Source organism: Kitasatospora saccharophila, assembly GCF_039529925.1.
In the GTDB taxonomy this organism is placed as follows: Bacteria; Actinomycetota; Actinomycetes; order Streptomycetales; family Streptomycetaceae; genus Kitasatospora; species Kitasatospora saccharophila.
Window position 1 is genome coordinate 1 of record NZ_BAAANS010000006.1, and the last position, 55,839, is coordinate 55,839.

52 protein-coding genes are annotated in these 55,839 nt (G+C 74.6%); 21 read left to right on the top strand and 31 right to left on the bottom strand.

The window, feature by feature from the left end:
* Positions 1 to 264 precede the first annotated feature (264 nt).
* On the top strand, positions 265 to 1,983 hold the full coding sequence (locus ABD345_RS06185; protein WP_344550953.1) for a serine/threonine-protein kinase: 1,719 nt from the start codon (positions 265 to 267) through the stop codon (positions 1,981 to 1,983).
* A gap of 67 nt (positions 1,984 to 2,050) precedes the next feature.
* On the opposite strand, the gene ABD345_RS06190 is transcribed toward ABD345_RS06185, so the two are convergent.
* A complete protein-coding gene (locus tag ABD345_RS06190; protein ID WP_344550766.1) occupies positions 2,051 to 3,265 on the bottom strand; it encodes a hypothetical protein in 1,215 nt (404 codons plus the stop codon).
* A gap of 74 nt (positions 3,266 to 3,339) precedes the next feature.
* On the bottom strand, positions 3,340 to 3,870 hold the full coding sequence (locus ABD345_RS06195) for a SigE family RNA polymerase sigma factor (RefSeq protein WP_344550768.1): 531 nt from the start codon (positions 3,868 to 3,870) through the stop codon (positions 3,340 to 3,342).
* 111 nt (positions 3,871 to 3,981) lie between these two features.
* On the opposite strand from ABD345_RS06195, the gene ABD345_RS06200 reads away from it, so the two are divergent.
* Positions 3,982 to 6,045 (top strand): MDR family MFS transporter, encoded by a 2,064-nt coding sequence (locus ABD345_RS06200; RefSeq protein WP_344550769.1) that lies wholly within the window; start codon positions 3,982 to 3,984, stop codon positions 6,043 to 6,045.
* A 144-nt stretch (positions 6,046 to 6,189) separates the two neighbouring features.
* Complete coding sequence (locus tag ABD345_RS06205; RefSeq protein ID WP_344550770.1) at positions 6,190 to 7,182, top strand: YdcF family protein; 993 nt, start codon at positions 6,190 to 6,192, stop codon at positions 7,180 to 7,182.
* On the opposite strand, the gene ABD345_RS06210 is transcribed toward ABD345_RS06205, so the two are convergent.
* The 4 genes from ABD345_RS06210 to ABD345_RS06225 form a co-directional block, all read right to left on the bottom strand.
* Positions 7,179 to 7,913, bottom strand: coding sequence for a class I SAM-dependent methyltransferase (locus ABD345_RS06210; RefSeq protein WP_344550771.1), 735 nt, complete (start codon positions 7,911 to 7,913; stop codon positions 7,179 to 7,181). The two genes, ABD345_RS06205 and ABD345_RS06210, sit on opposite strands and share 4 nt — an antisense overlap.
* Positions 7,914 to 7,970: 57 nt before the next feature.
* Complete coding sequence (locus ABD345_RS06215; protein ID WP_344550772.1) at positions 7,971 to 8,786, bottom strand: helix-turn-helix domain-containing protein; 816 nt, start codon at positions 8,784 to 8,786, stop codon at positions 7,971 to 7,973.
* A gap of 212 nt (positions 8,787 to 8,998) precedes the next feature.
* Complete coding sequence (locus tag ABD345_RS06220) at positions 8,999 to 9,943, bottom strand: ROK family protein (RefSeq protein ID WP_344550773.1); 945 nt, start codon at positions 9,941 to 9,943, stop codon at positions 8,999 to 9,001.
* Between the two features lie 149 nt (positions 9,944 to 10,092).
* On the bottom strand, positions 10,093 to 10,311 hold the full coding sequence (locus tag ABD345_RS06225) for a hypothetical protein (protein ID WP_344550774.1): 219 nt from the start codon (positions 10,309 to 10,311) through the stop codon (positions 10,093 to 10,095).
* Positions 10,312 to 11,012: 701 nt separating this feature from the next.
* On the opposite strand from ABD345_RS06225, the gene ABD345_RS06230 reads away from it, so the two are divergent.
* Positions 11,013 to 11,294 (top strand): helix-turn-helix domain-containing protein, encoded by a 282-nt coding sequence (locus ABD345_RS06230; protein WP_344550954.1) that lies wholly within the window; start codon positions 11,013 to 11,015, stop codon positions 11,292 to 11,294.
* Positions 11,295 to 11,373: 79 nt separating this feature from the next.
* Here ABD345_RS06230 and ABD345_RS06235 read toward each other — a convergent pair whose 3' ends face one another.
* A complete protein-coding gene (locus ABD345_RS06235) occupies positions 11,374 to 12,306 on the bottom strand; it encodes a 1-phosphofructokinase family hexose kinase (protein WP_344550775.1) in 933 nt (310 codons plus the stop codon).
* Between the two features lie 269 nt (positions 12,307 to 12,575).
* Between ABD345_RS06235 and ABD345_RS06240 the strand changes: the two genes are divergently transcribed.
* Positions 12,576 to 13,424, top strand: coding sequence for an EamA family transporter (locus ABD345_RS06240; RefSeq protein WP_344550776.1), 849 nt, complete (start codon positions 12,576 to 12,578; stop codon positions 13,422 to 13,424).
* Positions 13,425 to 13,482: 58 nt separating this feature from the next.
* Here ABD345_RS06240 and ABD345_RS06245 read toward each other — a convergent pair whose 3' ends face one another.
* A complete protein-coding gene (locus tag ABD345_RS06245; protein ID WP_344550777.1) occupies positions 13,483 to 14,898 on the bottom strand; it encodes an aminotransferase-like domain-containing protein in 1,416 nt (471 codons plus the stop codon).
* A gap of 44 nt (positions 14,899 to 14,942) precedes the next feature.
* Here ABD345_RS06245 and ABD345_RS06250 point away from each other — a divergent pair, with 44 nt between their 5' ends.
* Complete coding sequence (locus tag ABD345_RS06250; RefSeq protein WP_344550778.1) at positions 14,943 to 15,914, top strand: DMT family transporter; 972 nt, start codon at positions 14,943 to 14,945, stop codon at positions 15,912 to 15,914.
* 75 nt (positions 15,915 to 15,989) lie between these two features.
* Here the strand turns inward: ABD345_RS06250 and ABD345_RS06255 are convergent, their stop codons facing one another.
* A complete protein-coding gene (locus ABD345_RS06255) occupies positions 15,990 to 16,457 on the bottom strand; it encodes a hypothetical protein (RefSeq protein WP_344550779.1) in 468 nt (155 codons plus the stop codon).
* Positions 16,454 to 16,945: a hypothetical protein gene (locus tag ABD345_RS06260; RefSeq protein ID WP_344550780.1), complete on the bottom strand. Its 492-nt coding sequence runs from the start codon at positions 16,943 to 16,945 to the stop codon at positions 16,454 to 16,456. Before ABD345_RS06260 ends, ABD345_RS06255 begins: the two co-directional genes overlap by 4 nt.
* 143 nt (positions 16,946 to 17,088) lie before the next feature.
* Between ABD345_RS06260 and ABD345_RS06265 the strand changes: the two genes are divergently transcribed.
* Positions 17,089 to 18,468, top strand: a complete 1,380-nt coding sequence (locus tag ABD345_RS06265) for an MFS transporter (RefSeq protein WP_344550781.1) — start codon at positions 17,089 to 17,091, stop codon at positions 18,466 to 18,468.
* Here the strand turns inward: ABD345_RS06265 and ABD345_RS06270 are convergent.
* Together ABD345_RS06270 and ABD345_RS06275 are read right to left on the bottom strand one after the other, a co-directional pair.
* Positions 18,462 to 19,550 carry a sugar ABC transporter substrate-binding protein gene (locus tag ABD345_RS06270; protein ID WP_344550782.1) on the bottom strand — a complete coding sequence of 363 codons (1,089 nt, stop codon included), beginning with the start codon at positions 19,548 to 19,550 and terminating at the stop codon, positions 18,462 to 18,464. The two genes, ABD345_RS06265 and ABD345_RS06270, sit on opposite strands and share 7 nt — an antisense overlap.
* Positions 19,551 to 19,710: 160 nt before the next feature.
* Positions 19,711 to 20,709, bottom strand: a complete 999-nt coding sequence (locus tag ABD345_RS06275) for an EamA family transporter (protein WP_344550783.1) — start codon at positions 20,707 to 20,709, stop codon at positions 19,711 to 19,713.
* A gap of 253 nt (positions 20,710 to 20,962) precedes the next feature.
* Between ABD345_RS06275 and ABD345_RS06280 the strand changes: the two genes are divergently transcribed.
* Entirely contained in the window at positions 20,963 to 22,498 is a 1,536-nt protein-coding gene (locus ABD345_RS06280) for a lipase maturation factor family protein (protein WP_344550784.1), read from the top strand.
* A 253-nt stretch (positions 22,499 to 22,751) separates the two neighbouring features.
* Complete coding sequence (locus ABD345_RS06285; protein ID WP_344550785.1) at positions 22,752 to 24,827, top strand: hypothetical protein; 2,076 nt, start codon at positions 22,752 to 22,754, stop codon at positions 24,825 to 24,827.
* A 75-nt stretch (positions 24,828 to 24,902) separates the two neighbouring features.
* Here the strand turns inward: ABD345_RS06285 and ABD345_RS06290 are convergent, their stop codons facing one another.
* On the bottom strand, positions 24,903 to 25,364 hold the full coding sequence (locus tag ABD345_RS06290; RefSeq protein WP_344550786.1) for a nucleoside deaminase: 462 nt from the start codon (positions 25,362 to 25,364) through the stop codon (positions 24,903 to 24,905).
* 119 nt (positions 25,365 to 25,483) lie between these two features.
* On the opposite strand from ABD345_RS06290, the gene ABD345_RS06295 reads away from it, so the two are divergent.
* Positions 25,484 to 26,347, top strand: coding sequence for an EI24 domain-containing protein (locus tag ABD345_RS06295; protein ID WP_344550787.1), 864 nt, complete (start codon positions 25,484 to 25,486; stop codon positions 26,345 to 26,347).
* 65 nt (positions 26,348 to 26,412) lie between these two features.
* A complete protein-coding gene (locus ABD345_RS06300; protein WP_344550788.1) occupies positions 26,413 to 27,645 on the top strand; it encodes a cytochrome P450 in 1,233 nt (410 codons plus the stop codon).
* 88 nt (positions 27,646 to 27,733) lie between these two features.
* Here the strand turns inward: ABD345_RS06300 and ABD345_RS06305 are convergent, their stop codons facing one another.
* Positions 27,734 to 27,991 (bottom strand): Prokaryotic metallothionein, encoded by a 258-nt coding sequence (locus tag ABD345_RS06305; protein WP_344550789.1) that lies wholly within the window; start codon positions 27,989 to 27,991, stop codon positions 27,734 to 27,736.
* A 196-nt stretch (positions 27,992 to 28,187) separates the two neighbouring features.
* Between ABD345_RS06305 and ABD345_RS06310 the strand changes: the two genes are divergently transcribed.
* A complete protein-coding gene (locus ABD345_RS06310) occupies positions 28,188 to 28,538 on the top strand; it encodes an antibiotic biosynthesis monooxygenase family protein (RefSeq protein ID WP_344550790.1) in 351 nt (116 codons plus the stop codon).
* 44 nt (positions 28,539 to 28,582) lie between these two features.
* Here the strand turns inward: ABD345_RS06310 and ABD345_RS06315 are convergent, their stop codons facing one another.
* Together ABD345_RS06315 and ABD345_RS06320 are read right to left on the bottom strand one after the other, a co-directional pair.
* Entirely contained in the window at positions 28,583 to 29,485 is a 903-nt protein-coding gene (locus ABD345_RS06315) for a hypothetical protein (RefSeq protein ID WP_344550791.1), read from the bottom strand.
* 189 nt (positions 29,486 to 29,674) lie between these two features.
* Positions 29,675 to 30,145 carry an Lrp/AsnC family transcriptional regulator gene (locus ABD345_RS06320; RefSeq protein ID WP_344550792.1) on the bottom strand — a complete coding sequence of 157 codons (471 nt, stop codon included), beginning with the start codon at positions 30,143 to 30,145 and terminating at the stop codon, positions 29,675 to 29,677.
* 122 nt (positions 30,146 to 30,267) lie between these two features.
* Here ABD345_RS06320 and ABD345_RS06325 point away from each other — a divergent pair, with 122 nt between their 5' ends.
* Entirely contained in the window at positions 30,268 to 30,897 is a 630-nt protein-coding gene (locus ABD345_RS06325) for a LysE family translocator (RefSeq protein ID WP_344550793.1), read from the top strand.
* A 525-nt stretch (positions 30,898 to 31,422) separates the two neighbouring features.
* On the opposite strand, the gene ABD345_RS06330 is transcribed toward ABD345_RS06325, so the two are convergent.
* Positions 31,423 to 32,721, bottom strand: a complete 1,299-nt coding sequence (locus tag ABD345_RS06330) for a PucR family transcriptional regulator (protein WP_344550794.1) — start codon at positions 32,719 to 32,721, stop codon at positions 31,423 to 31,425.
* Between the two features lie 159 nt (positions 32,722 to 32,880).
* On the opposite strand from ABD345_RS06330, the gene ABD345_RS06335 reads away from it, so the two are divergent.
* Positions 32,881 to 34,221, top strand: a complete 1,341-nt coding sequence (locus ABD345_RS06335; RefSeq protein WP_344550795.1) for a lipase family protein — start codon at positions 32,881 to 32,883, stop codon at positions 34,219 to 34,221.
* A gap of 79 nt (positions 34,222 to 34,300) precedes the next feature.
* Here ABD345_RS06335 and ABD345_RS06340 read toward each other — a convergent pair whose 3' ends face one another.
* Positions 34,301 to 34,900 (bottom strand): HdeD family acid-resistance protein, encoded by a 600-nt coding sequence (locus tag ABD345_RS06340; protein WP_344550796.1) that lies wholly within the window; start codon positions 34,898 to 34,900, stop codon positions 34,301 to 34,303.
* A gap of 174 nt (positions 34,901 to 35,074) precedes the next feature.
* Between ABD345_RS06340 and ABD345_RS06345 the strand changes: the two genes are divergently transcribed.
* Both ABD345_RS06345 and ABD345_RS06350 read left to right on the top strand, forming a co-directional pair.
* A complete protein-coding gene (locus ABD345_RS06345; protein ID WP_344550797.1) occupies positions 35,075 to 36,955 on the top strand; it encodes an NAD-binding protein in 1,881 nt (626 codons plus the stop codon).
* 148 nt (positions 36,956 to 37,103) lie between these two features.
* Positions 37,104 to 37,322, top strand: coding sequence for a hypothetical protein (locus ABD345_RS06350; RefSeq protein WP_344550798.1), 219 nt, complete (start codon positions 37,104 to 37,106; stop codon positions 37,320 to 37,322).
* Here the strand turns inward: ABD345_RS06350 and ABD345_RS06355 are convergent.
* From ABD345_RS06355 to ABD345_RS06390, 8 genes are all read right to left on the bottom strand, one after another.
* The gene (locus ABD345_RS06355) at positions 37,309 to 38,085 is read right to left on the bottom strand and encodes an enoyl-CoA hydratase (protein WP_344550799.1); all 777 of its coding nucleotides are present in this window, start codon (positions 38,083 to 38,085) and stop codon (positions 37,309 to 37,311) included. The two genes, ABD345_RS06350 and ABD345_RS06355, sit on opposite strands and share 14 nt — an antisense overlap.
* Before the next feature lie 97 nt (positions 38,086 to 38,182).
* On the bottom strand, positions 38,183 to 39,259 hold the full coding sequence (locus tag ABD345_RS06360; RefSeq protein WP_344550800.1) for an enoyl-CoA hydratase/isomerase family protein: 1,077 nt from the start codon (positions 39,257 to 39,259) through the stop codon (positions 38,183 to 38,185).
* Positions 39,260 to 39,378: 119 nt separating this feature from the next.
* Complete coding sequence (locus ABD345_RS06365) at positions 39,379 to 39,558, bottom strand: hypothetical protein (RefSeq protein WP_344550801.1); 180 nt, start codon at positions 39,556 to 39,558, stop codon at positions 39,379 to 39,381.
* Positions 39,559 to 39,780: 222 nt separating this feature from the next.
* Positions 39,781 to 40,998 (bottom strand): fumarylacetoacetase, encoded by a 1,218-nt coding sequence (fahA, locus tag ABD345_RS06370; protein ID WP_344550802.1) that lies wholly within the window; start codon positions 40,996 to 40,998, stop codon positions 39,781 to 39,783.
* Complete coding sequence (locus ABD345_RS06375; RefSeq protein ID WP_344550803.1) at positions 40,995 to 41,807, bottom strand: hypothetical protein; 813 nt, start codon at positions 41,805 to 41,807, stop codon at positions 40,995 to 40,997. The genes fahA and ABD345_RS06375 overlap by 4 nt, the downstream gene beginning before the upstream one ends.
* On the bottom strand, positions 41,786 to 42,973 hold the full coding sequence (locus ABD345_RS06380) for a homogentisate 1,2-dioxygenase (RefSeq protein WP_344550804.1): 1,188 nt from the start codon (positions 42,971 to 42,973) through the stop codon (positions 41,786 to 41,788). The genes ABD345_RS06375 and ABD345_RS06380 overlap by 22 nt, the downstream gene beginning before the upstream one ends.
* A gap of 34 nt (positions 42,974 to 43,007) precedes the next feature.
* The gene (gene hppD / locus ABD345_RS06385) at positions 43,008 to 44,219 is read right to left on the bottom strand and encodes a 4-hydroxyphenylpyruvate dioxygenase (protein ID WP_344550805.1); all 1,212 of its coding nucleotides are present in this window, start codon (positions 44,217 to 44,219) and stop codon (positions 43,008 to 43,010) included.
* Between the two features lie 133 nt (positions 44,220 to 44,352).
* Positions 44,353 to 45,663, bottom strand: a complete 1,311-nt coding sequence (locus ABD345_RS06390) for a phosphoribosyltransferase family protein (protein ID WP_344550806.1) — start codon at positions 45,661 to 45,663, stop codon at positions 44,353 to 44,355.
* Positions 45,664 to 45,804: 141 nt separating this feature from the next.
* Between ABD345_RS06390 and ABD345_RS06395 the strand changes: the two genes are divergently transcribed.
* On the top strand, positions 45,805 to 46,248 hold the full coding sequence (locus ABD345_RS06395) for an SPW repeat protein (RefSeq protein WP_344550807.1): 444 nt from the start codon (positions 45,805 to 45,807) through the stop codon (positions 46,246 to 46,248).
* 150 nt (positions 46,249 to 46,398) lie between these two features.
* Here ABD345_RS06395 and ABD345_RS06400 read toward each other — a convergent pair whose 3' ends face one another.
* Complete coding sequence (locus tag ABD345_RS06400; protein ID WP_344550808.1) at positions 46,399 to 47,823, bottom strand: class II fumarate hydratase; 1,425 nt, start codon at positions 47,821 to 47,823, stop codon at positions 46,399 to 46,401.
* Positions 47,824 to 48,005: 182 nt separating this feature from the next.
* Here ABD345_RS06400 and ABD345_RS06405 point away from each other — a divergent pair, with 182 nt between their 5' ends.
* Complete coding sequence (locus tag ABD345_RS06405; protein ID WP_344550810.1) at positions 48,006 to 49,178, top strand: acyl-CoA dehydrogenase family protein; 1,173 nt, start codon at positions 48,006 to 48,008, stop codon at positions 49,176 to 49,178.
* 50 nt (positions 49,179 to 49,228) lie between these two features.
* On the opposite strand, the gene ABD345_RS06410 is transcribed toward ABD345_RS06405, so the two are convergent.
* The 3 genes from ABD345_RS06410 to ABD345_RS06420 are packed head-to-tail and all read right to left on the bottom strand — an operon-like array spanning position 49,229 to position 52,178.
* Positions 49,229 to 50,377, bottom strand: a complete 1,149-nt coding sequence (locus tag ABD345_RS06410; RefSeq protein ID WP_344550811.1) for a caspase family protein — start codon at positions 50,375 to 50,377, stop codon at positions 49,229 to 49,231.
* Positions 50,361 to 50,861 (bottom strand): effector-associated constant component EACC1, encoded by a 501-nt coding sequence (locus tag ABD345_RS06415; protein WP_344550812.1) that lies wholly within the window; start codon positions 50,859 to 50,861, stop codon positions 50,361 to 50,363. Before ABD345_RS06415 ends, ABD345_RS06410 begins: the two co-directional genes overlap by 17 nt.
* Before the next feature lie 6 nt (positions 50,862 to 50,867).
* Complete coding sequence (locus ABD345_RS06420) at positions 50,868 to 52,178, bottom strand: serine/threonine-protein kinase (protein WP_344550813.1); 1,311 nt, start codon at positions 52,176 to 52,178, stop codon at positions 50,868 to 50,870.
* A gap of 124 nt (positions 52,179 to 52,302) precedes the next feature.
* On the opposite strand from ABD345_RS06420, the gene ABD345_RS06425 reads away from it, so the two are divergent.
* The 3 genes from ABD345_RS06425 (at position 52,303) to ABD345_RS06435 (ending at position 54,678) form a co-directional block, all read left to right on the top strand.
* Positions 52,303 to 52,659 (top strand): hypothetical protein, encoded by a 357-nt coding sequence (locus ABD345_RS06425; RefSeq protein WP_344550814.1) that lies wholly within the window; start codon positions 52,303 to 52,305, stop codon positions 52,657 to 52,659.
* A 204-nt stretch (positions 52,660 to 52,863) separates the two neighbouring features.
* Positions 52,864 to 53,343, top strand: coding sequence for a hypothetical protein (locus ABD345_RS06430; RefSeq protein WP_344550815.1), 480 nt, complete (start codon positions 52,864 to 52,866; stop codon positions 53,341 to 53,343).
* Between the two features lie 72 nt (positions 53,344 to 53,415).
* Positions 53,416 to 54,678 (top strand): multidrug effflux MFS transporter, encoded by a 1,263-nt coding sequence (locus ABD345_RS06435; RefSeq protein ID WP_344550816.1) that lies wholly within the window; start codon positions 53,416 to 53,418, stop codon positions 54,676 to 54,678.
* A gap of 28 nt (positions 54,679 to 54,706) precedes the next feature.
* Here ABD345_RS06435 and ABD345_RS06440 read toward each other — a convergent pair whose 3' ends face one another.
* Entirely contained in the window at positions 54,707 to 55,612 is a 906-nt protein-coding gene (locus tag ABD345_RS06440; RefSeq protein ID WP_344550817.1) for a hypothetical protein, read from the bottom strand.
* Positions 55,613 to 55,839: the final 227 nt, after the last annotated feature.

Sequence of the window (55,839 nt, forward strand, 5' to 3'; positions counted from 1 at the left end):
GGGGGTTGAGGGTGGTGGTGCGGGGGCGGGGGTGTGGGGACGGGTGGGTTCGGGTGTGTTGGGGGTGCGTAACTGTCCGGTTCCGATCCGGTCCGGAAAAGGTGGACTCGTGCCGTTCGGGGCGGGGGAAGCCCTAGGGTTCCCGTGAAGATCCCGTGAGTGGTGTCGGGACATTTCCTGATGGTTCGGCAAGCAGCCTAGGAGCGCGGCACGTTGGAGACTCTCGGCGATGGCGATCCGCACGCGATCGGGCCCTACCGGTTGTTGGGGCGGCTGGGGGCCGGCGGGATGGGGGAGGTGTTCCTCGGGCGGACGGCGGGCGGGCGGACGGTTGCGGTGAAGACGGTCCGTCAGGAGTTCGCCGCGGACCGGGAGTTCCGGCAGCGGTTCCGGCAGGAGGTGGACGCGGCGCGGCGGGTCGGCGGGCGGTGGACCGCGCCGGTGCTGGACGCCGACACGGAGGGGGCGCAGCCGTGGGTGGCCACCGGGTACGTCGCGGGGCCCTCGTTGACGGACGCGGTGCAGCGTTTCGGCGCGCTGCCGCCGGACACCGTGCGGGCGCTGGGCATCGGGCTGGCCGACGCGCTGGAGGCGGTGCACGAACTGGGGCTGGTCCACCGGGACGTCAAGCCGTCGAACGTGCTGCTGGCGCTGGACGGGCCGCGGCTGATCGACTTCGGCATCGCCCGGGCACTGGACGCGACCTCCGCGCTGACCAGGTCGGGGTACGTGGTGGGTTCGCCGGGGTTCATGTCACCGGAGCAGGCCAAGGGCCGCCCCTCGGGCCCGGCGGGTGACGTGTTCGGGTTCGGCGCGGTGCTGGTCTTCGCCGCGACCGGGCGGGCCCCGTTCGGCGAGCAGGACAGCGCGGCCGGGCTGCTCTACCGGATCGTCCACGAGGAGCCGGAACTCGGCGGCCTGGACGGCGACCTGCTCGCCCTGGTGCGCGACTGCCTGGACAAGGAGCCGGAGCGCCGGCCGTCCCCGGCGGCCCTCCGGGAGCGGCTGGAGCGCAGCGCGGCGGGGCTGACCCGGCTCGGCGACCGGGGCTGGCTGCCCGGTGCGGTGTCCGAGGAGGTGGCGCGGATGGCCGTCGCGCTGCTGGACCTGGAGTCGCGGCCCGTCACGGAGCCGCCCGCGCCGCCCGCGCCGACCGTGCTCGCCGCCCCGCCGACGGTTCCCCCGACCGCCCCCCACCAGACGCCCCCGTCGTACGGCCCGCCCGCGGACCCGTACGTGTCCCGGACGCCGCCGGGCGCGTACCCGGCTCCGAACCCGTACGTCTCCCGGACGCCGCCGGGCGCGTACCCGGCCCCGAACCCGTACGTCTCCCAGACCCCGCCGGGCGCGTACCCGTACCCCGCCGTCATCGTGCAGCAGCCGCCCAAGCGGCGGACGGCGCCGCTGATCGCCACCGGGGTGGTCGCGGCGGTGCTGGCGGGGCTGGGCGTGTGGGCCGCGACGGGCGGGCTGGGCGGCGACGAGGAGGCAGCGGGCGGGCCGTCCGGCAGTCCGGCGGCGGTCACCACCCCGGGTGCCGGGAAGTCCCCGGGGCCGGACGCCTCGGCCACCCCGGCCGGGCGGAAGAGCGACCCGCCGCCCTCGCCCTCGCCCTCGCCCTCGCCCTCGCCCGAGGACGGGGACGCCGTCGCGGACGCGTTCCTGGGGACCTTCGAGGGGACGGCCGCCTCCTCGAACGGGCTGCGGCTCGTCATGCGGTTCACCGTCCACCAGGGCGCGGTCGGTGACCCGGTCGCCTACGTGGAGACCGACGGCGGCCTCGGCACCGGCCAGGTGATGTGCACCAACGAGGCGTCCCTGGTGTCCGCCACCAAGACCCGGCTGGTCGCCCGCACCGTGACCGGGACGGTCAGCGCGGGCTGCGACCCGATCGGCGGGGACGCGGTCCTCACCCCCAACAAGGACGGCTCCCTGCACTTCGTCCAGCAGGGTTTCTCCGGCGACATGGAGCGCAACGACTGAGCCGCGGACCCGGCCGGGCCGCCGACGAGGCCGGCCGGGGCGCCGACGAGGCCGGCCGGGGCGCGGTTCAGATCGTGCCCCAGACCGGGGCGGAGACCAGGGCGGACAGCTGGTCGGTGGTGAGCACGGGGTCGCCGGGCCGCTCGCCGTCGCGTCCGGTGGTGGAGTTCCAGAGCCGGAGGCTCACCTCGGTGCCGTCGGGGAGCAGGGCGTTGGCGAGGTAGCCGCCGTCGGTGGTGCGCTGGGCGCCGCCGAGGGAGACGGTGCTGCTGACCAGGGTGCCGTCGGGACGGCGGTCGGGGCTGCGGTGCATGGTGGAGAAGGTGAGCTGCGGGTCGGTCGGGTAGCTGCGCCGCCAGCCGGGGGTGACGCTGAGCAGCAGGACGCTGGTGCGGCCGTTCGCGGTGACGTCGACCCGGATCCGGCCGGGCAGGTCGGTGCCGGTGCGGCTGGTGTCCAGCTGGACGCCCTGGACGCCGTTCAGCAGCGGGGTCAGGGCGGCGAGCATCCGGTCGCCGGCCGGGGCGGGCCGGGCCGGCGGCCGGGAGGGGGCGGTGCCCAGTGTGCCGAACACCCACTGCCACTGCGGGGCGGTCACGATCTCGGTCAACTTGGCCTTGTCCAGCGGCAGTTCCTTGACGGTCGGGTCGGCGGAGACCTCGTCGACCTGCACCAGGCGGCCGTTGGCGAGGGTGTACGCCACGCTCAGGCTGTGGTCGTCGCTGCCGGGCCCGCCGTAGCCGGTGGTCAGCAGGTGCGAGCCGTCGGGGCGGGCGGCGGGGTCGCAGGTGGCGCTGCCGGGGACGACCGGCTCGTAGCACAGCAGGCGCTGGGCGTCGGTGGTGACCGGGGTGGCCACCAGGTCGATGGCGAGCAGGAGTTGGGCCCGGCCGCCGTGGCCGTCGTCGTAGCCGAGGTACGCCTGCGGGACCTGTCCGGGCGTGTTCGGGTCGGGCGCGCGGCCCTGCCCGTCGCTGACGGTGCCGCCGGCGGGCAGCAGCGAGGTCAGGGTGTCCAGCATGAACGCGTCGTCGACCCGGGGCGGCGTCGCGGCCGGGGCCTGGGCGGACGGCTTCGGGCGGTCGGGCAGCAGGGCCGGGACCACCCCGGCGGCGGCGACCAGGGCCACCGCCGAGGCGACGCCGATCCGGCGGCGCAGCACGCGGCGGCGGCCGCGCCGCTCGGCGCCCAGGGCGAACTCGTCGGCGGGCACGGCGGGCGCCAGTTCGGCGCCGGCCCGCAGGACGCGGGCGAAGTCTTCTTCTTCGGAAGGCGAAGGCATGGTGGGGCTCCGTGACGTGCGGTGCGGGAGGTTGGGGAAGGCCCGGAGGTTCGGGAAGGGCGGGAGGGCCGGGCTCAGGGGCGGGCGAGGTCGTCGAACTGGTCGCCCAGCCGGGTGCGCAGCCGCGCCAGGGCCCGGGAGGCGCGCGACCGGACGGCGCTGGGGGTCAGCCGCAGCGCGGCGGCGGTCTCCTCGACGCCGAGGTCCTCCCAGTAGCGCAGCACGAGCACGGCCCGGTCCTGCTGCGGGAGTTCGGCGAGCACGCCGAGCAGGGCGACGCGCAGCGCCGGGTCGTCCCCGCGGCCGGGGGCCTCGGCGAAGGTGTCGGTGACGCGCTCGCTGCTGCTGCGCCGGCACCGGTGGCTGAGAAAGGTGTTGACCAGGACGGTGCGGGCGTACCCGGCCGGGTTCTCCATCCGGGAGATCCGGCGCCAGCTCCCGTACAGCTTGCCGAGCGCTTCCTGGGCGAGGTCCTCGGCGAGGTGGGCGTCACCGCCGGTCAGCAGGTAGGCGGTGCGCACCAGGTGGCGGGCCTGGGAGACCGCGAATTCCCGGAACTCCGGGGGGCCGCCGTCGGCGCCGCGGGTCGTCGTCGAGCTGTCCATGCCCCTCTAACGCGGCGTGGTCGGGTTCTTGTCGCACCATCGGCTGATCATGGATTCTCCCGCCGGGGTGTCGGGCCGGGACAAACCAGGACGAAGTGTGACGATGCCAGGGTGACCACCTCCAGCGAAGTCAGCCAGGCAGCGCCGCCCGTCCTCGACCGGCGGCAGCGGAACGTCGTGTTCGGCACCATCATGCTGGGCATGCTGCTGGCCGCACTCGACCAGACCATCGTCGGCACCGCGCTGCCCACCATCGTGGCCGACCTCGGCGGGGCCTCCCACATGTCCTGGGTGGTGACCTCCTACCTGCTCGCGGAGACCGTCACCACCGCGCTGGTCGGCAAGATGGGCGACCTGTTCGGCCGCAAGGTGGTCTTCCAGGTCTCCGCGATCGTCTTCATCGTCGGCTCCTTCCTGTGCGGTCTGTCCACCAACATGCTGCTGCTGATCATCTGGCGGGCGGTCCAGGGCGTCGGCGCGGGCGGTCTGATGGTCACCTCGATGGCGCTGATCGCCGACGTCATCCCGCTGCGCGAACGCGGCAAGTACCAGGGCGCGATCGGCGCGGTCTTCGGCGTGGCCACCGTGGTCGGCCCGCTGCTCGGCGGCCTGTTCACCGACCACCTGTCCTGGCGCTGGGCGTTCTACGTGAACGTGCCGATCGCGATCGTGGTGGTCATCGCCGCCGCCCGGAACATCCCCGTGGTCAAGTCCGGCGTCCGGCCCGTCATCGACTACCTGGGCATCACCCTGGTCGCGATCGGCGCCAGCGCCCTGATCCTGGCCACCAGTTGGGGCGGCAACGAGTACGCCTGGGGCTCGGCCGTGATCATCGGCCTGTTCGCGGCCGGCGTCGTCGCGCTCGCCCTGTTCTGCTGGGTCGAGACCAGGGCCGCCCAACCCACCCTGCCGATGCGGCTGTTCCGCAACCAGGTGTTCACCGTCTGCTCGATCCTCAGCTTCATCGTCGGCTTCGCCATGCTCGGCGCGCTGACCTTCCTGCCGACCTTCCTGCAGTACGTCGACGGCGACTCGGCGACCGTCTCCGGCGTGCGCACCCTGCCGATGGTGCTCGGCCTGCTGATCGCCTCGATCTTCTCCGGCAACGTGGTCTCCAAGACCGGCAAGTACCGGCTCTTCCCGATCATCGGCTCGGTGGTGATGGGCGTCGGCCTGTACCTGCTCTCCCTGCTGGACGTCGGCACCAGCGCCTGGCTGGCCAGCCTCTACATGTTCGTGCTCGGCACCGGCATCGGCCTGTCCATGCAGGTGCTCACCATCGCCGTGCAGAACACCGTCGACTACTCCGACCTGGGCACCGCCACCTCCGGCGTCACCTTCTTCCGCACCCTCGGCTCCTCGTTCGGCACCGCCGTCTTCGGCACCATCTACACCAACTCGCTGAAGACCAACCTGACCGCGGGCGTCGCCCAGGCCGCCCAGGCCACCGGCGCCGACCCGCAGCAGCTCGCCGCCGCCGCGCAGAGCCCGCACGGCGTCCACGAACTCCCGCCCGAGCAGGCCGCGCCGGTCATCCAGGCGTACGCCGACTCGCTGCACACCGTCTTCCTGTGGACCGTCCCGGTCGCCCTGGTCGGCTTCGTGGTCGCGCTCTTCCTCAAGCAGGTCAAGCTCCGCGACTCCGCCCGGGCCAGCTCCTCCGACATGGGCGACGGCTTCGCCCAGCCCTCCTCCGGCGACTCCTCCAAGCTCCTCGAACTCGCCGTCGCCAAACTCCTCGGCAACGCCGGACTCGACACCGCCCGACAGGTCGTCAACACCTCCGGCACCCGACTCGACGTGGCCGGCAGCTGGGCCGTCATGCAGGTCGAACTGTTCACCCGCACCGTCGGCCACGCCAGCCTCAACCTGATCGCCGCCCGCCGCCGGATCCCCCCGGAGGTCCTCCAGCCGGTCTTCGACCGGATGGTCGTCGAAGGCTTCCTGGAGGCCCACAACGGCTTCTACCAGCACACCGAGGCCGGACAGCGGGAAGCCGCGACCATCACCCGGGCCTGGTCCGACTGGCTCAACCGCCGCCTGGAGGAGGACCGCGGCCGCCCGCGCAGCGCCGAACTCCGCGCCGCCGCCGACGCCATCGCCAAGCGCATGATCGCCGAGGACCTCGCCGAGGGCCTGCCCGAGAAGGGCGGCGTGCTCTCCGGCCGCCGCTGAGGCCCGCTGAGGCCCGCCGGGGGCACCGGGGGGCACCGGGGGCCGCCCCGCCGACCCCGCCGACCACCGCTGACGGACCGTCACCCGCCCCGCCCCGCGCGCTGGACCGCGACGGGGCGGGGTCCGTGTGCCTAGGCTTCCCCCATGCTCCTGTACGCCCTCGCGCTCGTCTTCCTGCTGCTCTTCGGCGTCGGCGTACTCCGCGACCGGCGCCGCTTCGGCAACGCCGTCTGCCTCGGACTCTCCGTCGCCCTGCTCACCCTCGCCCTGCTCGCTACCCTGCACCGGGCCGACTCGGCCGCCGCCGAGGCCGTCCTGATCGTCGTGGTGCTCACGCCCGCGCTGGGCAGCCTGGTGCTGGCCGGGCTGCTCATCGCCAACGGCCTCAAGATGCTCCGCAAGGAGGGCCGCAGCCTCGGCAACCTGCTCGCCCTGCTCTCCGGCCTCGGCATCCTGACCGTGTTCGCCCTGCTGCTGGCCGCCACCCGGGCCGACTCCGAGGCGCTGGTGGTGATCGCCCGCACCGTCTTCGTGGTCGCCTGCTACCTGTCCTTCCTCTTCGCCTGCTTCGTCGGCTACGCCTACCTGTACGGCCGCCTCACCCCGCGCGAGGACGTCGACTACGTCGTGGTCCTCGGCACCGGCCTGGTCGACGGCAGCAAGGTCCCGCCGCTGCTCGCCAGCCGCCTGGAGCGCGGCCGCGCCCTGTACGAGCGGCAGGTCGCCCGCGGCCGCTCCCCGCTGCTGATCGCCTCCGGCGGCAAGGGCACCGACGAGCAGCTCCCCGAGTCCCACGCGATGGCCGACCACCTGGTCGAACGCGGCTTCCCCGCCGACCGGATCATCCGCGAGGACCGCTCCCGCACCACCGAGGAGAACCTCCGCTTCAGCCACGCGATCATGGCCGCCGCCGACCCCGACTACCGCTGCGTCGTCGTCACCAACAACTTCCACGCCTTCCGCGCCGCCGTCTTCGCCCGCCGCGAGGGCGTCAACGGCCACGTCGTCGGCTCGCCCACCGCCGCCTACTTCTGGCCCAGCGCGACCATCCGCGAGTTCGTCGCCGTGATCGTCACCTACCGCTGGGTCAACCTCGCGGTGGGCGCGCTGCTGGTGCTCGAATCGCTCAGCTTCTAGGCGTCCTGGCCCCGGGCCTCCTTGCGGAGTTCGAGCATCGACACCGGCAGCCACGGCCCGCCGTACCAGTACGCCGGGCCGAGGTCGCGGACGGCGCCGGCGCCCAGGTGCGCGGCGTAGCGGCGGGCCATCGGGGAGATGTCCGCGATCAGCAGCCGGCCGCCCGGGCGCAGCACCCGCAGCGCCTCGTCCACGGCGCGCAGCCGGGCGGCCGGGGTGGGGATGTTGTGGATCACCAGGGCGGACGTGACCAGGTCGAAGTCCGCATCGGGGAACGGCAGTTCGGTGATGTCGGCGGTGTGCACCTCGACCCGGTCCCGGACGCCGGCCGCGACGGCGTTGGCCAGCGTCGCGGCCGGGGTGTTGCCGCTCTGGTCCTTCGACGCCCACAGGTCCACCCCCACCGCCCGTCCGCGCGGCAGCCGCCGCGCCGTCCCGACCAGCACCATGCCCCGGCCGCACCCCAGGTCCAGCGTCCGCTCGTCGCCGTGCAGCCCCAGCGCGTCCAACTCCCGCTCCCACACCCGGAACTTGCCGTGCAGCGTGGTGTGCAGGTACACCCCCGCCTGCACCAGCAGCCCCGCCCCCAGCGCGGCCACCGCCCGCCGGCCGCGGAACGGACGGGCGGCGGCCGCCAGCGTGCAGGCCGCGCCGAGGGCGGAGGTCGAGGCGACGAAACCGGGCGCGTCGACGCCGTACCGGGACAGGGACGTGAACAGGTTCTCGGTCATGCCCGCAGTCTCGCCGCCCGGCCGGGCCGGGTCTTGGACGAATGTTCCCGGCCGTCGTCAGCGCAGGTAGCCGGGCAGCGACCAGGCGGCCTCGTCCACCGACAACCACGGCTCGCGCGCCACCGCGGACGGCGTCACCCGGGCGAACTCCGCGACCTCCCGGTGCAGGTGGGACTGGTCCGCGTAGCCGGCCTCCGCCGCGACCGCCGCCGGGTGACCGCCCGCCGCCAGTCGGTGCGCCGCGTGGTCGAACCGCACCAGCCGGGCCGCCCGCTTCGGCGCGATCCCCAACTGCGCCCGGAACCGCGACCACAACCGCTTGCGGCTCCACCCCACCTCCGCCGCCAGCCCCGCCACCCGCGCCGCACCGTGCGAACGCACCAACTCCCCCCAGACGTACGCCACTTCCGGATCCACCCGGCGGCCCTCCGCGCGGCGGGCGGCCAACTCCGCCGCCACCAGGGCGAACCGCTCCTCCCAGGACGCCGCCGCCCGCAACCGCTCCTCCCACCGGGCGGCCTCCCGCCCCCACACCGCGTCCCACCCGACCAGCGGGCCGCCCGCCGCCGCGAACCCCTCCAGCACCGCGTGCGCCACCACCGGCGAGAGCCGCACCTGCAGGCACCGCACGTCCCGCCCGCCGCCCCGCAGGCCCCCCGCCCCCAGCCCGAGCACCGCACTGCCGCGGACCGGCCACCCGCCGCCCGCGACGGTCAACGGCTCGTCCCCCAGGTCGATCGCCAACGTCACCGCCGGGAACGGCACCACCCCCAACTCCGCCGCCCCCCGCGCCCGGAACCCGGCCATCGCCACCCCGGGCAGCCGCGAGTGCCGCGACGGGGTCGCGATCTCCCACGGGGGCGGCTGCTGCACGCTTCCAGCCTAGGCAAGGGGAGGGGGAGCGACCAGGGGCGCATGAGAGCCCCGCCAGGGGCTCGGGGAACGGCGAGGCCGTGGCTGCTGCGGGTTCACTGCCGTTGCGCGGGTCTGCTTCTGGTTCTGTTCACGGCACGCAGCAGCACGGACCTTCGATGGGCTCCGGCCGTCAGCAGCACGGACTCGCCGTTCCCCGAGCCCCTGACCTGTCAACCGCGCAGGGCGGCCGCCGCCGCGCCGATCAGGCCGGCGTCGGGGCCGAAGCGGGCGGGGTGGAGGTGCAGGCCGCGGGTGAAGGGGAGGCCGGCGTAGTGGGTGAGGTGACGGGCGAGGGGGTCGAAGAGGAGGGAGCCGGACTGGGCGACGCCGCCGCCGATGACGACGGCCTGGAGTTCGACCAGGGCGGCGGTGCCGGCGATCGCGGCGGCCAGGGCCCGGCCGGCGAGGTCGAACGCGGCGAGGGCGGCGCCGTCGCCGGTGCGGGCGGCGTCGGCGACGGCGCGGGCGGTGAGCGGGCTGCCTCCGGCGGGGCGCCAGCCGGCCGCGCGGGCGTGCCGGACGATCGCGGGGCCGCTGGCCAGCCCCTCCAGGCAGCCGCGGCCGCCGCACGGGCAGGGCTCGCCGTCCCACTGGACGCTGACGTGGCCGATGTGCCCGGCGTTGCCGCTCGGGCCGGGGTGCACCCGGCCGTCCAGGACCAGGCCGCCGCCGACGCCGGTGGAGACGACCATGCACAGCGCGTCGCGGTACCCGGCGGCGGCGCCCAGCCAGTGCTCGGCCTCGGCGAGCGCCACCCCGTCGCCGAGCAGGCGCACCGGCAGCGCGGTGCGCCCGGCGATCCGCCGGACCAGCGGGAAGCCGCGCCAGGACGGGATGTTGACCGGGGAGACGGTGCCCGCCGCGGTGTCGACCGGCCCCGCGCTGCCCACGCCGACCGCCGCGACGCCCGGCCAGGCCGGGTGCCCGGCGAGCTCCTCCAGCACCCGGGCGACGCCCGCGAACACCGCCTCGGCGTCGCCGTCCGCGGCCGTCGGGCCCTCGGAGCGGGCCAGTAGCTCGCCGGCGCCGGTGACGATCGCGCCGGCGGTCTTCGTCCCGCCGAGGTCGACGGCGGCCACCAGGGCGGAGGGGGACGGGGGCGGAACGGCGGCCATGGCGCAGAGCTCCTGACATGTCCGACTCGGGGTGACTTGTCGGACTGGCCAGGCTACCGGAAGCCGCAGGTCGACGGCCGGGGCCGGGGCGGGAGCGGGCGGGTGCGCGCCGGGAGCGGGCGGGTGCGGGCCGGGGTGGTGCGCCCGCCCTAGCGGGAATCCGGCCGTCGGCCGCGGCGACGGGGGTCGAGCGCGTCGCGCAGGGCGTTCAGGTCGGTGATGGTGACCTGTTCGGCGAACCGGGCCAGGAGGCGGCGCAGGCTCCGCTCGTCCCGGTCGCGGACGGCTTCGGCGAGGGCGGCCACCAGCGAGGTCCGCTCCTGCGGGTCCGGTGCGCGCCCTCGACCTGCGGTGCTCGGCTCTTCCACCGGTTGCCCTCCCGTCCGTGCTGCTGCCCGTGGCCCGGGCCGGGCGCCCGGGCATCCCGTCCCGTGTCCTGCGGAGCGCAGAGTACCTGTCTCTCGAACACCGGAAAATCTATCGTGGCTGGAGTAGACATTGGCTCGAAGTGGAGTTAGCTTTTCTCTTGTAAGCGCAGTGAAGAGATGGCCCGGCAGACACGAACTGCCGGGAAGAGTCGAGAAGTTCGCAGGTCGGCACGGTTGTGGGGTCCTGAAGCCAGTGTGTGCAGTGAGGCGACAGGGCCGGCGACCGGGCCGGGCGGCCCGCAGTGATCAGGGGCTGCCGTCGAGCAGTACCAGCAGTTCGCAAGGCAAGTCCACGAAGAGGATGAACGGAGGGACAGAGCGCCATCAGGATCGCCCGGCCCGTGATGCCTTTCACCCGGGCGGACACCGCAGACCCCCTTTGAGTACGAGGACGGTGGTTTCCGGTCACGCATACGCGATCCCCGCAGGTCCCCCATTCCGGGGCGGTGCGGAACAAGGAACCCGGCCAAGGCCGGTAGATGGTGTTGTACACCCTTCGGGGCCCCGGAGCCGTCACGGCGCCGGGGCCCCTCGACGCGTTCTCCGGAACCAAGAGAGGTGCAGTGACTACGACGACCGACCAGCCCCACACCCCTGACCCAGGTAGCTCGTTCGACGACGACGACTACCCCGCCTACACCATGGGCCGTGCCGCCGAGATGACCGGCACCACCGCAGGCTTCCTGCGCTCCCTCGGCGACCAGGGCCTCATCACCCCCCTGCGCTCGGAGGGCGGCCACCGCCGCTACTCCCGCTACCAGTTGCGCATCGCGATGCGCGCCCGCGACCTCGTCGACCAGGGCACCGCCATCGACGCGGCCTGCCGCATCATCATCCTCGAGGACCAACTCGAAGAAGCCCTGCGCATCAACGAGCAACTGCGCAGCCGCCGGGCCGGCCCGGAATCCGCCGCCGGTACCTGACCCCGCACCCGCCGCCCGCCGGACGGGCCCGCGGTGAGCGCCGCTCGCTCACCGCGCCCGGTCCGCCGGGCGGGAGGGCTCAGAGGGTGAGGGAGGTCAGGCCGCCGACCCGGACGGCGGTGAGGGTGGCGCGCAGGTGGCGGTAGGCGGCGGCGTCGAAGTGGCCGGCCCGGGGGTGCAGGACGGTGGCGGCGGAGAGGGCGACCGCGTCGGGGAGGACGGCGGGCCAGCCCGCGTTGCCGGAGAGCCCGGCGGCGAGGGCGGCGACCACCGAGTCGCCCGCGCCGGTGGGGTTGCCGGTGACCGCGGCGGGCGGGGTGCAGCGCCAGGCGCCCTGGCGGTCGACGGCGAGCAGGCCGTCCGGGCCGAGCGAGGCGAGCACCGATTCGGCCCCGCGGCGGATCAGCACCCGGGCGGCGTCCCGGGGGTCGGGCAGGCCGGTGGCGGCGGTGAGTTCGGCACCGTTCGGCTTGATCATGGTGGGGCGGGCCGGGAGCGCGGCGAGCAGCGCCGGGCCGTCCGCGTCGAGCACCACGGGGAGGTGGAACTGCCGTCCCAGTGCGACGAGTTGACCGTAGCCGTCGGCGGGTGCGCCGGGCGGCAGGCTGCCGGCGAGGACCAGGACGGCGGCCTGCGGCAGCTGCCGGGCGGTCTCGCCGAGCAGGGCCTCCCACTCGGCGGCGGCCAGCGCCGGGCCGGGCTCGTTGAGGACGGTGGCGTCGGAGCCGTCCGCGACGGTGACCGTCCGCCGGGTGTCGCCGCCGATCGGCACCTCGACGTGGTCCAGCCCGGCGGCGGCCAGATCGGCGCGGACGGCGTCCCCGGTGGGGCCGCCGAGCGGCAGCACGCAGCGGACGGGCCGCCCCAGCGCGGCCAGCACCCGGGCCACGTTGACGCCCTTGCCGCCCGCCTGGGCGGCCACCCCGGCGACCCGGTGGCTGGTGCGGGGGCGGAAACCGGGGACGGCGTGGGTGACGTCCAGCGCCGGATTCGGTGTGACGGTGAGGATCACGGCGGACGCCCCCCAAGGTGTTCGCTGCTGCGCGTCGGACCGGTCGACCGCATTCGGATGAACGAAGTTGCGTGATCATACCGGTTTTCGCGCAGCTTCGAGCAAACTTGGGGGATTTGTGAACGTCCGGGAAGGGGAGCGGGGTGCCGACCGGTGGAACGTCGGGCGACGGGGTGGCGAACGTTCGGGGGGCGGGGTTGCCGGGGGGTCGAGGGCCGCTAAGTTGGCTGTACATCTTTCGGTGATCGATCCGGTGGGAGGGGAATCCGGTGACCCAGGGCGCCGTTCCGGTCGTGGTGCTGGCCGCCGCGCTGCTGCACGCCGTGTGGAACGCGCTGGTGCACGGGGTGCGGGACCGGACGGCCGGGCTCGCGCAGATGAACCTGGTGTTCGTGGCCTTCGGCGCGGTGTTCGCGCTGTTCGTCCCGCCGCCCGGAACGGCCGCCCTGCCGTACCTGCTGGCCTCCGCCGCGCTGCAGACCGGCTACCAGCTGCTCCTGGCCCGCGCCTACGGGCTCGGCGACTTCGGGCAGATGTACCCGATCGCCCGGGGCACCTCCCCGGCGGTGGTCGCCCTGCTCGCCGCCACCGTCCTGCACCGCCCGCTGCCCGCCGGGCAGGTCGCCGCCGTCGCCGTCATCTCGCTCGGCCTGGCCGGGCTCACCCTGGTCGGCGGCCGCCCCGGCCGGGCCCAACTCCCGGCGATCACAGCCGCCCTGGGAAACGGCGTGCTGATCGCCGGGTACACGGTGGTGGACGCGGGCGGAGTCCGGGTCGCCGACTCCGCCGCCGGGTACATCGCCTGGATGTTCCTGCTGCAGGGCGCGGCCGTGTTCGCCGCGGTGGCCGTCGTCCGCCGCCGCGACCTGTGGCCCGCCCTGTGCGAGGGCCGCGCCGTCGGACTCGGCGGCGGCCTGATGTCGCTCACCGCGTACGGCCTGGTGGTCTGGGCGCAGACCGTCGGCGACCTGCCGACCATCGCCGCGCTGCGCGAGACCTCCATCGTGATCGCCGCCCTGATCGGCGCCCTGGTGCTGCGCGAACGCCTCGGCGGCCTGCGGCTGGCGGCCAGCGCGACCGTGCTGACCGGTATCGCGCTGCTGGAGTTCGCACACTGAGCGGGAGTTGACGTCCCGCCCGGTAACGATTGCCAGGCGGCCATGAGTTGACGGTAGGTCAGGAAAGTGAATTCAGCGTGTCGCCCAAGCGGTGCGCCGCGGTGGCGAGTTGGGCGGGAGTCTCGGCGGCGGCCAGGCTGACCCGGGCCCGGGGCGCGGGCTCGGCGGTGAAGTAGTTCGGGCCGGGGGAGAGGGCGACGCCGTGCCGCAGCGCGGCCGCGGTGAAGGCCGCCGGATCGGCCCCGGCGGGCAGCGGCAGCCACAGGTGGAAGCCGCCGCGCGGCAGCCGGGACGGCAGCAGTGCGGGCGCGTGCCGGGCCAGGGCGGCGGCGAACAGCTGCCGCCGATCGGTCAACTCCCTGGCCAGCGTGCGCAGATGACGCGGCCAGTCGGCGGAGGTGACCAACTCCAGGGCGGCCTCCTGGAGCGGGCGCGGCACGAAGAACGAATCCACCGCCTGGACGGAGCGCAGCCGGGCCAGCGCCGGACCCCGGGCCACCAGCGCGCCCACCCGCAGGCTCGGCGAGGCCGCCTTGGTCAGCGAACGGACGTGCACCACCGTGCCGTCCGGGTCGTCCGCGGCCAGCGGCGGCGGCAGTTCGCCCGCGTCGGTGTGCGCCAGCAGCCGGGCGAAGTCGTCCTCCACCACGAACGCCCCCGCCCGCCGGGCCGCCGCCAGCACCGCCCGCCGCCGCTCGGCCGGCAGGACGGCGCCGGTCGGGTTCTGGAACAGCGGCTGGCAGACGAACAGCCGGGCTCCCGAGGCCGCGAACGCTTCGGCCAGCCGCTCCGGAAGCACCCCGTCCGCGTCCACCGGCACCGGCACCGGCCGCAGGCCCGCCGCCCGGGCGATCGCCAACAGGCCCGGATAGGTGGGGGATTCGACCAGCACCGGCGCGCCCGGCGGGGCCAGCGAACGCAACGCGCAGGTCAGCGCGCTCTGCCCGCCCGCGGTGACCAGCACCTCCGCCGCCGTCACCCCGCCGCCCAACTCGCGGGCGAACCAGCCGCGCAGCTCCGGCAGCCCCTCCAGCGGCGGCCGCCCCCACGCGCCCGGACGGCGGGCGGCCCGGGCCAGCGCAGCCGCCAGTGCCCGCTCCGGCAACAGCGAGGAGTGCGGGTAGCCGCTGTTCAGGTCGACCACCTCAGGCGGGGCCAGGGCGAGTGCCGCCAGCACCCCCGAGGCGTCCACCACCCGGGCGGGCGGCGCCCCGGCCTCCGCGCTGAGCGCCACCTCCTGCCAGGAGAAGTCACCCCGCACCGCGGCCGCCGGACGCGGCTCGGCCCGGAACACCCCCGCCCCCGGCCGGGACACCACCACGCCCTCCGCGACCAGCTCCCGGATCGCCCGCGACACCGAGACCGGACTGACCCGGTAGCGCTCCACCAGCTCCCTGCTACTGGGGATCCGCTCGCCCGGCGGGTAGCGCAACACCGTACGGCGCAGCGCGTCCGTCAGTTCCTGCACGCTCATCGACGGCCCTTCCGGCGGGCGGGCGGCAACTGCTACCGTCCTGTATGTCAGCACAGAATAGCGCTACTGGACTCCGCCCGATAGCGGTCGGACCGCTCGGGCCGCTCGGGCCGCTCGGCTCGCTCGGCGGCACCGCGCAGGCCGCCCTCGGGGTGCTCTCCTTCTCGTTCAGCTTCCCCGCCACCGCCTGGGCCCTCGAAGGCTTCGGCCCCTGGACGGTCACCGGCCTGCGCGGCGTCCTCGCCGCGCTGCTGGCCGGCACCTGCCTGCTCGCCACCGGCGCCCGCGTCCCGCCCCGGTCCAGCTGGCCCGCGCTGGCCGCCGTCGCGGTGGGCTGCGCGGTCGGCTTCCCGCTGCTGTCCACGCTCGCGCTGCGACTCTCCTCCACCGCCCACTCCGCCGTGGTGATCGGCCTCCTCCCGCTGGCCACCGCCGCGGTCGGCGCGCTGCGCGCCGGGGCGCGGCCACCACGGGCGTTCTGGCTCGCCGCGACGGCCGGGGCGGCCGTCGTCCTCGCCTTCACCGTCCAGCAGAGCGGCGGCGCGGGCCTGACCACCGCCGACCTGTACCTGTTCGGCGCGCTGCTGCTCTGCGCGTTCGGCTACGCGGAAGGCGGACGCCTGGCCCGCGACCTGCCCGGCTGGCAGGTGATCGCCTGGGGCGTGGTCGCCGCCCTCCCCGTCACCGCCCTCACCGGCGCCCTCGCCCTCACCACCGAACCCGTGCACTGGAACTGGCACGGCCTCACCGGCCTCGCCTACCTGGCCGCCGTCTCGCAGTTCGGCGGCTTCGTGGTCTGGTACCGGGGCATGGCCGCGATCGGCGTCCCCCGCGCCAGCCAACTCCAGCTCGCCCAACCCCTGCTCACGCTCTGCTGGGCCGTCCTGCTGCTCGCGGAGACCCTGCCTGTTGCGGCGGTTCCTGCGGCCTTGGGGGTTGTCGGTTGCATCGTGGTCACTCAGCGGGCGGGGCGGGGGAAGGAGGGGGCGCCTGGGCGGCAGGCCGGGGGTGGGTGAGGTGGGGGAGTCTCGTGGGGGCCCTGCCTGTTGCGGCGGTTCCTGCGGCCTTGGGGGTTGTCGGTTGCATCGTGGTCACTCAGCGGGCGGGGCGGCCAGCCAGTAGTAGAGGTGTTCTCCGGCGGTGGCGGCGCGGCGGGCCAGCGGGGTCAGGGCGGCGAGGGCGGCGAGGGCGGCGGCGGGTGGGGTGCGGCGGTGGGGGCGCAGGGCGAGGAGGGTGCGGGCGGGGGTGGTGGCGAGCAGGTCGCGGGTGGCGGCGGTGAGTTGGTGGGCCCAGGGGCCGGTGGTCCAGGGGTCGCCGGGGATCTCGAAGCAGTGCGGCCGTTCGGCGGAGGGCCAGACGGTGCGGTCGACCAGGTCGGCGTCGGGGCGGGTGCGGACCAGTTCGTCCAGGAGTTCCAGGACGTCGCCCGGGTCGGCGTCGGCGGGGTGCAGGACCTCGAAGGCGGCGGCCGGGTCGTGCAGGGCGGGGCCGGCGTCGAAGGCGGCCCGGACGGCGTCCGGGCCGGGGGCGCGGAAGAAGGCGTACCCGAGGGGGCTCATCCGGTCAGGGCGCAGTAGAGGTGCTGGCCGTCCTTCTGCGCGCGGCGGGCGAGGACGCCCAACTGGTGGATCAGCCGCATGAGTTCGATCCGCTCGACGTTCTTCACCTCGTCGGTGCGGCCCCACTGGGTGGTGAGCTGGGGCAGCCGCCTGCGTTCGATGCCGGCCAGCGCGTCGCGGGTCTCGTCGGAGAGTTCGACCACCCAGGGGCCGGTCATCCAGGGGTCGTCCAGGTCGACGGCGGTGCTCGGCGCCTCGGGGTGCCAGGGTTGGAGGCCGGTCGGCCACACCGAGCGGTCCGGGCCGTCCTTGACCGGGGACTCCCCGCCGCGCAGCGCGGCGACCAGGTGCGGCAGCACCACGGTCGGGTCGATGCCCCGGGCCTGCACGGACTCGAAGGACTCGGCGGGCGGGCGGGTCCCGAGCTTCATCACCTGGTGCACGGCCGCCTCGTCGGCGGCCCGGAAGTAGTCGGTCCGCAGGTCCATGTCGCACGCTCCCCATCGCTCGGCAAGGCGCCCAGTGCACCACAGTACGCGCCGGGGCGGGTACCCGGTCGCCGTCCTGTGATCTGCCTCCCACGTGTCAACGGGGTGTTCCGCCAAGGAAGTTCGCGCACTAGCTTTCGTCCGTGAGCCCGCTGCCGCCGCTGCCGCCCCCCGCCGGGACCGCCGGGACCGCCGGGACCGCCGGGACGGCCGGCCGCCGTCCGGTGAACCGGCCGCTGCGCGTCCTGCTGGGCGCGTCCGTGCTGGCCAACACCGGTGACGGCGTGCTGCGGACGGGCCTGCTGCTGGTGGTGGCGCACCTGACCGGCTCGGTGGACACCTCCTCGCTGGTGATGGCGGTGACCACGGTGCCGTGGCTGCTGTTCGGGATCCCCGCCGGGATGCTGGCCGACCGGGTCAGCCGGAAGGCGGCGATGGTGGCCGCGGACGGGGCGCGGGCGGTGCTGATCCTGGCGATCGGGACGGCCGCCTGGGCGGGGGCGCTGTCGCTGCCGCTGCTGCTGGCCCTGGCGTTCCTGGTGGGCGTGGCCGAGACGGTGTTCAACACCAGTGGCGAGACCGTGCTGCCGACCGTCGTCCCCGCCGCGGAGCTGACCCGGGCCAACGGGCAGCTCGCCACCACCGTCCGGGTCACCAGCCAGTTCGCCGCCCCGGCACTGGCGGGCTGGCTGACCGCGCTGGCCGCCCCCGTGACCTTCCTGGTCGCCGGGACGGGCTACTTCGGCTCGATGCTCCGGCTCACCGCCCTGCCGCGCGACGTCGGCCGTGTCCCGCCGCCGGTGCGGCCGGTGCGGCCGGTGCCGCCGGTCGAGCGGGTGCGGCTGTGGACCGGGCTGGTGTTCCTGGCCCGGCACCGGGCGATCCGGATGATCACCCTCGCCGGGGTGCTCACCACGCTCGCCAACACGTCCTTCCTGGCGCTGTTCGTGGTGTACGCGACCACCGGCCCGCTGCACCTCGGCGACGCGGGCTACGGGGTGCTGCTCAGCTCGGTCGGCGTCGGCACCGCGATCGGCTCGCTCACCGCGCACCGGGCCGAACGCCGGTTCGGCAGCGCGCCGGTGCTGTGCGCGACCCGGCTGGGCTGGGGGCTGGTGTTCGTCGCGCCGGTGTTCCTGCGCGGGGTGCCGCTGTTCGCCGCGATGACCGCGGGCAGCTGCCTGGGCGGCATGTGGGGCGTGCTCACGGTGTCGCTCCGGCAGCGGTTGACGCCGCCACGGGTGCGCGGCGCGGTCGGTGGTGCCTACCGGGCGGTGATCATGAGCGCGATGCCGGCCGGTGCGGGTACGGGCCTGCTGCTGCAGCGGGCGCTCGGCACGTCCGGCACCTTCCTGCTGTTCGGCGCCGCGATGGTGGTGCTGGCCGTCCCGGTCTGGCGGGCCGTCACCGCCGGGCAGCCGGAGGACGGACCGGACGGACCGGACGGGCCGGTGGGGTCGGAGGAGGAACGGGCGGGGCGGCACCCCCGCACAAGGAGCCGCGCCGCCCGTTCCGGTCAGTAGGTGCCGGGGACCCCGGCGTCCTTGCACGCCTTCGCGAACTGCGGGGTGCAGACCTCGTCGGCCTTGTAGAGGCCGCCCTGGATGACGGTCTCGACGACCTTGGCCTTGGTGACGACGATCGGGGTGAGCAGCATCGAGGGGATCTGCAGTCCGTTCGAGTCGGTCATGGTGGAGGCCACCGAGGTGATGTCGATGCCCTTCACCAGGTAGACCGCCATGCTGGCGGCCGCGTCGGCCTCCGGCTGGTACGGCTTGTAGATGGTGTACGCCTGCTCGCCGGTGAGGATCCGGCGGACCGCGTCCAGCGAGGCGTCCTGCCCGCCGACCGGCACGTCGGTGCGGCCGGCCTTGTGCAGCGCGTCGATGATCGCGCCGGCCATGCCGTCGTTCGCCGAGTACACGCCCTGGAAGCCGTTCTTGCCGAGCTTGGAGATCGCATCGTCGATCTTCGCGGCGGCGACCTCCGGCTTCCACTCGCCGGACTGCTCGTAGGCGATCCGCCTGACCGCACCGTCCAGCGCCTTGTGCGCGCCGGCCTTGAAGGAGGCCGCGTTGGGGTCGGTCTCGGCGCCGTTGATCATCACGATGTCGGCGTTGGCGGCCTGCTTGCCCATCGCCTCCAGCAGCGCCTGGCCCTGGAGTTCGCCGGTGCGCTCGTTGTCGAAGGAGATGTAGGCGGCGACCGGGCCCGAGGCGAGCCGGTCGTACGCGATGACCTTGACGCCCTTGCTGTTGGCGTCCTCCACCCACGGCGCGGTGACGGCGGCGTTCACCGGGTCGAGCAGGATCACCTTGACCCCGCGCGAGAGCAGCGCGTCGAACTGCTCCTTCTGCACCTTCTCGTCGCCGTCGGCGTTGGCGTAGTCGAGGGTGCACTTGGTGCACAGGCCCTCCACGGACGCCTGGATCAGCGGCTTGTCGAAGGCTTCGTAGCGGGTGGACGAGGAGCGCTCGGGCAACAGCAGTCCGATGGACTGGTTGCCCTTGGACGACGAGGGCTTGTCGTCCCCGCAGGCGGCGAGCGACATCGCCATCGACACGGCGGCCGTGCCGATGACGAGTCGACGCGTCATCGAGTTCATGGTGGGTGGTGCCTCCCTGACAGCGCCGTGTCCCTACGGCGAGGTGAGGGGAGTCAAGCTCACCCACCAGGTGTCGTCAAGAAGTAAATCATTGCTCGGAGGGAATCGACCAAGTCGTTACCTTCTTGAATGCATACCGGGAGATTCGCTCACGGACTGTTCAGTGTTCGCTACGCGCCACCAGGAACACCCCGCCGACCACGATCGCGCCGCCCAGCAAGATCGGCCAGGTCAGCGCCTCGGAGAGGAAGATCCATCCGAGGAATACCGCGACCACCGGATTGACGTACGCATAGGTCGCCACCAGCGGAAGCGGAGCGCGCTGCAACAGCCAGGCGTAAGACGTGAACGCGACAATGGAGCCGAACAGCACCAGGTACACCAGTCCGGTCCACGACCCCGCGGAGACCGCGCCCGGATCGAAGTCGCCCGGCTCGCCCCGCGCGACCGACAGCACCAGCGCGCCCACCGCGCCCGCCAGCATCTCGTACACGCTCGCCACGAACGGGTCGGCCGGCATCGGCAGCCGGCCGGCCAGCACCGAGCCCAGCGCCCACACCACCGCCGCGGCCACCACCAGCAGCAGGCCCGACAGTCCGACCTCGCCGGTCAGGCCCGGCGCGGTCAGCACCAGCAGGCCGACCAGGCCGACCAGCACGCCCGCCAGCGTCGCCCCGCCGGTCCGGGTCCCGAACGCCCGGCGCAGCAGCACCACCCACAGCGGCACGCTCGCCACCATCAGCGCCGCCAGGCCCGAGGGCACGGTGCGTTCGGCCAGCACCACCAGGCCGTTGCCGCCGACCAGCAGCAGCACGCCCACCAGGAAGGCGGAGCCCAACTGACGCCGGGTCACCCGCAGCGCCCCCCAGCCGTGACGGACCGTCAAGCCGGCGCCGAGCAGCAGCGCCGCCGCGCCGAAGCGCAGCGCGCCCGACAGCAGCGGCGGCATCGTCTCCACCACCACCCGGATCGCCAGGTAGGTCGATCCCCACACCACGTACACGATGCCGAGCGCCGCCCAGACCGCCGCCCCGAGTCCGCCGGCCGGGGCCGGCTTCGCCCGCACGGAAGGGGCGTCGGGGACGGCGTCGACCGGGCCCGCCGGCGGCGGACAGTCGGGGTCGGCGTCGGCGGGGGATTGCGGAGAGGTCGCGGACATGGGCGTCTCCTCGTCTTGGTGCTGACAGGGTGCGTTCGGCGGAATGACACCACACTCCGTTCGCCCACGGCAGGCAGTTTCACCACTCGGTACGGGCACCGAGGGCACTACGCGCGAACGCCCGCCGCCGCACGCCGGACAGGGCCGACCGGATGAACCGGCGCACCACCGCGACCCCAGCCGCCCCGCCCCGGCCGCGCCGGATGGTAGGGATGGGGGCGGCCGGAGCGCAGCCGATCGGAGGAGCGGCCGCATGGCATGGTTCGCCGCCCCCGAGTACCGGCTCGCCCGGGAGTTGTTCCTGCGCCTGCTCGCCCTCGTCTACGCCTGCGGATTCCTCGCCGCCGCCCGGCAGTTCCGCGCCCTGCTCGGCAGCCGCGGCATGCTCCCGATCCCGCGCTTCCTGGCCCGCGTCCCGTTCCGCCGCGCCCCCAGCCTGTTCCACTGGCACTACGGCGACCGCCTCTACGCCGCCCTCGCGCACACCGGCCTGCTGCTGTCGCTCGCCCTGCTCGCCGGGGCGGCGAACCTGCTACCGCTCGGCGCCGCGACGGCCCTGTGGGCGCTGCCCTGGCTGCTCTACCTGTCGATCGTCAACACCGGTCAGACCTGGTACGCCTTCGGATGGGAGTCCCTGCTGCTGGAGGCCGGGGCGCTCGCCGTGTTCCTCGGCAACGACCGCATCGCCCCGCCGCTGCCCGTCCTGCTGCTGCTGCGCTGGGTGCTGTTCCGGGTCGAGTTCGGCGCCGGACTGATCAAGTGGCGCGGCGACGAGTGCTGGCGCAAGCTCACCTGCCTCTACCACCACCACGAGACCCAGCCCATGCCCGGCCCGCTCAGCTGGTTCTTCCACCACCTGCCCCGACCGCTGCACAAGGCCGAGGCCGCCGCCAACCACGTCGTCCAACTCGCCGTTCCCTTCTGCCTGTTCCTCCCGCAGCCGATCGCCTCCGCCGCCGCCCTGCTGATGGTCGTCACCCAGCTGTGGCTGATCGCCTCCGGCAACTTCGCCTGGCTCAACTGGCTCACCGTCGCCCTCGCGCTGTCCGTCCTCGACACCGGCACCCTGCGCCGCGTCCTGCCGATCGGCCCCGACCCCGCCCACGCACCCCAACCCCTCTGGCACCAACTGCTGGTGGCCGGGTACGCCCTGCTGGTCCTGGCCCGCTCCTGGCAGCCGCTGCGCAACCTGATCTCCCCGCGCCAGCAGATGAACCGCTCCTGGGACGGCCTCCACCTGGTCAACAGCTACGGCGCGTTCGGCTCGGTCAACCGCGTCCGGTACGAGATCGTCCTCGAAGGCACCCGCGACGTTCACGGCACGGACGGCTGGCAGGAGTACGAATTCCACGGCAAGCCCGGCGAACTGCGGCGGCTGCCACGCCAGTTCGCGCCCTACCACCTGCGCCTCGACTGGCTGATGTGGTTCGCCGCGATCTCCCCGGCCTACGCCCGCCCCTGGTTCCGTCCGCTGCTCGCCCGCCTGCTCGTCAACGACCCCGACACCCTGCGCCTGCTGCGCCGCAACCCCTTCCCCGACAACCCGCCCGCCCTCGTCCGCGCCGAGCTCTACCACTACCGCTTCACCAACGGCCCCGAACTCCGCGCCACCGGCGCCTGGTGGCACCGCCGCCACGTCCGCACCTACCAGCGGCCCGTCGGCCTCGCCGAACTCGGACCGCACGCCCCGCCGGAGACCCCCTCGCACGCCCGACCGCACGCCCCACCGGACGCCCCGCCGCACGCCCCACCGGGCCGGACCCCGAAGGAGCCCGGAGAACGCCGATGACCCCACCCAACTCCCGCCCCCCACCCGGGCGGGGCGTACTGTCGGTGCCACTCCCTACCCTACGGACCGTGCGGACGGCCCCCGCGCCCCCGCCCGCGGCCCACCGCGGCCGGCGGATCCCGGGGAGGTCCGGTGCGTGCGAGCCTCGAACGCACACCCGTATTCTGGCCTCCCGCGACGCCACCGCCGCCGCAAACACCCCACCCGCCCCGCCAGCCCTTCTGCCCGCCAAACGCCACGAACCGGACTTCACATGACAGTGCGCACCCTGAACGACGCCGACGACACCGCGTCCGCGACCGCGTCCGCGACGGACGGCGAGACCCGCCAGAGCACCCGTGAGGAACTCGGCCGCTTCGCCGACCAGGGCGGATTCGCCCTCACCGCCGACGCCAACCCCTGGCTGGAGGCCGCCGAGACGCTCACCGGCCCCGAGGACGCCCGCGCGGCCTCCACCGTCCTCGCCGAACTCCGCAGCCGCGACACCCGCGCCGTCGGCCAGGCCGCCAACGCCATCGCCGCCAAGGCCGGCCTCGACATCCCCGACACCCTCGGCGGCCTCACCACCCTCCTCGACCTCCTCCAGCGCGTCCACGCCACCACCACGACGCTGCGCACCGAGGCGTACGAGAAGGACCTCGCCGAACTCGCCGCCGCCACCGGCACCGGCACCTACCGCAAGGAGACCGGCGCCAAGCTCGGCTGGAACCGCCGCCGCCAGCTCCGCGGCCAGGCCCGCGCCCTCGCCGCCCCCGGCACCCGCCCCGGCCGCGCCGACCTGCACGCCGCGCTCGTCGCCGCCGAGGCCGCCCACCGCGACTGGAGCGCCCTCGCCGCCGGCTCCTCCCGCCCCTCCGTCCCCGTCGACGGCACCCTGCTCACCGAGACCGCCAACGTCGTCGACTCCCTCGCCGACGCCGTCCGCTCCCTCGCCCGCCTCCTCCCCGAGCGCGCCCTCGACGCCCTCCCGCTCGCCGAACTCGCCGAACTCGTCGACCGCCTGGCCGCCGACGAAGGCACCCTCTACCGGCTCTCCGCACTGCGCCAACTGCGCCTGGAACTCGCCGAGCAGGGACTCACGGAGCTGCTGGAGGAGCTGAACGAGCGGCAGGCCGACAAGGACGCTGCGCTCGCCGCGTACGACCGGCACGTCGCCGCGAAGGCCGCGCTGGCGGGGGGACCGCGACAGGCCGCGGAAGCGGAGATCGAGGCTGCGGCTGTTGTTGAGGCCGAGGAGCCGGTGGCCGAGGTCGAGGCGGCTGCGGAGGCTGCGGCTGAGGCTGTCGTGACCGAGGTCGAGCCGGAGGCCGTTGAGGCTGAGGCCGAGGAGCCGGTGGCCGAGGTCGAGGCCGTCGAGGAGACCGGGGTCGAGGCTGGCGTCGAGGAGCCGGTCGTTGAGGTGGCGGCCGTTGAGGCTGAGAGCGAGACCGAGGAGCCGGTGGCCGAGGTCGAGGCGGCTGCGGAGGCTGCGGCTGAGGCTGTCGTGACCGAGGTCGAGCCGGAGGCCGTTGAGGCTGGGGCTGCCGCTGAGCCGGTGGCCGAGGTTGAGGCCGTCGAGGAGACCGAGGCCGAGGCTGCGGTCGAGGAGCCGGTTGTTGAGGTGGCGGCCGTCGAGGCTGAGACCGAGACCGAGGAGCCTGTCGCTGAGGTCGAGGCGGTCGTGGAGGCGGAGGCTGAGGTTCCCGTCGAGGAGCCGGTGACCGAGCCGGAGCCGGAGGTGGCTGCCGAGGCTGAGACCGAGACCGAGGAGCCGGTGGCCGAGGTCGAGGCGGCTGCGGAGGCTGCGACTGAGGCTGTCGTGACCGAGGTCGAGCCGGTGGTCGTTGAGGCTGTTGTCGAGCCCGAGGCGGTTGTCGAGGAGCCGGTGGTCGAGCCGGAGCCGGAGGTGGCTGCTGAGGCCGAGGCCGAGGCCGGGGTTGAGGTTGTCGTCGAGGAGCCGGTGGCTGAGGTCGAGGCGGCCGAGCCGGAGGCTGAGGCTGTCGTGGCCGAGGTCGAGCCGGTGGCCGTTGAGGCTGAGGCTGCTGTCGAGGAGCCGGTGATCGAGCCGGAGCCCGCGGTTGCCGTCGAGGTCGAGCCGGTGGTCGAGGAGCCGGAGGCTGTTGCGGTGGTGGCGGCCGGGGTGGTCAAGCCCGAGTTGGTGCCGGGGAAGCCGATCACCGGGTACTCCGCGGAGGAACTGGTGGCGTTGGTGGCCTGGTTGGACGCGGACGGTGAGAAGCGCAGTGACGACGAGTTGCTGCGGGCGGCGATGAAGGAGCTCGGGTTCGCCCGGCTCGGGCCGCGGATCAAGGAGGCGCTGGGCGCGGCGGTGGCCGCCGTCCGCGCCTGACGTTCCGTCAGGGGCCTTGCTCCCGCCCGCCGTTGGCGTTTCGTGCGCAGCGGCGGGCGGTGGCGTTCCGGGGGGTCACTCGCCGATGTCCTCGTACCAGAGGTCGGGGCGGGCGGCGACGAACTCGGTCATCAGGCGTACGCAGCGCGGGTCGTCGAGCAGGGTGATGCCGGTGCCGTGGGCGGCGAGCCAGTCGTGGCCGCCGGTGAAGGTGGTGGACTCGCCGATCACCACGTGTCCGATGCCGAACTGGCGGACCAGGCCCGAGCAGTACCAGCACGGGGAGAGGGTGGTGACCATCACGGTGTCCCGGTAGCCGCGCAGCCGGCCGGCGGCGCGGAAGGCGGAGGTCTCCGCGTGCATGGACGGGTCGCCGTCCTGGACGCGGCGGTTGTGGCCCCGCCCGAGCAGTTCGCCGTCCAGTCGGAACAGCGCCGCTCCGATCGGGACGCCGCCCTCGGCGAGCCCGGCCTCCGCCTCCGCCACCGCGACGTCCAGCCAGGCCCGTGCCCGCTCCGCCGTCACCCGTGTGTCCATTCGGCCACCTCCTGCGTCCACTCTTCCCGTCCGGCGGCCGTCCCGCTCCCCGCCGCGCGGGCGGGCGTCGGGTTCGGGCCGGTGTCCGGCGGACTTGGCGTTTCCTTTAAGGTGCGGGGATGCGAGATTTCGGGGCGGGACTGCGGTTCCTGTTCGACGGGCAGCGGTGGGTGGCGCGGCACGGGCGGTGGTGGGGGTTCGGGATGATCCCGGCGCTGATCGCCCTGGCCGGGTACGTGGCGGCGCTGGTGGTGCTGGTCGTGTACGCGGGGGACCTGGCCCAGTGGGCGACGCCGTTCGCGGACGGCTGGAGCGAGCTGTGGCGGAACGCGGTGCGGGTGGTCGTCGCGGTGGCGGCGGTCGGCGCGGGCGGGCTGCTGGCGGTGCTGACGTTCACGGCGGTGACGCTGCTGATCGGCGAGCCGTTCTACGAGTCGCTGTCGGCGAAGGTCGAGGCCACCGAGGGCGGCGGCCCGCCGGAGCCGGACGTGCCGCTGTGGCGGGAGCTGTGGGTGGCGTCGCGGGACAGCGTCGCGGTGCTGCTGCGGGCGGCGGCGTTCGGGCTCGTGCTGTTCCTGTGCGGGTTCCTCCCGGTGCTGGGGCAGACGGTGGTTCCGGTGCTGGCGCTGTGCGTGTCCGGGTACTACCTGACCGCGGAGCTGACCGGGACGCCGCTGCAGAAGCGCGGCCTGCCGCAGAAGGAGCGGCTGCGGCTGCTGCGCTCCCGGCTGCCGATGACGCTCGGGTTCGGGACGGGGCTGACGCTGCTGTTCCTGGTGCCGGGGCTGACGGTGCTGGCGATGCCGGGCGCGGTGGCCGGTGCGACGCTGCTGGCCCGGGAGCTCGCCCCGTACGAGCCCGGCGGCGCGGACGGCGGCGCGGGCGAGGGGGACGGCGGGCGGCCCGGGGCGGACCCGGATCCGGACCCGTTCCGCAAGCGGCCCGGCGTGAACCCGTACGCCGTCGACCCGCAGATCGGATGACCGCCCCCATTGCCGCACGCTACGGCGAATTGACGTAGCGTCACCGGCCGCGCGATAACGTCCCCATGGCGCTATCCGTGGACGCCGCCCCGCGCGGCATCGATCTCGGCGACCCCGCGTTCTGGCGGCTCCCGGCGCGGGCGCGGGACGCGGCGTTCGCCCGCCTGCGCGAGCGCTCCGGCCCGGTCGGGTTCACCGACCGGGCGACGGGGCGGCGGTGCTGGGCGCTGGTCCGGCACGCGGACGTGACGGCGGTCAGCCGCTCGCCGGAGGTGTACCTGTCCGGGCCGGGGGCGACCACGCCGGAGCCGGCCCGCTGGGTGCGGGCGGTGTTCGGCGACTCGATGGTCGACCTGGACGACCCCCGGCACGCCGACCTGCGCCGGGTGGTCGGCCGGGCCTTCACGCCGCGGCTGCTCGCCGAGGTCGAGCGGGACATCCGGGAGACCGCCGTCGAACTGGTCGACCGGCTGGAGCGGGAGCGCCCGACCGACTTCGTCAGCTCGGTGGCGGCCGAACTCCCGTACCGGGTGATCTGCACGATGATGGGCGTCCCGCCCGAGCAGCGCCGCCGGATCCTGGCCCGGACGGACCGCGCCGCCGCCCCCTCCGGGGCGACCCGCCGCGGGCTGCGGGTGCCGGGGCGCGGCCTGCGGGCGCTCGCCTCGATGCGGCTGACGGTGGCCGCGCTGGGCCGCGAGCGCCGCCGCCGGCCGACCGGGGACCTGATCTCCGCCCTGGTCACCGCCGACGTCGACGGCCGCCGGCTGAACTCCCGGGAGCTCGGCGCGTTCTTCTCGCTGCTGCTGGTCGCGGGCGCGGAGACCACCCGCAACGCGCTCGCCCACGGCCTGCACCTGCTCACCGCGCACCCCGAGCAGCGGGCCCTGCTGCTCGGCGACCTCGACGCGCACCTGGGCGGCGCGGTGGAGGAGATCGTCCGGTACTCCGCGCCGATCGTCCAGTTCCGCCGCACCGTCGCCGTCGACCACCGGCTGTCCGGGATCCGGCTGGCCGCGGGCGACAAGGTGGTGCTGTTCTACGGCTCCGCCAACCGCGACGAGGCGGTCTTCCGCGACCCCGACGCCTTCGACGTCACCCGCTCGCCCAACCCGCACCTCGGCTTCGGCGGCGGCGGCCCGCACTTCTGCCTCGGCGCCCACCTGGCCCGCCAGCAGATGCGGGCCCTACTGCGCGAACTCCTCACCCGCCTCCCGGAGATCCGCTCCACCGCGGCCCCCGAGACCGTCCCGTCCTCCTTCGACCACCGGGTCCGCGCCCTGCCGTTCACGTTCTGACGGCGACGACGGCGACGACGGCGACGACGACGGGGGGGCGGCCACCGCCGTGCGCGGTGGCCGCCCCCGTTCCGGTGCGTCGTCGGGTTCAGGACGGGTGGCTGCCCACCGTGTCGTGGATATCGGCGCCCATCACGCTGTTCGCGCGGGCACAGTGGGCGCCGCAGAAGAAGCGTCCGGCGACCTCCACGCCGTGGCCGACGATGCGGACGGTGCACTGCTCGCAGCGCGGGGCGAGTTTCTCCATCGCGCACTCGAAGCTGTCGAAGACGTACGTGTCACCGGTGATCGTCTTGATCTCGAAGGACAGCCAGTAGTCGTTCTGGCACACCACGCAGACCGCCATGTCGGGCTCCTCTCGCCGTACGGGTCCACCGCCGAGTCTTGGGCCGGGACGGGCGGACGGCAATCGGCGGCGGTCCGAACGGACCGGGGCGGGCGCGGTCGGGCGGGGAGGGAGGTGGTCGGGCGCGGGCGAACGAAAAACCGGGAGCCGTCCGATAATGGTCAGCAGGGTCCGGTGTTCAGCCGAGGAGGCCGAGATGATCATCCGAATCTGGGAGGCGCAGGTCGCCCCGCACCGGGCCGAGGACTTCTGCGCCAGACTCGCCTCGACCGTGCTGCCCGGCCTGGGCCGCTGGGACGGCTTCCTCGGCGGCGAACTGCTCCGGGCCTGCTCCGCCGAGGACCACCGGGTGCAGATGATCACCCGCTGGCGCGACGAGGAGGCGCTGCGCGCCTACGCCGGGCCGATGTGGCGGATCCGGCCGGTCTGGTCGGAGGGCGAACTGCACGAACTGGAGCACCCGCCGACGGTGGTGCACTTCCACTCGCTGCGCCGCCTGGACGCCGCCCCCGGCCTGCCGGTCGGCCAGCCCGCGACGGCGGGCTGACCGGGAGGATCCGGGCGGGGCCGGGAGGCGCCGGGCGGGGCGGGTCAGCTGGCGGCGCCCTTGGTGTCGGCCTTGATGCCGAGGGCCTTCAACCACTGCTGGCAGTTCTCGCAGGGCGTGCGCTTGACCCAGGACCGGACGTCGCGGCCGCGCGCGTCCATCGCGACGATCCAGCTGTCGGGGAACGCGACGGGCGGGTTGAGGAAGGCGGCCACCACCTCGGCCTCGGTGCTGAACCCCTGCGCGTGGATGAACCAGTCCAGCGCGTGCACCTCGGCGCAGTTGCCCACCGTCCAGGTCTCCAGGCGGTCGGTGCGGTGGCTGACCACCGCGTACGTCAGGTCCAGCAGGGCGCTGCCGTCGTTGCGGCCCCGGTAGACCTCGCCGCCGGCCACCAGGATCGCCCGGACCACCGTCTCGGTGCCCTGCGGGGCGTTCTCGCGCAGGGCCTTGGCCAGCTCGGCGGCCAGGATCTCCCCGTTGCCGCGCTGCACGGGCGGGGCCGGGGCCGGCCGCTGCGCGGGCTGCTGGGCGGCGAGCCGGGCCGCGTCGTTCTCCTTGAGCCGGGCCACCAGGACCTTGCGCAGGGCGGCCACGGCCGCGAACGCCTCCTGGCCCTCGCCCTGCGACCAGGAGAACAGCTTCTTCCGGGCCTCCCGGCCGGGCAGCTGACCGGAACCGGTGGTCAGTTCGAGGACCTTCCGGCGCACCGCCTTCGCGTGGTGGGCCAGCGTCGCCGCGGGCAGCTCGGTCAGCGGACGCTCGTACTCCAGCTGGGTCAGCGAGCGCGACAGGACACCGGCCAGCGCCTGCAGTTCGGCCAGCGCCCGGGCGTCGTCGGGCGTCTGCTCGGGGGGTTCTCGCAGGTAGGCGGTCTCGGCGGCGGTCAGGCCGGTCAGCACGGCGTCCGCGGTGTCCGAGGGCTTCGGGGCAGGGGCTTGGTACACGGCAACCTCCGCAAGCAGCTGGGGAGTTGCGACCGTACCCGGCCGCGCCGCCGGGCGGGGCCGAGATCACCGGAACCCGATCCGTCAATCCGACAGGAAGCGGTGGACCGGAGCCCGGCGGCGCCCGGGAGCGCCGGTCGCGCGCCGTCAACGGCACGTCGTCGGCCGCGCGCCGCCAGCCGCACGTCGTCAGCCGCGCGCCGCCGGCTCCACCGGGATGCCCGCGTCGGCCTTCACCTGCTTCATGGTCAGGTGCGAGTGCACCTGGGCGATGCCCGGCAGCCCCGAGAGCACGTCGGTGACGAACCGCTCGTACGCGGCGAGATCGGCGACCGCGATCCGCAGCAGGTAGTCCGGATCGCCGAACAGCCGGTGCGCCTCCACCACCTCCGGCAGCTCCGCCACCCGCCGCTCGAACTCGCTGACGGTCGCCCGGTCCTCGTGCCGCATCACCACCGTCACGAACGGCTGGAAGCCGCGCCCGACCGCCCCCGGGTCCAGCCGGGCCCGGTAGCCGCGGATCACCCCCTGCTCCTCCAGGTGGCGCACCCGGCGCAGGCACGGCGACGGGGTCAGGCCCACCCGCTCGGCCAGCTCGGCGTTGCTGATCCGGCCGTCCTGCTGGAGCTCGTGGAGGATTCTGCGGTCGAGGCGGTCCATGGCGCAACATTCTGCCAGAGCACCCCCTTGACCAGCGAAAACGGGACATCGGCTGCCAACCGTGGGCCGCTAGCGTCCAGGGGGTGGGATTTCCCCCGCTTCCGCCGTCCCCCGAAGGTGCCATGGACCCGCACGCCCTGCTGCTCTTCCTCGGCGTCGACGTGCTGCTGGTCTGCACGCCCGGCCCCGACTGGCTGTACATCGTCGCCCGCGGCCTCGGCCAGGGCCGCCGCGCCGCGCTCACCGCCGTCACCGGCGTCTGCGCGGGCTACGCCGTCCACACCCTGCTCTCCGCCGCCGGCCTGGCCGCCGCGCTGCGGGCGGTGCCCGCCCTGCTCCCCGCGCTGCGCCTGGCCGGCGCGGGCTACCTGACCCTCCTCGCCGTCGGCATGCTGCTCGCCCTCCGCCGCGGCGGAACCGGCCGGGCCGTCACCGCGGCCGGACCCCAGCCCGCCCGGACGGTGCTCCGCCAGTCCCTGCTCACCGCGCTGCTCAACCCGAAGGGCCTGCTGCTCTACCTCTCCCTCGTCCCGCAGTTCGTCGCCCCGGACGCCGCCCTCCCCGTCGGCGCCCAGGTCGCGGCCCTCGGCGCGGTCAACGTCCTGTGCTGCGCCGCCGTCTACTCGGCCGTCGCCCTGGGCGCGGCCCGCCTCGGGGGCCGGATCGGCAGCACCCCGCGAGCGGCCCGCCGCCTCTCCGCGGTCTCGGCGGTCCTGCTGCTGGCGGTCGCGGGCGTCACGGCGGCGGCGTGAACACCCAGGGGTCGGGGAACTGTCGGCAGGCGAGCATGCACGATCAGGGGCCCGGGGAACGGCGGGGCCGTGCTGCTGACGGTCGGAGCCCAGCGGAGGTTCGTGCTGCTGCGTGTCTTTGACGGAACCGGAAGCCGATGCGCGCTCCGGCAGTGCACCGTCAGCAGACCCGGGCTCGCCGTTCCCCGAGCCCCTGGTGGGGCTCTCTCGCCGTCGGAAGGTGCTGCGGGCATCCAGGGGCCCGGGGAACGGCGGGGCCGTGCTGCTGACGGTCGGAGCCCATCTGAGGTTCGTGCTGCTGCGTGCAGTGACAGGAACCCGAAGCCGATGCGCGCTCCGGCAGTGCACCGTCAGCAGACCCGGGTTCGCCGTTCCCCGAGCCCCTGGTGGGGCTCTCTCGCCGTCGGTTCAGGGGCCCGGGGAACGGCGGGGCCGCGCTGCTGACGGTCGGAGCCCAGCGGAGGTTCGTGCTGCTGCGTGTCTTTGACGGAACCGGAAGCCGATGCGCGCTCCGGCAGTGCACCGTCAGCAGACCCGGGCTCGCCGTTCCCCGAGCCCCTGGGCGCGCATCTCGTGCGCCGCGAGCGCTGCGCGGAGGGTGAGGAGGTCGGGGCCGCGGACGGCGTCGAGGCCGGTGAGGTCGGCGGTGCGGCGCAGGCGGTAGTCGACGGTGTTGGGGTGCACCTGGAGGGTGGCCGCGGTGCGGCGGCGGTCGAGGCCGCAGGTGAGGAACGTCCGGAGGGTGTCGAGGAGTTCGGGGCGGGCGGCGAGGGGGGTGAGTAGGGCGGCGAGGGCGTCGCGGGCCGGGCCGGGGCGGCTGAGCTGGTAGTCGACCAGGACGTCGTCGAGCAGGTGGGGGCCGGGGCCGCGGCCGGTGGCCTCGGCGACCCGGCGGATCTCGGTGGCGAGCCGGACCGCGTCGGCGACCTCGCCGGGGGCGGCGGTGGCGGTGCCGGCGGTGAGTTCGGCGCCGCAGGCGCGGGCGAGCCGGTCGAGCAGGGCGGTGAGGGCGGCGCGGTCGGGGGCCGGGTCGGGGGAGTCGTCGGGGAGCAGGACGGGCCCGCCGTCGGCGGCCAGCGCGGCCAGCGGGACGCCGTCCGTGCGGCGTTCCAACTCGGCGCGCAGGCGCCGGAGTTTGCGGCGGGCGACGACCGAGCGGTTGACCCCGGGGCGGGACTCGTCGGGGTGCGGGCCGATGGCGAGGGAGAGCACCAGGTAGCGGGCGGGGAGCCGGATCCCGGCCCGGTCGGCGGCGGCGCGCGGGTCGCCGCCCTCCAGCAGCCGGGAGAGCAGGGCCTGCCGGGAGACCTGCTCGTCGCCGAGCGCGGCCTGCCGTTCCTGCACGTACCCGGCGGCGACCGCGCAGCTGACCACCCGCAGGTAGCCGAGCAGGCGGTCCTGGGCGAGGGCGACGTCGGGCAGGTCGGCGGGGGAGGCTTCGGCCAGGACGCGGGCCGCGCAGAGCTGGGCGCCCAGGTGGTAGGCGCCGACCACCGACTCCAGCGGGACGCCCTCGTCGGCGCGGCGGGCCGAGGACTCGCGGATCCGGGCGAGTTCGGCCTCGCCGGGCAGCACGCCGGTGCGCAGCACTTCGACGAACGCCCGGAGGCCGCGCTCGACCTGGCGGGTGATCTCGCCGCGGAGCTGTTCGGGGGGCAGCGCGTGGTAGGCCGGGAGCCGGTCCAGCAGTCGGAGCATCACCTCGGTGGCCAGCGCGGGGGCCAGCGCGAGCAGCCGCAGGTGGACCGGGCGGCCGCCGAACCTGGGCCCGTCCTCGGCGAGTTCGGGCGCGGGTCGGACGGGCTCGGCGTTGGGTTCGGTCACAATCCACCTCGCGAATCTCTGTGCGGCGGCCTGGCGACGGGGCCGGGCGGTGCGGCCATCATGGTTCCCCGGAGGTTACCTACCCGTAGGTAACTCCCGCGATCCCCCACCTTGTTCAGGACGCGCGCCCCCACCCCCCAGTCAGAGACGGGAACCGCCATGAACCGAGCCGCCCGGCTGATCGCCACCGCCCTCGCCGCCGCCGCGGTCGCCACCGCCGCCCCCGTGGTCACCGCCGCCACCGCCGCCACCGCCGGCGCGGCGAGCGCCGCCGACCCGTTCTACGCGTACGACGGCACCGCCCCGCTGTCCTCGTACGCGCCCGGCACCGTGCTCAAGACCCGCACCCTCTCGTACCACCTGCTCGGCCTGGCCACCCCCGTGCGGGCCGTCCAGCTGCTGTTCCGCACCACCGACGCGCAGGGGCGGCCCAGCGCGGGCGTCACCACCGTGGTGCGCGGGCTGGGCGGCGACGGCAGCCGGGCCGTCTCGTACCAGTCCTTCTACGACTCGCTGAACCCCGCCGACGCGCCCTCCCGGGCGGTCGCCGGGGACGTCAGCCTGGGCGGCGCGATCGCCAACGCGGAGGCGCTGTTCGTCGTCCCGTTCGTGCTCCAGGGCTACGACGTGGTCATCCCCGACACCGAGGGGCAGAGCGCCGACTTCGCGGCCGGGCCCGAGTACGGCACCACCACGCTGGACTCGATCCGGGCCGCCTCCGCCTCGCCCGCCACCGGCCTGGACGCGGACACCCGGTTCGGCATGATCGGCTACTCCGGCGGCGCGATCGCCACCAACTGGGCCGCCGCGCTCGCCCCCTCCTACGCCCCCGACGTCAACCGCCGACTGGTCGGCTTCGCCGAGGGCGGCCTGCTGGTCGACCCCGCGCACAACCTGAAGTACGTGGCCGGGGGCGCGGTGTGGCCCGGCGTCATCCCGATGGCGATCACCGGCGTGGCCCGCGCCTACGGCTTCGACCTGCAGCCCTACCTGAGCGACTACGGCAAGCAGGTGTTCGCGAAGACCCAGGACGCCTCGATCGTCAACGCGCTCGCCCAGTACCCCGGCCTGACCTGGCAGAAGCTCGCCAAGCCCGCCTACGCCGACCCGAACTCGATCCCCGAGTACCTGGCCGCCGTCAACAAGGTCAACCTGGGCTCCGCCGCCACCCCCACCGTCCCCGGCTACATCGCCCAGGGCAACGGCGGCGTCCTGGAGGGCACCTTCAGCAACCTCCCCGGCATCGGTACCGGCGACGGCGTGATGGTCGCCGGGGACGTCCGCGCGCTGGCCCGGCAGTACTGCGCCACCGGCAACGGCAGCATCAAGTACCAGCAGTACGACCTGCTCAGCCACCTCGGCACGGCCGTCCCGTGGGCGCCCACCGCCGTGCTCTACCTGAACGACCGCTTCGCCGGGAAGGCCGCCCCCTCCGACTGCGGCCGCATCCCGGCCGGGAACTCGCTCGCCCCCGAACGCCCGGTCGCGCCCGGGAAGTGACCCCGGGGAGCAGGGCCCGCACGCGGCAGGGGCCCGGCCACCGCACCGGTGGCCGGGCCCCTGCGCGGGGGGTGCGGGCTCAGAGGTCGTGCGGGTACTGCTTGGCGCCGCTGCGGATCCGCAGCGCCGCGACGATCTCGGTGATGCCGATCAGCAGCAGGCCGCAGGCCGCCAGGACCGCCAGCGCGGTGATCGAGTGGGCCGGCCAGACCATCAGCACGATGCCCGCGGCCACGCTCAGGCCGCCGACGAAACCCTGCCAGCCGCGGGCCGGCATCATCGGGTCCGAGGCCACCGCCGCCAGGTGCGTGATGCCGCGGAACAGCCAGCCGATGCCGATCCACAGCGCCAGCAGCAGCACCGACTGGGCCGCCGAGCGGAAGCACAGCAGGCCCAGCAGCACGCAGATCGCCCCGCTGACGAACGCCAGCACCCGCAGCGCCGTCGACGCGTGCGTGCCGAACGCCCCGACCAGCTGCACCACGCCGATCACCAGCAGGTACAGGCCGAACAGCACGCCGACCACCCACAGCGTCTGCTTCGGCCACACCAGCACGACGATCCCCAGCGCCAGCGAGACCAGCCCGCCCGCCAGCACCGCCTGCCAGGCCAGCCGGGCCAGCTGCTGGAACGGCCCGGGCAGGTCGTCACGCGAATCGATCCGGTACGGGGCACTCATGGTTCCTCCGCGGAACTGGACGGAACGGACACGACACCTCCAGCCTCCGCGCCCCACCACCCCCGGGGCGCGGCGGGATCCGCCGGACGGACGAACCGCACGCCCCGTCCGCCCCCCGATCCGCTACCGTCCGTTCACCCGTCCGCACCGACCGGCCGTCTACCATCTGACGGTATGACGGACCAGGGGCGGGGGAGCCCGGAGGACGGGACGGTGCCGGACGGGGCGGAAGCGGGCGGCGGCGCGGACGCGGGCGGCGGCGGGACGGAAACCGGTGGCGGCGCGGACGCGGGTGGCGAGCCTGACGGGCCGGGCGGCGGGCACTACATCGTCTGCGGCGGCAACTCGCTCGCGTACCGGCTGATCCTGGAGCTCACCGAGCAGTACGAGGTCCCGGTGGTCGCCGTGGTCCCCGACCGCTCCCGCGAGCACGGGCCGGCCATCGCCCGGATACCCGGCGTCCGGGCGGTGCTGGAGCACTCCACCGTCACCGGCGAGGCGCTCGGCGCGGCCGGGGTCGAGCACGCCCGCGGCATCGCGCTGATGGACGGCACCGACCAGGAGAACATCCACGCCGCGCTCGCCGCCGAGAACCGCAACCCCGGCGTCCGGATCGTGCTGCGGATCTTCAACCAGCGGCTCGGCGAGCACCTGGAGAAGCTGCTCCCCAACTGCGCCGCGCTCTCCGGCTCCGCCACCGCCGCCCCCGCCTTCGCCAACGGCGCGCTCAGCCGCCCGCACACCGTCGAGGTCGGCGGCCGGCAGCTGTACGTCGCCCACGACGGCGACATCCGGCCCGACCAGATCTGCCTGGTCGCCGACCGGATCGACCGGCAGGACCTCAGCCGGCTGCGGCTGCTCCCCGGGACGGGCGGCCGCGCCGCCGACTTCATCCGGATCGCCGAGTTCCTCGGCGGCGGCGAGGAGATCGTCCCGCGCGGCCGCCCGCTGCCGGGACCCGCGTCCGAACCCGGCGGCCTGGCCGCGCTGCAGACCCTCGACGTCGAACCGCCGCTGCGCCAGCCGTGGCGCAAGCGGCTCAAGTGGTGGCTGCTGGACGGGCTCAAGCACTTCACCAACACCCGGCTGCGGATGATCCTGATCACCGCGTTCGCGGCGATCCTGCTCGGCGGCCTGGTGCTGGCCCGGCACAGCACCCACCCCGGCGGCTTCGGCTGGACGGTGTACTTCACGCTGCTCGACGCGGCCGGCGCCGTCCAGCCCGACGTGCCGGGGCAGCAGGTGCTCGGCGACTCCTGGGCCCGGGCCGCCCAGGTGCTGATCACCTTCTGCGGGATCACCTTCGTCCCGGTCGCCACCGCCATCGTGGTCGAGGCGCTGGCCAGCGGCCGCCGCGGCGTCCCGCGCCCGCCCGGGGCCCGCACCCGCGACCACGTGATCGTGGTCGGCCTCGGCAACGTCGGTACCCGGGTCGCCACCCTGGTGCACGGCACCGGGCTGCCGGTGGTCTGCCTGGAGCGCGACCCGCAGGCCCGCGGCATCGCCGCCGCCCGCGCCCTCGGCATCCCCGTCCTGATCGGCGAGGGCCCGCTGGAGGCCCAGCTCAAGCAGGCCCGGGTCAAGCACGCCCGGGCCGTGGTCGCGGTCACCTCCGACGACGCCGCCAACCTGGAAGCCGCGCTGGAGGCCCGCGCCGTCCGCCCCGAGGTCCGGATCGTGGTGCGGCTGTTCGACGACGACTTCGCCCACCACGTGTACGCCACCCTCGGCAACGTCGCCTCCCGCTCGGTCTCCTACCTGGCCGCCCCCGCCTTCGCCGCCGCGCTGATGGGCCGCGAGGTGCTCGGCACCCTCTCGGTCTTCCGGCACGTGCTGCTGATCGCCGAACTCACCGTCGAGGAGGGCACCGGCCTGGACGGCCGCAACACCGGCGACCTGGAGGGCCCCGGCGGCGTCCGGGTGCTCGCCGTCCGACTGCACCGCCGCCCGCAGGACTACCAGTGGAACTTCGCCGACCGCTCCCGGCGGCTGGTCCCCGGCGACCGGATCGTGATCGCCGCCACCCGGTCCGGACTCGCGCGCGTCATCCAGTGACGGCCCGGTTCCGGCCCGGCAGTCGGCGCCCCGGCGGGAACCGCTGCCGGCCGAGGCGGCGGGGCGGACGGCGCTCCGGGAGGGCCGGCGGCTGACCGCCCTGCTGGAGGCCGACCGGGAGGCCGGACGGGATCTGCCGGACGCGGTGGTGGCAACGGCCCGGCGCACCGCCCTGATCGGCAGCTCGGTGGCCGAACTGCCGTCCCTCGTCGCCGGGTTCGGCGCTCCGGCGCTCAACCCCGGTGAGCCGTGGGCCGATCGGGTGCCGGCCGACCTCGCCGCCGCCGGCGTACCGGCCGACGGCCAGGGCGGTCGCGGCGGCGCTCGCCGGCCGGGGCGGGGCGTGAGCGGGCTCAGCCGTTGGTGAAGGCGGCCGGGCGCTTCTCGGCGAAGGCCGCCATGCCCTCCTTCTGGTCGGCGGTGGCGAAGGCGGCGTGGAACAGGCGGCGTTCGAAGCGGACGCCCTCGGCGAGGGTGGTCTCGAAGGCCCGGTTGACGGACTCCTTCATCATCACGGCGGCGGGCAGCGACATCGCGGCGACGGCCTCGGCGACGGCGAGGGCCTCCGGGAGGAGCTGCTCGGCGGGGACGACGCGGGAGACCAGGCCGGAGCGCTCGGCCTCCTCGGCGCCCATCATCCGGCCGGTCAGGCACAGGTCCATCGCCTTGGCCTTGCCGATGGCGCGGGTCAGCCGCTGCGAGCCGCCGATGCCGGGGATGACGCCGAGCTTGATCTCGGGCTGGCCGAACTTGGCGGTGTCGGCGGCGATCAGGACGTCGCAGAGCATCGCCAACTCGCAGCCGCCGCCCAGCGCGTAGCCCGCGACCGCGGCGACCACCGGCTTGCGCAGCCGGCCCAGCTCGTCCCAGGGGCCGAGCCAGTCGTCGAGGTAGACGGCGGGGAAGCGGTTGTCCTGCATCTCCTTGATGTCGGCGCCGGCCGCGAACGCCTTGGCCGAGCCGGTGACCACCAGCGCGCCGATCCCCGGGTCGCGGTCGAACTCCTTGGCGGCCGCCACCACTTCGGTCATCAGCCGGGTGTTGAGCGCGTTGAGCGCCTCGGGCCGGTTGAGGGTGATGATGCCGACCCGGCCCTTGCGGTCCACCAGGATCGTCTCGTACTCGGTCATCGCCGCTTCTTCCTCTCCACGCCGAGCGGAACCTCTGCCGCTGGATACGATCTCCGAACGCCGCCCCGGATGCCAGTCTCGACAGGCGAGACGATGGTCACCCCGCGCGCCCCAGGCCCAGGTCACCGCCCTCGGGGGTCTCGAAGAAGCGGGCGACGTCGGCGGCGGTGACCTGCTCCAGGGCGGCGGGGTGCCAGTGCGGGTCGCGGTCCTTGTCGACGACCTGGGCGCGGATGCCCTCGACCAGGTCGTGGTGGGCCAGCGCGGCGCAGGAGATCCGGTACTCCTGGTCCAGGGTGGCGGCCAGCGTGGGCAGTTCGCGGGCCCGGCGCAGCGCGGCCAGGGTCACCTTGAGCATGGTGGGGGACTTGCCGAGCAGCTGTTCGGCGGCGTCCTTCGCGGCGGGCAGGCCGGTGGCGCGCAGCCGTTCCAGGATCTCCTCGACGCTGTCGGCGGCGTAGCAGTGGTCGATCCACCCGCGCTGGGCGGCGAGTTCGGAGGCCGGGGCGGGGGCGGGGGCGGCGAGCGCGGCGACGGTGGCGGCCGGGTCCTCGCCCGCGGTGAGCCGGGCGGTGAGGTCGGGCAGCGCGGCGGAGGGCAGGTAGTGGTCGGCGAAGCCGCAGTGCAGGGCGTCGCCGGCGGTCATGGTGGCGGCGGTGAGGCCGACGTGGGTGCCGAGCTCGCCGGGGGCGCGGGCCAGCAGGCGGCTGCCGCCGACGTCCGGGACGAGGCCGATCCGGGTCTCCGGCATGGCGACGGCGGAGCGTTCGGTGACGATCCGGACGCCCGCGTGCCCGGAGAGGCCGACGCCGCCGCCCATGGTGATGCCGTCCATCAGCGCGACGTACGGCTTGGGGTAGCGGGAGACCAGTTCGTTGAGCGGGTACTCGACCCGGAAGAACGCCCGGGTGCCCGCGCCGCCGAGCTTGGCGTCGTCGTGCACGGCGCGGATGTCGGCGCCCGCGCACAGGCCGCGCCCGCCCGCGCCGGTGAGCAGGACGGCGGTCACCGCGTCGTCCCCGGCCCAGTCGTCGAGGGCGGTGCGGACGGTCTCCAGCATGGCGCGGGTGAGGGAGTTCAGGGCGCGCGGCCGGTTGAGGGTGATCCGGCCGAGCGGGCCGCTCCGTTCGATCAGCACGTCCTGCTGGGTGCCCTGGCTGTCGGGGGTGTTCATGGCCGCCGCTCCCGTCCGTTCGGATCGTCCGAAGACCTCTCCGGTACGAAGATCTTCCGGTGCACCGTACCGGGCCTGCCCGGCGGGTCGGCGGGCCCGGTACGGCGGCGGGGCTCCGCTCAGCAGGGGCGCAGCGGCATGGCGAGCAGGACCGGGGAGGCGGGGGCGAGCGGGCGCGGGGCGAAGCCGCACAGCTGCACGGGGTGCGGGACGATCGGGAGCGCCTGGGCCTGCGGGACGGGCATCAGCAGGTTGGCGGCGGCGAGCGCGGCTCCGCAGACCAGGGTGCGCAGCTTCATCATCGGGTTCCTCCGGGGAAGAGAGTCGTCCTCGAACGCGGGCGGCCGCCCCCTTCGGCGCCGGGCGTGGGCGGCCCGGCTCGGGGGGAGGACACCGGTCCGGTGTCGGGACAACTTCTAGTGGCGGAGGGGTTCGCGGCGGTGGAACCTCACCCGTTCGGCGGCGTGCTGCGGACGCGCCATTGACGGTTCGGGACCGTCGCGGGCGCGTCCGCAGGCGGGTCAACCGGTGATCGTTCCGGTGACCTCGCCGAACCCGACCCGCAAGCCCCCCGGCCCGGGGGCGGTCGCGGTGATGGACACCAGGTCGCCGTCCTCCAGGAAGGTGCGCCGGGTGCCGTCGGGCAGCTCCAGGGGGTGCTCGCCGTTCCAGGTGAGCTCGATCAGCGCGCCCCGGGTGTCCGGCTCGGCGCCGGAGACGGTGCCGGAGGCGTACAGGTCGCCGGTGCGCAGGCTCGCGCCGTTGGCGGTCAGGTGGGCGAGCTGCTGGGCAGCGGTCCAGTACATGGTGGCGAACGGCGGCCGGGAGACCGGGTGCCCGTTCAGCGAGACCTCCAGCGCCAGGTCCAGGCCCCAGGGCTCGGCCTTGCGGTCGTCCAGGTAGGGCAGCGGCTCCACGTCGCGCTCCGGCGGGGCGACCCGGGCGTGCCGCAGGGCGTCCAGCGGCACCACCCAGGGGGAGAGCGAGGTGGCGAAGGACTTGCCGAGGAACGGGCCGAGCGGCACGTACTCCCACGCCTGGATGTCGCGCGCGGACCAGTCGTTGAGCAGGCAGACGCCGAAGACGTGCTCCTCGAAGCCGTCCAGCCCGACCGGGTTGCCCATCGAGCTGGGCGTGCCGACCACGAAGGCGACCTCGGCCTCGATGTCCAGGCGGCGGGACGGGCCGAAGTCCGGCGCGGCGTCGGCGGGGGCCTTGCGCTGGCCGTGCGGGCGCACCACCGGGGTGCCGGAGACCACGACGGTGCCGGAGCGGCCGTGGTAGCCGATCGGCAGGTGCTTCCAGTTCGGGGTCAGCGGCTCCTGGCCCGGGCGGAAGATCTTCCCCAGGTTGGTGGCGTGGTGCTCGGAGGCGTAGAAGTCGACGTAGTCGGCGACCTCGAACGGCAGGTGCAGCCGGACGTCCGCCAGCGGCAGCAGGCAGGGCTCGACCGCCGCCCGGTGCGCCGGGTCGGTCAGCCAGGAGGTGAGCGCGGTGCGCACCGCCTGCCAGGTCGGACGGCCGGAGGCCATCAGCGGGTTGAGGCCGTCCGCGTCCAGCAGCGCGGACGGCGCGCCGATCGCCCGGGCGGCCGCCCCGGCGTCCAGCACCGCGTCCCCGATCCGGACGCCGATCCGCCGCCGGCCGGGCCGGTCGGCGGCGGTGAACACGCCGTAGGGGAGGTTGTGGACGCCGAACGGGGAGTCGGCGGGCAGGTCGAGCCAGGTGGTGGTGCTCACGGGGTCTCCAGGAGGCCGAGTCGGGCGAGGTCTTCCAGCGGCTCGGTGATGCTACAGGTGCCGAACGAGGTGAACGAGGCCCGGATTCCGGTCACTTGACGCTCCGTCAGGGACTCGACGGCGGTGGCCAGCCGGGCGCCGTCCCGCTCGGCGAGCAGCTCGACGGCCTGCGCACGGTCGGAACTCCCGGCCGCCAGCAGCAGGTTGAGGAAGCCGTGGTGCTCGTAGCCGGTGCCCAGGTCGGTGTGCCGCACCGCGTTGTGCAGCCCCGCCGTGCACTTGTACGGCAGGGCCCGCTCGGCGCAGCCCAGCAGGAAGGCGGCCAGCTCGGTCACCGACGGGAAGGCGGCGTAACCCAGGCCGCCGGTACGGTACTTGGCGCGGTAGCGGGTGCCGGCCAGGGCGTCCAGGCCGTCCTCCAACCGCTCCGAGCGGGGCAGCTCGACGGCCGCCCCGACGCCCGCCGGCAGCAGCGCGTCCAGCTCCGCCACCGCTGCCCGGACGTCCTCGCCCGCCGCGTACTCGACGGTGGCGACCCGCAGGCCGTCCGCCGCCTTCAGTGCCTCGGCCAGCCGGCCCGGGCCGACCACCAGTCCGATGGCGAACTCCGGTTGCAGTGACCGCAGTTCGGCCAGCTTGTCGACGGGGGCGAGCAGCGGGCCGACCGCCGCCGCGGACCAGGCGGCGCGGTGCGCCCGGTGCGCGGGGACGGCCTCGGCCAGCGGCAGGTCGCCCGGCGGGAAGACCGCCGCGTCGTCGAACAGCCCCCGGTACAGCTCGGGTACGTTCATCGCCTCGCCCAGGTCCACGCGTAGTTCGGGTCCTCGCTGGCGGTGGCGGCTTCGCCGAGCTCCAGCGGGCGGAAGGTGTCCACCATCACCGCCAGCTCGTCGAAGAACTCCACGCCGATCGAGCGCTCGTAGGCGCCCGGTTGCGGGCCGTGGGTGTGGCCGCCGGGGTGCAGCGAGATCGACCCCTGTCCGATGCCGGAGCCCTTGCGGGCCTCGTAGTCGCCGCCGCAGTAGAACATCACCTCGTCGCTGTCCACGTTCGCGTGGTAGTACGGGACGGGGATCGACAGCGGGTGGTAGTCCACCTTGCGCGGCACGAAGTTGCAGATCACGAAGTTGTTGCCCTCGAACACCTGGTGGGTCGGCGGCGGCTGGTGCACCCGCCCGGTGATCGGCTCGTAGTCCGCGATGTTGAACGCGTACGGGTACAGGCAGCCGTCCCACCCCACCACGTCGAACGGGTGGTGGGGCACGGTGTACCGCGTCCCGGCCACGCCGCCCGGGCCGCGGTGCTTGACCAGCACGTCCACCTCGCCGCCCTCGACCAGCAGCGGGCCCGCGGGGCCGCGCAGGTCCCGCTCGCAGAACGGCGCGTGCTCCAGGAGCTGGCCGAACTTCGACAGGTAGCGGCGGGCCGGGGTGATGTGGCTGTTCGCCTCGATGCAGTACGCGCGCAGCGGCCCGTCCCCGGTCGGCACCCAGCGGTGGGTGGTGGCCCGCGGGATCAGCACGTAGTCGCCCTGCCCGACGTCCAGCGTCCCGAACACCGTCTCCAGCACGGCCGTTCCGGACTCCACGTACACGCACTCGTCGCCCAGCCCGTTGCGGTACAGCTCGCTGGGCGCGCCCGCCGCGACGTAGGAGATCCGGACGTCCGCGTTGCCGAGGACGAGCCGGCGGCCGGTGACCGGGTCCGCCGACTTCCACTCCTCGCCGGGGAACAGCTCGTGCAGCTTCAGGTGGCGGGGGAGCAGCGGGAGGTTGGCGGTGGTCGCCTGGCTCGGCAGCTCCCAGACCGCGGCGGCCGTCACCGCCGACGGGATGTGCCGGTGGTACAGCAGCGAGGAGTCCGAGGAGAAGCCCTCCTCGCCCATCAACTCCTCGTAGTACAGGCCGCCCTCGGGGGTGCGGTGCTGGGTGTGCCGCTTGGGCGGCACCGAGCCCAGCTGCCGGTAGTACGCCATCGCCCTGGTTCTCCCTGTCGTCCGTGCCTCGCCGTCAGAGGTTGCCGCGCCGGTCCTGCTCGCGCTCGATCGCCTCGAACAGGGCCTTGAAGTTGCCCTTGCCGAAGCCCAGCGAACCGTGCCGCTCGATGAACTCGTAGAAGACCGTCGGCCGGTCGCCGATCGGCTTGGTGAAGATCTGCAGCAGGTAGCCGTCCTCGTCGCGGTCCACCAGGATGCCGCGCGACTGCAACTCCTCGATCGGCACCCGGACGTGGCCGATCCGCTCGCGCAGCTCCGGGTCCTCGTAGTACGAGTCCGGGGTGGACAGGAACTCCACGCCGCGCGAGCGCAGCACGTCCACCGTGGTCAGGATGTCGTTGGTGGCCAGCGCCATGTGCTGGCAGCCCGGGCCGGTGTAGAACTCCAGGTACTCGTCGATCTGCGACTTCTTCTTCGCCACGGCCGGCTCGTTCAGCGGGAACTTCACCCGGTGGTTGCCGCTCGCCACCACCTTCGACATCAGCGCCGAGTAGTCGGTGGCGATGTCGTCGCCGACGAACTCCGCCATGTTCACGAAGCCCATCACCCGGTTGTAGAACGACACCCACTCGTCCATCCGGCCGAGCTCGACGTTGCCCACCGCGTGGTCCAGCGCCTGGAACAGCCGCTTCGGCGCGCCCTCCGGGCGGACCACCGTCGACTCGCGGGCGACGTAGCCCGGCAGGTACGGGCCGGTGTAGCGGGAGCGGTCGACCAGGGTGTGCCGGGTCTCGCCGTACGCGGCGATGGCCGCGCGGCGCACGGTGCCGTGCTCGTCCGTGACGTCGTTCGGCTCCTCCAGGATCGTGGCGCCCTGGGCGCGGGCGTGCGCGATGCACTTGTCCACGTCCGGGACCTCCATCGCCAGGTCGACCACGCCGTCGCCGTGCCGGCGGTGGTGGTCCAGCAGCGGGCTGTCCGGCGACACGCCGCCCTTGATCACGAAGCGGCAGGAGCCCGAGCGCAGCACGAACGCCTTGCGGTCCCGGCGGCCGGTCTCCGGGCCCGAGTACGCGACCAGCTCCATGCCGAACACGGACTGGTAGAACTGGGCCGTCTGGGTCGCGTTGCCGACCACGAAGACGACCGCGTCCTGAGCGGTCACCGGGAACGGGTCGGTCGAGGCGTCGTACTCCACCAGGCCCACCAGGGTGCGCAGCTGCTCGGCCGTCAGACCGGCCTGCAGCTCCTCGGGGGTCAGTTCAACAGCGGCGTCGGCGGTCATGGGGCATTCCTCCACGTCGAGGTCGGTTGCGCAGAGCTTGCTCCTGCTCGGGGAGGTGGGCAACAGGTCCGGATCCGGCTGCTCAATGTGTACAAGATGAGCAGTGCCGGGGTGCTTCGACTGTACGGATTGCTCAACGTTCCGGGCTCCCGCTCCCTTCGCGGGCGGGGAACCAGCGGACGAACCAGTGCGCGGCCAGGTCGGCCACCGCCGCCAGCGCCCCCGGCTCCTCGAACAGGTGCCCGGCGCCCGGGACGACCTGCAGCGCGCTCTCGCCGCGCAGTTCGGCCCGGGCCCGCCGGTTCAACTCCACCACCTCGGCGTCCGCGCCGCCCACGATCAGCAGCACCGGGGTGGTGACCAGCGGCAGGCGCGCCCGCGCCAGGTCCGGACGCCCCCCGCGCGCCACGACCGCCGCCGGGCCGGCGACCGGCTCGGCCGCCGCCCGCAGCGCCGCCGCCGCGCCGGTGCTCGCCCCGAACCAGCCGTACGGCAGGCCCGCCAGCGCGTGGTGCCGCCGCACCGCCGCCGTCGCCCCGGCCAGCCGGCCGCCCAGCAGCCCCGGGTCGAACACCTTCCACGGCTCCGCCGCCTCCCCGGGCGTCAGCAGGTCGAACAGCACCGTCGCCAGCCCGGCCCGCCGCAACCGCTCCGCCACCGCCCGGTTGCGCGGACTGCCCCGCCCCGAACCGCTGCCGTGCGCGAACAGCACCACGCCCAACGGGTCCGCCGGCACCGCGAGTTCGGCCGGACCGGCGGCCAGCGGCAGCTCGTACCCGGTGGCCCCCGGCTCCCGGGGGAGCTCCAGCGCGGCCAGCACCTCGGCGTCCGTGGTCTGCCGGAAGTCCCGGTAGGACTCGCCGACCGCGCGGAAGCCCTCCGGCGTCCGCACCGCCAGGTACGCGTCCGCCGCGTCGCCCAGCCGCCCCGCCCAGTCGGGCGGGGCCACCGGCACCGCCAGCACCACCCGCGCGGCCCCGCGCGCCCGGACGATCCGGCAGGCCGCCAGCGCGGACGACCCGGTCGCCACCCCGTCGTCCACCACCAGCACCGTCCGCCCCGCCAGCGGCACCGGCGGCCGCCCCCGGCGGTAGGCCGCCGCCCGCCGGGCCAGCTCGGCCCGCTCGCGCGCCTCCACCGCGGCGAACGCCTCCGGCGTCACCCCCGCCGCGTCCACCACCTGCTGGTTGACCACCCGCGCGCCGTCCTCGCCGACCGCGCCCATCGCGACCTCCGACTGCCCCGGGACGCCCACCTTGCGCACCACGCACACGTCCAGCTCCGCGCCCAGCGCGGCGGCCACCGGGGCCGCGACCGGGACGCCGCCGCGCGGCAGGGCGACCACGACCGCGCCGCGCAGCTCCGGGGCCGCGGCCAGCAGGGTCTCGGCGAGGCGGCGCCCCGCGTCCGTCCGGTCGGTGAAGTGCGCGGCGGTGAAGTCCATGTCGAGAGCCTCTCCACCCTCCACGGTACGCGCCCCGGTAAGGAAAAAATAAGGACAAACCCGTGGGTAGCGTTACATACCGCCCGGGACGGGTAGCGACCAATTGGACCCGTACGTCCCGACTACGAGGAGGTGGTCCCGGTGTCGACCCACATGTCGTCGGGCATGGAACACCATCCGGACATCCTGGCCCTGCGTGAGCACGCGGAGCGCGTCACATCCACCACGGCCGGACAGGGCACCGAGGCCCTCGCCATCTGCGCCGGCCTCTTCCTGGCGATCTCCCCCTGGGTGGTCGGCTTCTCCGGCTTCACCGGCCTGACCATCAGCAACCTGGTGCTCGGCATCGCCTACGCCGTCCTGATGGCCGGCTACGGCTCCGCCTTCGGCCGCACCCACGCCCGCGCCTGGGCGTGCGTCGCGATCGGCGCCTGGACGATCATCGCCCCCTGGGCGGTCAACGGCGGCGCGCACGTCCGCCGGACCATTTTGACCAACGTCATCACCGGCGGAGTCATGACCTGCCTGGCCCTGGCCGCGGTGAGCATGGTCGTCACGGGGATGACGGCGCGCCACAGCAGGTAGGAGGAACCAGGGGCTCGGGGAACGGCGGGTCCGTGCTGCTGCGTGCAGTAACAGAACCGGAAGCCGGTGCGCGCTCCGGCGGTGAACCTCTCGCAGCCACGGCCTCGCCGTTCCCCGAGCCCCTGATTCGTTCCTCTTCGCTGCTCCCGGCTATTCCGGGCGGGTCATCCGCAGGACGTCCAGGGCCTCGTCGAGTTGGGCCTCGGTGAGCAGGCCGCGGTCGACGTAGCCGCGGTCGAGGACCACCTGGCGGATGGTCTTGCGTTCGGCGAGGGACTGCTTGGCGACCTTCGCCGCTTCTTCGTAGCCGAGGTAGCGGTTGAGGGGGGTCACCACGGAGGGGGAGGACTCGGCGTACTCGCGGGCGCGCTCCGCGTTGGCGGTGGTGCCGGAGACGGCGCGGTCGGCGAGCAGGCGGGCGGAGGTGGTGAGCAGGCGGATCGACTCCAGGACGTTGCGGGCGATGACCGGGAGCATCACGTTGAGTTCGAAGTTGCCGCTCGCGCCGGCCACCGTGACGGTGGTGTCGTTGCCGATCACCTGGGCGGCGACCATCAGGACCACCTCGGGCAGGACGGGGTTGACCTTGCCGGGCATGATCGAGGAGCCGGGCTGGAGGTCGGGGAGGTTGATCTCGGCGAGGCCGGTCCGCGGGCCGGAGCCCATCCAGCGCAGGTCGTTGGCGATCTTGGTGAAGCCGGCGGCGATCGTGCGGAGCTGGCCGCTGAGCTCGACCAGGCCGTCGCGGGCGCCCTGGGCCTCGAAGTGGTTGCGGGCCTCGGTGAGCGGGAGGCCGGTGGCGCGGGCGACCTCGGCGATGACGGCGGCGGAGAAGCCGGGCGGGGTGTTGATGCCGGTGCCCACGGCCGTTCCGCCGAGCGGGAGTTCGGCGACCCGGGGGAGCGTCGCCCGCAGCCGCTCGACGCCGTACCCGACCTGGGCCGCGTAGCCGCCGAACTCCTGGCCGAGGGTGACCGGGGTGGCGTCCATCAGGTGGGTGCGGCCGGACTTGACGACCGCCGCGAACTCGGCGGACTTGGCCGCCAGGGCCTGCGCCAGGTGCTCCAGGGCCGGGACCAGCTCGTGCAGGACGGCGCCGGTGGCCGCGACGTGGATCGAGGACGGGAAGACGTCGTTGGACGACTGCGAGGCGTTGACCTGGTCGTTGGGGTGGACCGGGCGGCCCAGCCGCTCGGCGGCCAGGGTGGCGATCACCTCGTTGGCGTTCATGTTGGACGAGGTGCCGGAGCCGGTCTGGAACACGTCCACCGGGAACTGGTCGTCCCAGCGGCCCTCGGCCACCTCCTCGGCGGCCGCGCGGATCGCCGCCGCGGTCTCCCCGTCCAGTACGCCCAACTCGGCGTTGACGGTGGCCGCCGCCGCCTTGATCCGGGCCAGCGCCGCGATGTGGGCGCGCTCCAGGCGCTGCCCGGACACCGGGAAGTTCTCCACCGCGCGCTGGGTCTGCGCCCGCCACTTGGCCGCCGCCGGGACGCGCACCTCGCCCATCGAGTCGTGCTCGGTCCGCCACTGCCGGTCCTGCTGTCCGTGCTGGTCCTGCTGTCCGTCCGCCATGGTCGGTACACCTCCTGGACCGGTCAGCCTTCCACGGGCGCCGGGCATTCCCGGTGCGCCGCCGCCGTGTGTCGCGGCCGGGTCGCCCCCGTGGCGCCCTTGACCGGGCGGCGTACCGACGGGTAGGGACAGCGGTGGCACACCCGCCGCACACCCGCCCGCACCCTCCGAGGAGCCCACCCATGGCGACCGCCCCCGACCCGCTCGACCTGCTCGGCGTCGACGAACTGCTCACCGAGGACGAGCGGCTGGTCCGCGACAGCGTCCGCGCCTTCACCGACCGGCACGTCCGGCCGCAGCTCGCCGACTGGTACGAGCGGGGCACCTTCCCGGTGCGCGAACTCGCCCCGGAACTCGGCAGGTTGGGTGTCCTCGGGATGCACCTGGAGGGCTACGGCTGCACCGGCTCCACCGCCACCGAGTACGGGGTGGCGTGCATGGAGCTGGAGGCCGCCGACTCGGGGCTGCGCAGCTTCGTCTCGGTGCAGGGCTCGCTGGCGATGCGCTCGGTCCACGCGTTCGGCTCGGAGGAGCAGAAGCTGCGCTGGCTCCCGGAGTTGGCCGCCGGGCGGGCCGTCGGCTGCTTCGGCCTGACCGAGCCGGAGGCCGGCTCCGACCCGGCCTCGATGCGCACCCGGGCCCGGCGGGACGGCACCGACTGGGTGCTGGACGGCGCCAAGGCGTGGATCACCAACGGCTCGGTCGCCGACGTCGCGGTGGTCTGGGCGGCCACCGAGGACGGCGTGCGCGGCTTCCTCGTCCCGCGCGGCACCCCCGGGTTCACCGCCCGGGACGTGCCCGGCAAGCTCTCCCTGCGCGCCTCGGTGACCAGCGAACTCGCCTTCGACGGCGTCCGGTTGCCCGCCGACGCGGTGCTGCCGCAGGCCCGCGGCCTGCGCGCCCCGCTGTCCTCGCTCGGCGAGGCCCGCTACGGCATCCTGTGGGGCACCGTCGGCGCCGCCCGGGACTGCTACCGGGCCGCCGTCGAGTACGCCCGCGACCGGGTCCAGTTCGGTCGGCCGATCGGCGCCTTCCAACTCACCCAGGCCAAACTCGTCGAGATGGCGATGGAGTTGGAGAAGGCTTACCTGGTCGCGGTGCGGATCGGCCGGCTCAAGGACGAGGGCCGCGCGCAGGCCGCGCACATCTCCTTCGGCAAGCTCAACAACGTCCGCGCCGCGCTGGAGATCGCCCGCACCGCCCGCACGATCCTCGGCGCCAACGGCATCACCACCGCCTACCCGGCGCTGCGGCACGCCAACAACCTGGAGTCGGTGCTCACTTACGAGGGCACCGCCGAGATCCACACCCTGGTCCTCGGCGAGGCGATCACCGGCCAGCCCGCCTACCGCTGACCGGAATTCGCCGGTCGCGGGCGCCGGGGTCCGGTGGCCGGGCCGGTGCGTCAGGCGGGCGGGGCGGGCGGGCGGTGTTCGAGCCGGTTGAGCGCGTGCTTGAGCACCTCGCACGCCTGCAGGTGGTTCCCGGCCTCTTGCAGGAGGTCGGCGAGACGGCGGCAGACCAGGATCGCTTCCGGCCCGAACGTGTGGTGGGTCCGGTGGAACGCCTGCTCCAGCACCTCGATGGCCTCGCGGACGTTGCCCGTCTCGGCCAGGAGGTCCGCCAGTTCGAGCTGCACGGTCAGGGTGCTGCCGTCGCTGCCGCCGGACAGGCTCTCCTGGAGGGCGAGCCGCAGCACCGGCAGCGCGTCGCGGTTGCGGCCCACCGCACGGAGCAGCCGGGACAGGTTGAGCCCCGCCACGGCCAGTGCCGAGCGGACATCGGCGTCCAGCACCGGGCCCGCCACCGTCCCCGGGCGGGCGGACCGGGCCCGGTTGCGCACCAGTGGCAGCCGGCCGACGTGGTTCTCCTGCACCGACTGGGGCTGCGGACGGTTCTTCGCCCGCAGCCGGACCCGCAGTTCCTGGTAGAGGGTGTCCAGGTCGAGCAGTTCGGGCCCGTTCGGCAGGCCGTTGCGCAGCAGGTGCAGCAGCTCTCCGGTGAACGCGGTGTGCGTCTCGCCCTCCGGCGACAGCGCGACCCGGTTCCCGGGAGAGGCCGCCAGCACGTAGGCCCCGTCGATCGCGGCCTGCGAGGTGAGCGCGTCGCCACCGCCCATGGCACGGGCGGCCCGGCCGCTGAAGCAGCAGTCGAGCACGACGATCTTGCGTTCGGCCTTGGACGCGCGGACAGCGGCCCGTACGTGCTGGTAGGCGACCGCGGTGTAGCCGACGTTCTCCCGGGACCGGTTCAGCGCCAGGTACAGGTCGGCGGAGTCGGCGTCCCGCAGGCCGTGGCCGCTGAAGTACACCACCAGGGTGTCGGTCGCCTCGTCCCCGGCCCGGTGGACGGGGTCCAGCACCGCGGAGACGTCCACGGGCTCCTCGACCACGGTGCAGTGCTGTTCGGGCAGCCCCCACACCAGGACGTCGCGGAACGCCGCGGACAGGTCGCGGAGGTTGGCCGTGACGGCGGGCAGTTGCTCAAGGTGCTGGTAGGAGGCGCTGCCGATGATCACCGCCCGGGAGGCCGAGGGATCAGGCAGACTGCTCATCGGCGCGGTTCTCGGTGGTCGTGGCGGTCGACGGGGCCGGGGCGGTCGACGGGGCCGGGGCGAGCGAAGGGGCCGGGGCGGGCGACGGGGCGGGCGGCGGGGCGGGCACACCCGCCACCAGGGCCGTCAGGGCGCGCACCGTCGCCTCGTCGTGCGGGCCTCCCGCCGGGATCTCCAGCTCCAGGGCGCCTCTGCGCAGCACGAGCGCGGTGGGCCGACGGCGGGCCTCCCGCCACTGGAGCACCGACACCGACAGCGCCCCCGCCGACAGCGCCGAACTGACCAGGAGTTGGACGACGTCGAAGACCCCTCCGCCCATCCGCCCGGGCTCCGTCGGCTCGCCGCTCGGCCCGCCGGCCACCACCCGGGCCCGGACGGTCCGCGACAGTTCGTCGTCGGTGCTGATCCAGCGGAGCAGGGAGCGCAGCGCGTCCTCGGTGTCGTCACCCGCGTCCACGGTGACGGAGATCTCGTACTCGGACATCTGCGGCTAGTTCCCTTCCTCGGAGGTGCGATCGGTGATCTGGGCCAACAGGTGGAGGGCCTGAGGTGCCGCTCCGAGCGCGGACAGGCAGACCGCGTGCCAGAACTGTGCGGCCAGTGTGGTGGGGTCGGTCGGGCCGAACGCCTCGGTGCAGACCTGGGTGAGCGCATCCAGCATGTAGGCCGCCTCCGAGTGGTCCCCGCGCTGTGCCAGGGCGACGGCCTCGCGCAGCCGGGTGGGGGCGTCCGCGGTCGAGGCCAGCCTCAGCCGGGTGGCGGGGGACAGCGTGGCCGTCCGGGAGACCGGGGACGGCTCCCGCAGCGCCAGGGGCTGTCCGCCGCGCGAGTAGGAGCGGCTCGTGGAGCGCAGGGAGACCACGGCCGGCCGGGCGAAGCCGGAGGGGTCCGCCCGCTCGTCGGGCGGCCGCTCCAGGACGGACATCCTCACCAGGGCGCCCAGTGCCACGCGGTCCGAATCGCTCGGACGCGTCAGGTGTTCGAGCACCTCGGCGGCGGAGGCCGGACGGTCCTCGGCCCGCAGCGCGGTCAGCCGGTCGGCCAGCGCGGCCAGGTCGCCGGGGAGGTCCGGCCTGCTGTCGGCGAGTGTCGGCACTCCTTGGTTCACGAGCCGGAAGAACAGGCCGGCGAGGTTGTCCGTCTGTTCGAGCGGCGGCCTGCCGGTGAGCATGTGATGCAGGATCACCCCGACCCCGTACAGGTCGGTGCGCTGGGTCGGGCGCTCTCCCCGGACCACTTCCGGCGCCAGGTACTGCGGAGTGCCGAGCACCGATCCGGCTGCGGTGATCATCGACGCCTCGACCAACCGGGCCAGCCCGAAGTCCTGCAGCACCACCAGGCCGGCCGCGGTGACCTGGACGTTGTGCGGTTTCAGGTCACGGTGCAGCACACCGGTCCGGTGGACCGCGGCGAGAGCCGAGCAGATCGATTCGACCACCACCCGGACGGCGCCGGGTGGCAGCGCTCCCCGGGCTTTCACCAGCACGCCCAGGTCCAGCCCGTCGAGCAGTTCCATCACCAGGTACGACGTGCGCCTGAAGACCCCCACGTCGTGCAGGGCGACGACATTGGGGTGACTGGCCCGGGCCATCGCCATCGCCTCCCGGCGGAAGCGCTCGTCCGTGTTGTCGTCGGGCGAAACCGAACCGTGCATCAGCTTCACGGCGACCCGGCGCCGCAGCAGCAGGTCCTCCGCCTCGTAGACGGTGCCCATGCCACCGGAGCCGATCAGCCGTACCAGCTGGTAACGGTCTTCGACGGTCTCGCCCTGCAGTTCCTGATGCCCCCACGGCAGTCCCACGCCTGCGATGCTCCCCCACGGGTGTCGACCGGACAAGCCCATTGTGCCGAACTTCCCACCAGGAGAAGGCCGCTGACGGAAAATCGCTGGTCACGGCGGTGCCCGGGCGGCCAGGATGGGCGGCATGACGACGCAGCAGACCGCAACGACCACCCTGTGGCGGCCCACCGGGCCCGAGGAGCTGGCGCTGGTCGAGGCGTCCGGCTGGCGGGCCTGGCCGCCCCGGCTGCCCGAGCAGCCGATCTTCTACCCGGTGCTCAACGAGGACTACGCGATCCGGATCGCCCGGGACTGGAACGTGCCCGCCTCCGGGGTCGGGTACGTCACCCGCTTCGAGGTGGGGACGGAGTTCCTGCGGCGCTACCCGGTGCGCCGGGCCGGCGGCGAGACCATCCTCGAACTGTGGGTGCCCGCCGAGGAGTTGGCGGAGTTCAACCGGCACCTGGTGGGGGAGATCCAGGTGGTGCGCGAGTACCGCTGAGCCCGCCCCGCCCCGGGAGCCCGGTCCCCCCGGGGCGGGAGCCGGGTCCGCCGCGGGGTGGGGGACGGGTCCGCCGGAAGTCGGGGGCCCGGGGGCCGGGTCCGACTTCCGGAGGACGGCGGTCGGTACCTGGTGCGCATGGATCCCGGCGGCGGGGGCGGCCACGATGGAGGGGACGGGACACGCGGGAGAGGGGCGAGGGCGATGAAGGGCGGACGGGCGGCGGTGGTGGTGCTGGGCGCAGCAGCCGCGGCGATGCTGCTGGTGATGGTGGCACCCGCGGCGGTGCAGCGGATGCAGGACCGGATGGACCACACCGCCCGCTACCCCAGCGGGGCCGCCGCCAAGGCCGACCGCGGCGGGCAGGCGCCGGGCTGGCTGCCCGACTCCGCCACCGGGGTGGCCCTGCTGGGCTCCGACCGGCAGGGCGACCGGCTGATCCGCGCCACCCTGCCGGAGCGCGCCCTGCCCGCCGCCTGCACCGCCGGCGGCCCGCTCGGCAGCGTCCGCCTGCGGGCGCCCTGGTTCCCGGCCGACACCCCGCAGCGGGCCACCGCGCACTGCGGCCTGTACGACGTCGCGCTGGTCGGCGACCAGCTCTACGGCTGGCAGGACGCCGCCGTGGTCGCCGCCGACCGCGGCGCCGGCCGCGCCGCCGACCGCAGCGCCGGCCCGGTGGACTGAGCGTCCGGCTTTCCCGCGGGCGGGCGGATGGGATAGGACGGTGCGCGTACCCCGCCACCCGTGAGGAGCCCCATGCCAGGCCCGACCGTCGGACCCGACGGCGACCAGACCGCCCCCCTCCGGCCGCCGGGGGTGGCCGCGGACACCCCGCAGGGCGCCCCCTTCGCCGCCGCCACCGTGATCACCCTGGGCTGCCTCGTCGCGCTCGGACCGTTCACCACCGACCTGTATCTGCCCGCACTGCCCGACCTGACCGCCGACCTGCACTCCACCGCACCCGCCGCCCAGCTCACCCTGACCGGCTCGCTGCTCGGCATGGTGATCGGCCAGCTGCTGTTCGGCCCGCTCAGCGACCGCCTCGGCCGCCGCCGCCCGATGCTGGCCGGCCTCGCCGGGTACACCGCGGCCAGCCTGCTGTGCGCGTTCGCCGACTCGATGCCGGTGCTGGTCGCCGGGCGGGTGGCGCAGGGCGCCGCGGGCTCGGCCGCGCTGGTGATCGCCCGGGCGGTGGTCCGGGACCGGCTGGAGGGCGTCGCGATGATCCGGTTCCTGGCCACCATGGGCCTGATCTCCGGCCTCGCCCCGATCGTCGCCCCGCTGGCCGGCGCCCAACTGCTGCACGTCACCGACTGGCGCGGCACCTTCGTCGCGCTGGCCCTGCTCGGCGCGGCGCTCACCGTGGCCTGCGCGTTCGGCGTCCGCGAGACGCTGCCGCCCGGACGGCGGCACGGCGGCGGCCTCGGCACCACCGTCCGGGCGATCGGCGGGCTGCTGCGCGACCGGGTCTTCCTCGGCTACCTGCTGACCGGCACCTTCGCCTTCGGCGCGCTGTTCGCGTACGTCGGCGGCTCCTCGGTGGTGCTGCAGGAGGTCTACCGGATCACCCCGCAGACCTACAGCCTGGTGTTCGCGGTCAACTCGATCGCGCTGCTCGCCGTCACCCAGCTCAACGGCCGCTTCCTGGTGCAGCGCCACTCCGAGCGGACGCTGCTGCTGTGCGGCCTGGGGGCCGCCGCGTTGGCCGGGGCCGCCGTGGTGCTGTGCACCACCGTGTGGGACCCCGGGCTGGCCGGGGTGTGGCCCGCGCTGACGCTGCTGATGGGCGCGATGGGCGTCATCCTGCCCAACGCCAACGGCCGGGCGCTGACCATGGCCCCGCACGCCGCCGGGTCCGCGTCCGCGCTGCTGGGCACCGGCACCTACCTGTGCGGCGCGGTGGTCGCCCCGCTCAGCAGCCTGGGCGGGCGTCCGTCCGCGACGGCGCTCGGCGCGGTCGTGCTGGGCTGCGCGCTGCTGGCGCTGGGCAGCTACCTGCCGCTGTGCCGGGAGCGCTGAGCGGGTCCGGGGGCCCGGCGTCCGGCGGTCAGTGCCTGCTGCCGCGGGCCAGCAGCTGGGCCCGGGCGGTGGCCGCGAAGCCCGGGCCGGCGGCGGTGGCGGTCGCGTCGGCGGTGGTGCCGCCCGGCTTCTGGGTGCCGGAGACGGTCAGGTAGACGTACCGGCCCACCGAGGCGTGGGTGTTGGCGCAGCCGGTGCTGGTGCAGTACGAGGTGTGCCCGCTGGGCACCAGGCCCTGCACCTGGCCCTTGAAGCCGGCCATCACCGCGTCCGCCTGGGCCTTGGTGTCCAGCACCGCGATGCCGATGGTGACGGCGCTGTCGCCCGAGGTGTAGGTCACCCGGATCATCGACCGGCAGCCCTGGGCGGCGAGCACGTCGCCCAGGCCGCCGGTGGTGGCCTTGTAGCAGGTGTCGGTCTGGGCGTCGGTCAGCCTGGTCCAGGTCTTGCCGCCGACCTGCATCGTCGCGGCGGGCAGCACCCCGGCCGGGGTGAGCGGGGCGGTGTCGGTGGCCGCCGAGGAGATCACCGTCAGCGGGTCGGGCGGGGCCGCCGGGGCGGTGGGGGAGGCGCTCGCGGTGGGCGACTTGCTCGGGCCCCTGCTCGCGCTGCGGGAGGGCGAGGCGGACGCCGACGCGGAGGCCGAGGGCGAGGGCGGGGCGGAGTCGGACGGCGAGCCGCTGGGCGACCCGGTCGGGGACGGGTCGCCGCCGCTGTCGGGCTGCTGCGGCGGGGCGGAGGTGGCCTCGACCAGGACGGTCGGATCGGCCTTGGGCTTGCCGGCGGAGGAGGCGGTGGCCGCGACGGCGGTGATCCCGCCGACCGCGACGACGGCGGCCAGGACGCCGCCCGCGGCCTTCATCCTTCTGCGCCGGGAGAGTTCGCGCTGGTGCTGGTCGGCGAGCGCGGCCCAGTCCGGTTCGTCGAACTGCACCTGCGCCTGCGCCTGCGCCTGCGCCTGCCCCGGCGCCCGTCCCGGCGCCTGCGCCTGCCCCGGCGCCCGTCCCGGCGTCCGGTCCTGCCCCGGCGCCCGTCCCGGCGTCCGGTCCTGCCCCGGCGCCCGTCCCGGCGTCCGGTCCTGCCCCGGCGCCCGTCCCGGCAGACCAGACTGCCCGGGCGCCGACGGCTCGCCCTGGTTCGTTCCCCACCCGTTGGTCATGG

Coding starts and splice junctions, on each gene's coding strand:
- ABD345_RS06190 (WP_344550766.1), bottom strand. CDS start 3,265: ATGCCTTCGCCTTCCGAAGAAGAAGACTTCGCCCGCGTCCTGCGGGCC.
- ABD345_RS06195 (WP_344550768.1), bottom strand. CDS start 3,870: ATGGACAGCTCGACGACGACCCGCGGCGCCGACGGCGGCCCCCCGGAG.
- ABD345_RS06205 (WP_344550770.1), top strand. CDS start 6,190: ATGCTCCTGTACGCCCTCGCGCTCGTCTTCCTGCTGCTCTTCGGCGTC.
- ABD345_RS06210 (WP_344550771.1), bottom strand. CDS start 7,913: ATGACCGAGAACCTGTTCACGTCCCTGTCCCGGTACGGCGTCGACGCG.
- ABD345_RS06220 (WP_344550773.1), bottom strand. CDS start 9,943: ATGGCCGCCGTTCCGCCCCCGTCCCCCTCCGCCCTGGTGGCCGCCGTC.
- ABD345_RS06230 (WP_344550954.1), top strand. CDS start 11,013: ATGGGCCGTGCCGCCGAGATGACCGGCACCACCGCAGGCTTCCTGCGC.
- ABD345_RS06245 (WP_344550777.1), bottom strand. CDS start 14,898: ATGAGCGTGCAGGAACTGACGGACGCGCTGCGCCGTACGGTGTTGCGC.
- ABD345_RS06250 (WP_344550778.1), top strand. CDS start 14,943: ATGTCAGCACAGAATAGCGCTACTGGACTCCGCCCGATAGCGGTCGGA.
- ABD345_RS06255 (WP_344550779.1), bottom strand. CDS start 16,457: ATGAGCCCCCTCGGGTACGCCTTCTTCCGCGCCCCCGGCCCGGACGCC.
- ABD345_RS06260 (WP_344550780.1), bottom strand. CDS start 16,945: ATGGACCTGCGGACCGACTACTTCCGGGCCGCCGACGAGGCGGCCGTG.
- ABD345_RS06270 (WP_344550782.1), bottom strand. CDS start 19,550: ATGAACTCGATGACGCGTCGACTCGTCATCGGCACGGCCGCCGTGTCG.
- ABD345_RS06275 (WP_344550783.1), bottom strand. CDS start 20,709: ATGTCCGCGACCTCTCCGCAATCCCCCGCCGACGCCGACCCCGACTGT.
- ABD345_RS06280 (WP_344550784.1), top strand. CDS start 20,963: ATGGCATGGTTCGCCGCCCCCGAGTACCGGCTCGCCCGGGAGTTGTTC.
- ABD345_RS06285 (WP_344550785.1), top strand. CDS start 22,752: ATGACAGTGCGCACCCTGAACGACGCCGACGACACCGCGTCCGCGACC.
- ABD345_RS06290 (WP_344550786.1), bottom strand. CDS start 25,364: ATGGACACACGGGTGACGGCGGAGCGGGCACGGGCCTGGCTGGACGTC.
- ABD345_RS06295 (WP_344550787.1), top strand. CDS start 25,484: ATGCGAGATTTCGGGGCGGGACTGCGGTTCCTGTTCGACGGGCAGCGG.
- ABD345_RS06300 (WP_344550788.1), top strand. CDS start 26,413: ATGGCGCTATCCGTGGACGCCGCCCCGCGCGGCATCGATCTCGGCGAC.
- ABD345_RS06305 (WP_344550789.1), bottom strand. CDS start 27,991: ATGGCGGTCTGCGTGGTGTGCCAGAACGACTACTGGCTGTCCTTCGAG.
- ABD345_RS06310 (WP_344550790.1), top strand. CDS start 28,188: ATGATCATCCGAATCTGGGAGGCGCAGGTCGCCCCGCACCGGGCCGAG.
- ABD345_RS06320 (WP_344550792.1), bottom strand. CDS start 30,145: ATGGACCGCCTCGACCGCAGAATCCTCCACGAGCTCCAGCAGGACGGC.
- ABD345_RS06325 (WP_344550793.1), top strand. CDS start 30,268: ATGGACCCGCACGCCCTGCTGCTCTTCCTCGGCGTCGACGTGCTGCTG.
- ABD345_RS06335 (WP_344550795.1), top strand. CDS start 32,881: ATGAACCGAGCCGCCCGGCTGATCGCCACCGCCCTCGCCGCCGCCGCG.
- ABD345_RS06340 (WP_344550796.1), bottom strand. CDS start 34,900: ATGAGTGCCCCGTACCGGATCGATTCGCGTGACGACCTGCCCGGGCCG.
- ABD345_RS06345 (WP_344550797.1), top strand. CDS start 35,075: ATGACGGACCAGGGGCGGGGGAGCCCGGAGGACGGGACGGTGCCGGAC.
- ABD345_RS06355 (WP_344550799.1), bottom strand. CDS start 38,085: ATGACCGAGTACGAGACGATCCTGGTGGACCGCAAGGGCCGGGTCGGC.
- ABD345_RS06360 (WP_344550800.1), bottom strand. CDS start 39,259: ATGAACACCCCCGACAGCCAGGGCACCCAGCAGGACGTGCTGATCGAA.
- ABD345_RS06365 (WP_344550801.1), bottom strand. CDS start 39,558: ATGAAGCTGCGCACCCTGGTCTGCGGAGCCGCGCTCGCCGCCGCCAAC.
- ABD345_RS06380 (WP_344550804.1), bottom strand. CDS start 42,973: ATGGCGTACTACCGGCAGCTGGGCTCGGTGCCGCCCAAGCGGCACACC.
- hppD (WP_344550805.1), bottom strand. CDS start 44,219: ATGACCGCCGACGCCGCTGTTGAACTGACCCCCGAGGAGCTGCAGGCC.
- ABD345_RS06390 (WP_344550806.1), bottom strand. CDS start 45,663: ATGGACTTCACCGCCGCGCACTTCACCGACCGGACGGACGCGGGGCGC.
- ABD345_RS06400 (WP_344550808.1), bottom strand. CDS start 47,823: ATGGCGGACGGACAGCAGGACCAGCACGGACAGCAGGACCGGCAGTGG.
- ABD345_RS06405 (WP_344550810.1), top strand. CDS start 48,006: ATGGCGACCGCCCCCGACCCGCTCGACCTGCTCGGCGTCGACGAACTG.
- ABD345_RS06410 (WP_344550811.1), bottom strand. CDS start 50,377: ATGAGCAGTCTGCCTGATCCCTCGGCCTCCCGGGCGGTGATCATCGGC.
- ABD345_RS06415 (WP_344550812.1), bottom strand. CDS start 50,861: ATGTCCGAGTACGAGATCTCCGTCACCGTGGACGCGGGTGACGACACC.
- ABD345_RS06425 (WP_344550814.1), top strand. CDS start 52,303: ATGACGACGCAGCAGACCGCAACGACCACCCTGTGGCGGCCCACCGGG.
- ABD345_RS06430 (WP_344550815.1), top strand. CDS start 52,864: ATGAAGGGCGGACGGGCGGCGGTGGTGGTGCTGGGCGCAGCAGCCGCG.
- ABD345_RS06435 (WP_344550816.1), top strand. CDS start 53,416: ATGCCAGGCCCGACCGTCGGACCCGACGGCGACCAGACCGCCCCCCTC.